This window comes from Pseudomonas sp. MF09150, from assembly GCF_059862355.1.
Window position 1 is genome coordinate 283,883 of record NZ_JCBCUS010000003.1, and the last position, 54,942, is coordinate 338,824.

Annotated in this window: 59 protein-coding genes (2 of these 59 only partly in view); 36 read left to right on the top strand and 23 right to left on the bottom strand. The window is 63.6% G+C overall.

Annotated features, from left to right (window positions below; all coding sequences use genetic code 11):
* From gshB to AC19YX_RS14170, 7 genes are all read left to right on the top strand, one after another.
* Nucleotides 1-241: the final stretch of a glutathione synthase gene (gene gshB, locus AC19YX_RS14140; RefSeq protein ID WP_078473540.1), read on the top strand. It extends 731 nt beyond the left edge of the window; 241 of the gene's 972 nt are visible here — the last part of the coding sequence; its start codon lies beyond the left edge, outside the window; it ends in the stop codon at nt 239-241.
* 127 nt (nt 242-368) lie between these two features.
* On the top strand, nt 369-1,280 hold the full coding sequence (locus AC19YX_RS14145) for an energy transducer TonB (RefSeq protein WP_078473539.1): 912 nt from the start codon (nt 369-371) through the stop codon (nt 1,278-1,280).
* Nucleotides 1,281-1,420: 140 nt separating this feature from the next.
* Nucleotides 1,421-1,990: a YqgE/AlgH family protein gene (locus AC19YX_RS14150; RefSeq protein ID WP_020295799.1), complete on the top strand. Its 570-nt coding sequence runs from the start codon at nt 1,421-1,423 to the stop codon at nt 1,988-1,990.
* The gene (gene ruvX / locus AC19YX_RS14155) at nt 1,990-2,427 is read left to right on the top strand and encodes a Holliday junction resolvase RuvX (protein WP_500606484.1); all 438 of its coding nucleotides are present in this window, start codon (nt 1,990-1,992) and stop codon (nt 2,425-2,427) included. The genes AC19YX_RS14150 and ruvX overlap by 1 nt, the downstream gene beginning before the upstream one ends.
* A gap of 119 nt (nt 2,428-2,546) precedes the next feature.
* Nucleotides 2,547-3,053: a bifunctional pyr operon transcriptional regulator/uracil phosphoribosyltransferase PyrR gene (pyrR, locus tag AC19YX_RS14160; RefSeq protein WP_020295801.1), complete on the top strand. Its 507-nt coding sequence runs from the start codon at nt 2,547-2,549 to the stop codon at nt 3,051-3,053.
* A gap of 26 nt (nt 3,054-3,079) precedes the next feature.
* On the top strand, nt 3,080-4,084 hold the full coding sequence (locus tag AC19YX_RS14165; RefSeq protein ID WP_500606485.1) for an aspartate carbamoyltransferase catalytic subunit: 1,005 nt from the start codon (nt 3,080-3,082) through the stop codon (nt 4,082-4,084).
* Nucleotides 4,081-5,352: a dihydroorotase gene (locus tag AC19YX_RS14170; RefSeq protein ID WP_500606486.1), complete on the top strand. Its 1,272-nt coding sequence runs from the start codon at nt 4,081-4,083 to the stop codon at nt 5,350-5,352. The genes AC19YX_RS14165 and AC19YX_RS14170 overlap by 4 nt, the downstream gene beginning before the upstream one ends.
* A 107-nt stretch (nt 5,353-5,459) precedes the next feature.
* On the opposite strand, the gene AC19YX_RS14175 is transcribed toward AC19YX_RS14170, so the two are convergent.
* Nucleotides 5,460-5,879 (bottom strand): NINE protein, encoded by a 420-nt coding sequence (locus AC19YX_RS14175; protein WP_078473536.1) that lies wholly within the window; start codon nt 5,877-5,879, stop codon nt 5,460-5,462.
* 250 nt (nt 5,880-6,129) lie between these two features.
* Between AC19YX_RS14175 and AC19YX_RS14180 the strand changes: the two genes are divergently transcribed.
* Nucleotides 6,130-6,753, top strand: a complete 624-nt coding sequence (locus AC19YX_RS14180; RefSeq protein WP_078473535.1) for a C40 family peptidase — start codon at nt 6,130-6,132, stop codon at nt 6,751-6,753.
* A 117-nt stretch (nt 6,754-6,870) separates the two neighbouring features.
* Here the strand turns inward: AC19YX_RS14180 and AC19YX_RS14185 are convergent, their stop codons facing one another.
* Entirely contained in the window at nt 6,871-7,905 is a 1,035-nt protein-coding gene (locus tag AC19YX_RS14185) for a type IV pilus twitching motility protein PilT (RefSeq protein ID WP_500606487.1), read from the bottom strand.
* A 57-nt stretch (nt 7,906-7,962) separates the two neighbouring features.
* Between AC19YX_RS14185 and AC19YX_RS14190 the strand changes: the two genes are divergently transcribed.
* The 11 genes from AC19YX_RS14190 to AC19YX_RS14240 all read left to right on the top strand — a co-directional run bounded on the left by AC19YX_RS14190 (nt 7,963) and on the right by AC19YX_RS14240 (nt 15,621).
* Complete coding sequence (locus AC19YX_RS14190) at nt 7,963-8,661, top strand: YggS family pyridoxal phosphate-dependent enzyme (RefSeq protein ID WP_201128410.1); 699 nt, start codon at nt 7,963-7,965, stop codon at nt 8,659-8,661.
* 33 nt (nt 8,662-8,694) lie between these two features.
* Nucleotides 8,695-9,513 carry a pyrroline-5-carboxylate reductase gene (proC, locus tag AC19YX_RS14195; RefSeq protein WP_201128412.1) on the top strand — a complete coding sequence of 273 codons (819 nt, stop codon included), beginning with the start codon at nt 8,695-8,697 and terminating at the stop codon, nt 9,511-9,513.
* An 11-nt stretch (nt 9,514-9,524) separates the two neighbouring features.
* Nucleotides 9,525-10,115, top strand: coding sequence for a YggT family protein (locus AC19YX_RS14200; RefSeq protein WP_078473531.1), 591 nt, complete (start codon nt 9,525-9,527; stop codon nt 10,113-10,115).
* Between the two features lie 4 nt (nt 10,116-10,119).
* A complete protein-coding gene (locus tag AC19YX_RS14205; RefSeq protein ID WP_500606488.1) occupies nt 10,120-10,413 on the top strand; it encodes a DUF167 domain-containing protein in 294 nt (97 codons plus the stop codon).
* A 259-nt stretch (nt 10,414-10,672) separates the two neighbouring features.
* Nucleotides 10,673-11,815, top strand: a complete 1,143-nt coding sequence (metX, locus tag AC19YX_RS14210) for a homoserine O-succinyltransferase MetX (RefSeq protein ID WP_078473529.1) — start codon at nt 10,673-10,675, stop codon at nt 11,813-11,815.
* A 25-nt stretch (nt 11,816-11,840) separates the two neighbouring features.
* Complete coding sequence (metW, locus tag AC19YX_RS14215; protein WP_078473528.1) at nt 11,841-12,461, top strand: methionine biosynthesis protein MetW; 621 nt, start codon at nt 11,841-11,843, stop codon at nt 12,459-12,461.
* 26 nt (nt 12,462-12,487) lie between these two features.
* On the top strand, nt 12,488-12,922 hold the full coding sequence (locus AC19YX_RS14220; RefSeq protein WP_020295813.1) for a DUF4426 domain-containing protein: 435 nt from the start codon (nt 12,488-12,490) through the stop codon (nt 12,920-12,922).
* Nucleotides 12,919-13,515, top strand: a complete 597-nt coding sequence (gene rdgB, locus AC19YX_RS14225; RefSeq protein ID WP_500606593.1) for an RdgB/HAM1 family non-canonical purine NTP pyrophosphatase — start codon at nt 12,919-12,921, stop codon at nt 13,513-13,515. Before AC19YX_RS14220 ends, rdgB begins: the two co-directional genes overlap by 4 nt.
* Nucleotides 13,512-14,714: a radical SAM family heme chaperone HemW gene (hemW, locus tag AC19YX_RS14230; RefSeq protein WP_500606489.1), complete on the top strand. Its 1,203-nt coding sequence runs from the start codon at nt 13,512-13,514 to the stop codon at nt 14,712-14,714. The genes rdgB and hemW overlap by 4 nt, the downstream gene beginning before the upstream one ends.
* Before the next feature lie 9 nt (nt 14,715-14,723).
* Nucleotides 14,724-15,047 carry a DUF3392 domain-containing protein gene (locus tag AC19YX_RS14235; protein WP_020295816.1) on the top strand — a complete coding sequence of 108 codons (324 nt, stop codon included), beginning with the start codon at nt 14,724-14,726 and terminating at the stop codon, nt 15,045-15,047.
* 25 nt (nt 15,048-15,072) lie between these two features.
* Nucleotides 15,073-15,621 (top strand): RNA 2'-phosphotransferase, encoded by a 549-nt coding sequence (locus tag AC19YX_RS14240; protein WP_500606490.1) that lies wholly within the window; start codon nt 15,073-15,075, stop codon nt 15,619-15,621.
* A 46-nt stretch (nt 15,622-15,667) separates the two neighbouring features.
* Here the strand turns inward: AC19YX_RS14240 and trmB are convergent, their stop codons facing one another.
* The 4 genes from trmB to AC19YX_RS14260 all read right to left on the bottom strand — a co-directional run bounded on the left by trmB (nt 15,668) and on the right by AC19YX_RS14260 (nt 17,915).
* Nucleotides 15,668-16,393: a tRNA (guanosine(46)-N7)-methyltransferase TrmB gene (trmB, locus tag AC19YX_RS14245; protein WP_421548286.1), complete on the bottom strand. Its 726-nt coding sequence runs from the start codon at nt 16,391-16,393 to the stop codon at nt 15,668-15,670.
* A gap of 9 nt (nt 16,394-16,402) precedes the next feature.
* Nucleotides 16,403-17,197, bottom strand: a complete 795-nt coding sequence (locus tag AC19YX_RS14250) for a thiazole synthase (RefSeq protein WP_161758634.1) — start codon at nt 17,195-17,197, stop codon at nt 16,403-16,405.
* Between the two features lie 65 nt (nt 17,198-17,262).
* A complete protein-coding gene (gene thiS / locus AC19YX_RS14255) occupies nt 17,263-17,463 on the bottom strand; it encodes a sulfur carrier protein ThiS (RefSeq protein ID WP_020295820.1) in 201 nt (66 codons plus the stop codon).
* 71 nt (nt 17,464-17,534) lie between these two features.
* Nucleotides 17,535-17,915, bottom strand: a complete 381-nt coding sequence (locus AC19YX_RS14260; protein WP_201128415.1) for a DUF423 domain-containing protein — start codon at nt 17,913-17,915, stop codon at nt 17,535-17,537.
* 74 nt (nt 17,916-17,989) lie between these two features.
* On the opposite strand from AC19YX_RS14260, the gene mtgA reads away from it, so the two are divergent.
* A complete protein-coding gene (mtgA, locus tag AC19YX_RS14265; RefSeq protein ID WP_500606491.1) occupies nt 17,990-18,712 on the top strand; it encodes a monofunctional biosynthetic peptidoglycan transglycosylase in 723 nt (240 codons plus the stop codon).
* Nucleotides 18,713-18,793: 81 nt separating this feature from the next.
* Here the strand turns inward: mtgA and rpoH are convergent, their stop codons facing one another.
* The 4 genes from rpoH to ftsY all read right to left on the bottom strand — a co-directional run bounded on the left by rpoH (nt 18,794) and on the right by ftsY (nt 22,984).
* Complete coding sequence (gene rpoH / locus AC19YX_RS14270; RefSeq protein WP_020295823.1) at nt 18,794-19,648, bottom strand: RNA polymerase sigma factor RpoH; 855 nt, start codon at nt 19,646-19,648, stop codon at nt 18,794-18,796.
* A gap of 113 nt (nt 19,649-19,761) precedes the next feature.
* Nucleotides 19,762-20,784, bottom strand: a complete 1,023-nt coding sequence (gene ftsX / locus AC19YX_RS14275) for a permease-like cell division protein FtsX (protein ID WP_020295824.1) — start codon at nt 20,782-20,784, stop codon at nt 19,762-19,764.
* Entirely contained in the window at nt 20,781-21,452 is a 672-nt protein-coding gene (gene ftsE, locus AC19YX_RS14280) for a cell division ATP-binding protein FtsE (protein ID WP_020295825.1), read from the bottom strand. The genes ftsX and ftsE overlap by 4 nt, the downstream gene beginning before the upstream one ends.
* On the bottom strand, nt 21,449-22,984 hold the full coding sequence (gene ftsY / locus AC19YX_RS14285) for a signal recognition particle-docking protein FtsY (RefSeq protein WP_500606492.1): 1,536 nt from the start codon (nt 22,982-22,984) through the stop codon (nt 21,449-21,451). The genes ftsE and ftsY overlap by 4 nt, the downstream gene beginning before the upstream one ends.
* Between ftsY and AC19YX_RS14290 the strand changes: the two genes are divergently transcribed.
* From AC19YX_RS14290 to AC19YX_RS14315, 6 genes are all read left to right on the top strand, one after another.
* A complete protein-coding gene (locus tag AC19YX_RS14290; protein WP_078473520.1) occupies nt 22,983-23,177 on the top strand; it encodes a hypothetical protein in 195 nt (64 codons plus the stop codon). The two genes, ftsY and AC19YX_RS14290, sit on opposite strands and share 2 nt — an antisense overlap.
* Before the next feature lie 151 nt (nt 23,178-23,328).
* Nucleotides 23,329-24,684 (top strand): M16 family metallopeptidase, encoded by a 1,356-nt coding sequence (locus tag AC19YX_RS14295; RefSeq protein ID WP_078473519.1) that lies wholly within the window; start codon nt 23,329-23,331, stop codon nt 24,682-24,684.
* On the top strand, nt 24,677-26,167 hold the full coding sequence (locus tag AC19YX_RS14300; RefSeq protein WP_078473518.1) for a M16 family metallopeptidase: 1,491 nt from the start codon (nt 24,677-24,679) through the stop codon (nt 26,165-26,167). The genes AC19YX_RS14295 and AC19YX_RS14300 overlap by 8 nt, the downstream gene beginning before the upstream one ends.
* Nucleotides 26,167-26,787 (top strand): 16S rRNA (guanine(966)-N(2))-methyltransferase RsmD, encoded by a 621-nt coding sequence (gene rsmD, locus AC19YX_RS14305; protein ID WP_078473517.1) that lies wholly within the window; start codon nt 26,167-26,169, stop codon nt 26,785-26,787. The genes AC19YX_RS14300 and rsmD overlap by 1 nt, the downstream gene beginning before the upstream one ends.
* Nucleotides 26,788-26,845: 58 nt before the next feature.
* Nucleotides 26,846-27,844: a hydrolase gene (locus AC19YX_RS14310; protein ID WP_201128420.1), complete on the top strand. Its 999-nt coding sequence runs from the start codon at nt 26,846-26,848 to the stop codon at nt 27,842-27,844.
* A gap of 2 nt (nt 27,845-27,846) precedes the next feature.
* Entirely contained in the window at nt 27,847-28,680 is an 834-nt protein-coding gene (locus AC19YX_RS14315) for an AraC family transcriptional regulator (protein WP_201128422.1), read from the top strand.
* 41 nt (nt 28,681-28,721) lie between these two features.
* Here AC19YX_RS14315 and AC19YX_RS14320 read toward each other — a convergent pair whose 3' ends face one another.
* The gene (locus AC19YX_RS14320) at nt 28,722-29,576 is read right to left on the bottom strand and encodes a sulfurtransferase (RefSeq protein ID WP_500606493.1); all 855 of its coding nucleotides are present in this window, start codon (nt 29,574-29,576) and stop codon (nt 28,722-28,724) included.
* Between the two features lie 34 nt (nt 29,577-29,610).
* Nucleotides 29,611-30,282 carry a TetR/AcrR family transcriptional regulator gene (locus tag AC19YX_RS14325; protein WP_500606494.1) on the bottom strand — a complete coding sequence of 224 codons (672 nt, stop codon included), beginning with the start codon at nt 30,280-30,282 and terminating at the stop codon, nt 29,611-29,613.
* Nucleotides 30,283-30,428: 146 nt separating this feature from the next.
* On the opposite strand from AC19YX_RS14325, the gene AC19YX_RS14330 reads away from it, so the two are divergent.
* From AC19YX_RS14330 to AC19YX_RS14350, 5 genes are all read left to right on the top strand, one after another.
* Nucleotides 30,429-31,859 carry a coniferyl aldehyde dehydrogenase gene (locus AC19YX_RS14330; protein ID WP_500606495.1) on the top strand — a complete coding sequence of 477 codons (1,431 nt, stop codon included), beginning with the start codon at nt 30,429-30,431 and terminating at the stop codon, nt 31,857-31,859.
* Between the two features lie 27 nt (nt 31,860-31,886).
* Nucleotides 31,887-32,432: a hypothetical protein gene (locus AC19YX_RS14335; protein WP_043228798.1), complete on the top strand. Its 546-nt coding sequence runs from the start codon at nt 31,887-31,889 to the stop codon at nt 32,430-32,432.
* Nucleotides 32,433-32,490: 58 nt separating this feature from the next.
* Nucleotides 32,491-34,086, top strand: a complete 1,596-nt coding sequence (locus AC19YX_RS14340; RefSeq protein ID WP_078473512.1) for a GMC family oxidoreductase — start codon at nt 32,491-32,493, stop codon at nt 34,084-34,086.
* Between the two features lie 115 nt (nt 34,087-34,201).
* On the top strand, nt 34,202-34,681 hold the full coding sequence (coaD, locus tag AC19YX_RS14345) for a pantetheine-phosphate adenylyltransferase (RefSeq protein WP_008019993.1): 480 nt from the start codon (nt 34,202-34,204) through the stop codon (nt 34,679-34,681).
* Between the two features lie 107 nt (nt 34,682-34,788).
* Nucleotides 34,789-35,040 (top strand): YfhL family 4Fe-4S dicluster ferredoxin, encoded by a 252-nt coding sequence (locus AC19YX_RS14350; RefSeq protein WP_020295838.1) that lies wholly within the window; start codon nt 34,789-34,791, stop codon nt 35,038-35,040.
* 127 nt (nt 35,041-35,167) lie between these two features.
* Here AC19YX_RS14350 and mutM read toward each other — a convergent pair whose 3' ends face one another.
* Nucleotides 35,168-35,980, bottom strand: coding sequence for a bifunctional DNA-formamidopyrimidine glycosylase/DNA-(apurinic or apyrimidinic site) lyase (gene mutM / locus AC19YX_RS14355; protein WP_020295839.1), 813 nt, complete (start codon nt 35,978-35,980; stop codon nt 35,168-35,170).
* A gap of 33 nt (nt 35,981-36,013) precedes the next feature.
* Nucleotides 36,014-36,826 carry an HDOD domain-containing protein gene (locus tag AC19YX_RS14360; protein WP_178103000.1) on the bottom strand — a complete coding sequence of 271 codons (813 nt, stop codon included), beginning with the start codon at nt 36,824-36,826 and terminating at the stop codon, nt 36,014-36,016.
* Nucleotides 36,827-37,041: 215 nt separating this feature from the next.
* Here AC19YX_RS14360 and AC19YX_RS14365 point away from each other — a divergent pair, with 215 nt between their 5' ends.
* Entirely contained in the window at nt 37,042-38,238 is a 1,197-nt protein-coding gene (locus AC19YX_RS14365; RefSeq protein ID WP_020295841.1) for a class I SAM-dependent rRNA methyltransferase, read from the top strand.
* 234 nt (nt 38,239-38,472) lie between these two features.
* Here AC19YX_RS14365 and AC19YX_RS14370 read toward each other — a convergent pair whose 3' ends face one another.
* A complete protein-coding gene (locus tag AC19YX_RS14370) occupies nt 38,473-40,152 on the bottom strand; it encodes a DUF4153 domain-containing protein (protein ID WP_500606496.1) in 1,680 nt (559 codons plus the stop codon).
* 29 nt (nt 40,153-40,181) lie between these two features.
* Nucleotides 40,182-40,760, bottom strand: coding sequence for a hypothetical protein (locus AC19YX_RS14375; protein WP_078473509.1), 579 nt, complete (start codon nt 40,758-40,760; stop codon nt 40,182-40,184).
* A 298-nt stretch (nt 40,761-41,058) separates the two neighbouring features.
* Between AC19YX_RS14375 and ilvD the strand changes: the two genes are divergently transcribed.
* Nucleotides 41,059-42,900, top strand: a complete 1,842-nt coding sequence (gene ilvD, locus AC19YX_RS14380; RefSeq protein WP_421548277.1) for a dihydroxy-acid dehydratase — start codon at nt 41,059-41,061, stop codon at nt 42,898-42,900.
* Between the two features lie 91 nt (nt 42,901-42,991).
* Here the strand turns inward: ilvD and AC19YX_RS14385 are convergent, their stop codons facing one another.
* The 4 genes from AC19YX_RS14385 to AC19YX_RS14400 all read right to left on the bottom strand — a co-directional run bounded on the left by AC19YX_RS14385 (nt 42,992) and on the right by AC19YX_RS14400 (nt 48,048).
* Complete coding sequence (locus AC19YX_RS14385) at nt 42,992-44,218, bottom strand: SGNH/GDSL hydrolase family protein (protein WP_500606497.1); 1,227 nt, start codon at nt 44,216-44,218, stop codon at nt 42,992-42,994.
* A 1-nt stretch (nt 44,219) separates the two neighbouring features.
* The gene (locus AC19YX_RS14390; RefSeq protein ID WP_078473507.1) at nt 44,220-45,413 is read right to left on the bottom strand and encodes an SGNH/GDSL hydrolase family protein; all 1,194 of its coding nucleotides are present in this window, start codon (nt 45,411-45,413) and stop codon (nt 44,220-44,222) included.
* Entirely contained in the window at nt 45,400-46,800 is a 1,401-nt protein-coding gene (locus tag AC19YX_RS14395) for an MBOAT family O-acyltransferase (RefSeq protein WP_238596238.1), read from the bottom strand. The genes AC19YX_RS14390 and AC19YX_RS14395 overlap by 14 nt, the downstream gene beginning before the upstream one ends.
* A gap of 189 nt (nt 46,801-46,989) precedes the next feature.
* Nucleotides 46,990-48,048 carry an HAD family hydrolase gene (locus AC19YX_RS14400; protein WP_201128430.1) on the bottom strand — a complete coding sequence of 353 codons (1,059 nt, stop codon included), beginning with the start codon at nt 48,046-48,048 and terminating at the stop codon, nt 46,990-46,992.
* Between the two features lie 241 nt (nt 48,049-48,289).
* Here AC19YX_RS14400 and AC19YX_RS14405 point away from each other — a divergent pair, with 241 nt between their 5' ends.
* Nucleotides 48,290-49,681 carry an L-cystine transporter gene (locus tag AC19YX_RS14405; protein ID WP_078473504.1) on the top strand — a complete coding sequence of 464 codons (1,392 nt, stop codon included), beginning with the start codon at nt 48,290-48,292 and terminating at the stop codon, nt 49,679-49,681.
* A 125-nt stretch (nt 49,682-49,806) separates the two neighbouring features.
* On the opposite strand, the gene AC19YX_RS14410 is transcribed toward AC19YX_RS14405, so the two are convergent.
* Nucleotides 49,807-50,319 carry a dihydrofolate reductase gene (locus tag AC19YX_RS14410; RefSeq protein ID WP_500606498.1) on the bottom strand — a complete coding sequence of 171 codons (513 nt, stop codon included), beginning with the start codon at nt 50,317-50,319 and terminating at the stop codon, nt 49,807-49,809.
* Between the two features lie 96 nt (nt 50,320-50,415).
* Between AC19YX_RS14410 and AC19YX_RS14415 the strand changes: the two genes are divergently transcribed.
* A complete protein-coding gene (locus tag AC19YX_RS14415) occupies nt 50,416-51,795 on the top strand; it encodes a DUF2868 domain-containing protein (RefSeq protein WP_500606499.1) in 1,380 nt (459 codons plus the stop codon).
* The gene (locus AC19YX_RS14420; protein WP_500606500.1) at nt 51,788-53,164 is read left to right on the top strand and encodes a GTPase/DUF3482 domain-containing protein; all 1,377 of its coding nucleotides are present in this window, start codon (nt 51,788-51,790) and stop codon (nt 53,162-53,164) included. Before AC19YX_RS14415 ends, AC19YX_RS14420 begins: the two co-directional genes overlap by 8 nt.
* A gap of 42 nt (nt 53,165-53,206) precedes the next feature.
* Here AC19YX_RS14420 and AC19YX_RS14425 read toward each other — a convergent pair whose 3' ends face one another.
* Together AC19YX_RS14425 and AC19YX_RS14430 are read right to left on the bottom strand one after the other, a co-directional pair.
* Nucleotides 53,207-53,818 carry a phosphonate degradation HD-domain oxygenase gene (locus AC19YX_RS14425; protein WP_500606501.1) on the bottom strand — a complete coding sequence of 204 codons (612 nt, stop codon included), beginning with the start codon at nt 53,816-53,818 and terminating at the stop codon, nt 53,207-53,209.
* Nucleotides 53,818-54,942: the 3' portion of a TIGR03364 family FAD-dependent oxidoreductase gene (locus tag AC19YX_RS14430; RefSeq protein WP_500606502.1), read on the bottom strand. 9 nt of this gene lie beyond the right edge of the window; 1,125 of the gene's 1,134 nt are visible here — the last part of the coding sequence; its start codon lies off the right edge, out of view — the gene reads right to left on this strand; its stop codon occupies nt 53,818-53,820. The genes AC19YX_RS14425 and AC19YX_RS14430 overlap by 1 nt, the downstream gene beginning before the upstream one ends.

Below are 54,942 nucleotides of genomic sequence, written 5' to 3' on the forward strand. Positions count from 1 at the left end.
AGCCCGCCCGCTGACCGACAAGGACCGCTGGATCGCCGCTCAGGTCGGCCCGACCCTGCGGGAGAAAGGCCTGCTGTTCGTCGGCCTGGATGTGATCGGCGAGCACCTGACGGAAATCAACGTCACCAGCCCGACCTGCATCCGCGAAATCGACAATGCGTTTGGCACCAACATCGGTGCGCTGCTGATGGATGCCATCGAGGCCAAGCTGCAAGTGGCAAGCCGCAAGCCACAAGCTTGATGTGGATCATGTACAGCCTGTCGCTTGTCGCTTGAAGCTCGCAGCTTGAAACCAACATTGCGTTATCATGCGCCGCCTGTGAAACGCGCGATGTTGGTTTTGTGATGCCTCCTGTGATGTTGAACCGATGACACTCCCGTCCGACCTGCCCCTCGACCTTCCTCCCGAGCTCGCGCATAGCGGTGTGCGTGCGGCTGATCGTCTCGGTTTCACCCTGTTTCTCGCCGCCCTCCTGCACCTGGCGCTGATTCTCGGCCTGGGCTTCTCCTTCGCCGAACCCAAGCAGATCACCAAGACCCTGGAAATCACCCTCGCCACCTTCAAAAGCGAGACCAAGCCGAAGAAGGCCGATTTCCTGGCCCAGGACAACCAGCAGGGCAGCGGCACCCTGGACAAGAAGGCGATCCCCAAGACCACCGAGGTTGCGCCGTTCCAGGACAACCAGGTGAACAAGGTCACGCCGCCGCCCGCCGCCAAGCCCGAGGTCAAGGAAGCCGCGCCCAAGGCCGCCGTCGCCACCACCGCGCCAAAACCGAAAAAGACCGTCACCAAGCGCGAAGAGGTCAAGACCGAAGCCGCGCCCAAGCCTGCGGCTCCGACCTTCGACAGCTCGCAGCTGTCCAGCGAGATCTCCAGCCTCGAAGCCGAACTGGCCAATGAGCAGCAGCTGTATGCCAAGCGCCCGCGCATCCACCGCCTGAGCGCGGCCTCGACCATGCGCGACAAGGGCGCCTGGTATAAGGACGAATGGCGCAAGAAGGTCGAGCGCATCGGCAACCTCAATTACCCCGAGGAAGCCCGGCGCAAGCAGATTTACGGCAACCTGCGACTGATGGTCTCGATCAACCGCGACGGCTCGCTGTATGAAGTGCTGGTGCTGGAGTCATCCGGCCAGCCGCTGCTGGACCAGGCGGCGCAACGCATCGTGCGCCTGGCCGCGCCTTTTGCCCCTTTTACCGGTGACCTGTCGGATATCGACCGCCTGGAAATCATTCGCACCTGGAAGTTTGCCCGGGGCGACAAGCTTTCCAGCAACTGACGCCCTGTCCGTGGCCAGGGAGCCGGCTCGCGCTCGACCCGGCACTTCGGACCGAAGGCAGCAGCTGGCCCCACGCCACCGGGCCAACCGCAGTGATCACCAGCTTGTCAGTTTGCCCCTCCAACGCCACACTAGCGCACATGAAAAACGTCAGCCCCAGTTACCTCAAGCATCACTTCCTGATCGCCATGCCCCATATGGCCGACCCGAACTTTGCGCACACCTTGACTTACATCGTCGAGCACAACGCCAATGGCGCCATGGGGCTGGTAGTCAATCGCCCGCAGGAACTGAGCCTTGCCGACATCCTCGAGCAACTGCGCCCCGATGTTGAAACGCCACTGCTGTGCGAGCACGTGCCGATTTTCAGCGGCGGCCCGGTGCAGACCGATCGCGGTTTTGTCCTGCACCCCAGCGGCCTGACCTTCCAGGCCACGGTCGAGCTCGAAGGCCTGGCGCTGTCCACCTCCCAGGACGTGCTGTTCGCCATCGCCGACGGTGAAGGCCCGCAGAAAAGCCTGATCGCCCTGGGCTACGCCGGCTGGGAAGCCGGGCAACTGGAGGCCGAACTGGCCGACAACGCCTGGCTGACCTGCCCGTTCGATGCCGACATCCTGTTCAACACCAGCAGCGAACTGCGCCTGGAAGCGGCCGCGCGGCACCTGGGGATCAACCTCAACCTGCTCACCAGCCAGGCGGGGCACGCCTGATGGCCTTGCGACTGATCCTCGGTTTCGACTACGGCACCAAACAGATCGGCGTCGCCGTCGGCCAGGCGATCACCGCCCAGGCCCGCGAGCTGTGCACGCTGAAGGCGCAAAACGGCATTCCCGACTGGAACCAGGTCGAAGCCCTGATCAAGGAATGGAAGCCCGACGCCGTAGTCGTCGGCCTGCCGCTGAATATGGACGGCAGCCCCAGCAACATGTGCGTACGCGCCGAAAAGTTCGCCCGGCGCCTCAACGGCCGCTACAACCTGCCCTTCTATACCCACGATGAACGCCTGACCACCTTCGAGGCCAAGGGCGAACGCCTGACCCGGGGTGGGCAAAAGGGCAGCTACCGCGACAACCCGGTCGACGCCATCGCCGCCGCCCTGCTGCTGCAAGGCTGGCTCGACGAAAACGCAGCCTTGCTCGAACACTGAACCGCCCGATCCTGAAGATGCGTGGCTGCCCCAGCCACACGCCTCCTGGCCACAACACCAGCCGTAAGACTCCGCACCCGGCTCCACGCAGCCGGGCGCGGGCCCACGAAGGAGCAACCATGAGCCTGCCCAATCCCGTCGAACTGATCAGCCAGATGGCCGCTGATCTCAACGCCCACCTGGCCAAGCGCAAGATCAGCGAGCCGCGCTATATCGGCATTCGCACCGGTGGTGTCTGGGTCGCCCAGGCCCTGCTGGAAGCGCTGGGCAGCGACTCACCGTTGGGCACGCTGGATGTGTCGTTCTATCGCGATGACTTCAGCCAGAACGGCCTGCACCCGCAAGTGCGGCCTTCGGAGCTGCCGTTCGAGATTGAAGGCCAGCACCTGGTGCTGATCGATGACGTGTTGATGAGCGGCCGGACCATCCGCGCCGCCCTCAACGAACTGTTCGATTACGGCCGCCCGGCCAGCGTGACCCTGGTCTGCCTGCTGGACCTGGACGCCGGCGAACTGCCGATCCGCCCGAATGTGGTGGGTGCGACCTTGTCGCTGGCCGCCCACGAACGGGTAAAATTGTCCGGCCCCGCGCCACTGCAACTCGAACTGCAAGACCTCGCCCTTTGACACGCCCCTTTAAAGAGTCCATTGCGATGACGCCTCCAGACGCCAAGCGCCCGCTGCAGCTCAATGATCAGGGCCAGCTGCGCCACTTCCTGTCGCTCGACGGCCTGCGCCGCGAGCTGCTGACAGAAATCCTCGACACCGCCGACTCGTTCCTTGAAGTCGGCGCCCGGGCGGTGAAAAAAGTCCCGTTGCTGCGCGGCAAGACCGTGTGCAACGTGTTCTTCGAAAACTCCACCCGCACCCGCACCACCTTCGAACTGGCGGCCCAGCGCCTGTCGGCGGACGTGATCACCCTGAATGTCTCCACCTCCTCGGCGAGCAAGGGTGAAACCCTGCTCGACACCCTGCGCAACCTGGAAGCCATGGCCGCCGACATGTTCGTGGTACGCCACGGCGACTCCGGCGCCCCGCACTTCATCGCCGAACACGTGTGCCCGCAAGTGGCGATCATCAACGGCGGCGACGGCCGGCACGCGCACCCGACCCAGGGCATGCTCGACATGCTGACCATCCGCCGGCACAAGGGTGGCTTCGAGAACCTGTCGGTGGCCATCGTCGGCGACATCCTGCACTCGCGGGTGGCCCGTTCGAACATGCTGGCCCTCAAGACCCTCGGTTGCCCGGACATCCGCGTGATCGCGCCCAAGACCCTGCTGCCGATCGGCATCGAGCAGTACGGGGTCAAGGTCTACACCGACATGACCGAAGGCCTGAAGGATGTCGACGTGGTGATCATGCTGCGCCTGCAACGCGAGCGCATGCAGGGTGGCCTGCTGCCCAGCGAAGGCGAGTTCTACCGCCTGTTCGGCCTGACCACCGCGCGCCTGGCCGGAGCCAAGCCGGACGCCATCGTCATGCACCCGGGCCCGATCAACCGCGGCGTGGAGATCGAATCGGCGGTGGCCGACGGCCCGCATTCGGTGATTCTCAACCAGGTGACCTACGGCATCGCGGTACGCATGGCCGTACTGTCCATGGCCATGAGCGGGCAGACCGCCCAGCGACAATTCGAGCAGGAGAACGCCCAGTGAAGCTCAGCATTCTCGGCGCCCGCGTCATCGATCCAAGCAGCGGGCTGGATCAAGTCACTGATTTGCACCTGGAAGCCGGCAAGATCGTCGCCATTGGCGCTGCCCCGGCCGATTTCAACGCCACCCAACGCATCGACGCCAAAGGCCTGGTGGCCGCCCCCGGGCTGGTGGACCTGAGTGTCGCCCTGCGCGAACCGGGCTACAGCCGCAAAGGCAGCATCGCCAGCGAAACCCGGGCTGCTGCTGCCGGTGGCGTCACCAGCCTGTGCTGCCCACCGCACACCAAACCGGTGCTGGACACCTCGGCGGTGACCGAGCTGATCCTCGACCGTGCTCGCGAAGCCGGCAATACCAAGGTGTTCCCCATCGGCGCCCTGAGCAAAGGCCTGGAAGGCGAGCAGCTTGCAGAACTCATCGCGTTGCGCGACGCCGGCTGCGTGGCGTTCGGCAATGGCCTGGAGAGCTTTCGCAGCACCCGCACCCTGTGCCGCGCCCTGGAATACGCTGCAACCTTCGACCTGACCGTGATTTTCCACTCCCAGGACCGCGACCTGGCCGAAGGCGGCCTGGCCCACGAAGGCGCCACCGCCAGCTTCCTCGGCTTGCCGGGGATTCCGGAGACCGCAGAAACCGTGGCCCTGGCCCGGGACCTGCTGCTGGTGGAGCAAAGCGGCGTACGCGCGCACTTCAGCCAGCTGACCAGCGCCCGGGGTGTGGCGCTGATCGCCCAGGCCCAGGCTCGCGGCCTGCCGGTGACTGCCGATGTGGCGCTGTATCAGCTGATCCTGACGGATGAAGCCTTGATCGACTTCTCCAGCCTGTATCACGTGCAGCCGCCCCTGCGTTCGCGGGCGGACCGCGACGGGCTGCGTGAGGCGGTGAAATCCGGGGTGGTCCAGGCCATTTCCAGCCACCACCAACCCCACGAGCGCGACGCCAAGCTGGCGCCGTTCGGCGCCACCGAGCCGGGCATCAGCAGCGTCGAGCTATTGCTGCCACTGGCTCTGACCCTGGTGGAAGATGGCTTGCTGGACCTGCCGACCCTGCTCGCCCGCCTCAGTGCCGGCCCGGCCGATGCCCTGCGCCTGCCTGCCGGCAAGCTCGCGGTAGGCGCCCCGGCCGACCTGGTGCTGTTCGACCCGGCCAGCTCCACCGTGGCCGGTGAACACTGGCTGTCCAAAGGCGAAAACTGCCCGTTCCTCGGCCACAGCCTGCCCGGCATGGTGCGCTACACCCTGGTGGATGGGCGCATCAGCTACCAGGCGTGACTGTAGGCGCGGTGATGTGGCAGGTGGGTGCTGGTTGATGCAGAGGGCCAGCGCAGCCTCGCACGACTCGACAGCGGCTACAGGTTGTAGCCGCTGTTTGAGTCAGGTTAACGCCGCTTGGCGTTTTCCAGGGAGACCTGATCGTTCAGGGTCCAGAAGTCGTAGAGCACACCCAGGAAGAACAGCCCGCCTGTCAGCAGGTACAACAGGCCACTGATCCATTTGCCCTGGTACATGCGATGCACGCCAAACACCCCGAGAAAGGTCAGCAGCACCCAGGCCACGCTGTATTCGACCGGGCCGGCGGTAAACCGCAGGTCCGCTTCACGGTCCATGGCCGGAATCAGGAACAGGTCGATCAGCCAGCCAATCCCCAATAAGCCCAAGGTGAAAAACCAGATCGTACCGGTCACCGGCTTGCCGTAATAAAAGCGGTGCGCACCGGTAAAACCGAAAATCCACAACAGATAACCGATCACCTTGCTGTGGGTGTCCTGCGGTGAAACATCCTGACGATAGGTGTTCATTGATGACCTCATTCCACGCAATAGATAAATATTCTTTAATTCTTTGTGACTTTTTTACAGGCTGCCGACGTATGGGAAATGTTAAAGTCCCTCCCGCCAAAGCCCCGTACCGCCTGAGTTCTGGCGGACGATTGCGTCAATTTGCCGCTACTTTGCAGAAGTTGACCTCCAGGTTGAATCGACAAACGGCCTCGGAACAGACAAAAAAGCTGTTATAAAGTTGCGCGCTAACCCATAAGAGCCTTGCCTAATGCGTCCATTTTTCAAGACATGGCTAACCATTTGCCTATTAATGCCACTGGCCGCCCACGCCACCAACCGTGAGCAACGTCTTCCCAACATTAACGGTTACACCCCGAAATCCCATGTTTCGCCGGTAACCGCCAAGAACAAGCAAAGCATCAAGGGCCCGACTCACCTGAGCAAGGCCGACAGCAAGCTGGTCCCGCAAATGGCGACCAAGCAGAGCAGCAATGTACTGAGTCGCGCCGTCAACGTCCTGGGTACTCCCTATCGTTGGGGCGGCAGCAGCCCAAGTAAAGGCTTCGATTGCAGCGGGCTGGTGAAATACGCGTTTAATGATGTAGCAGCGGTGGATCTGCCGCGCACGTCCAATGCCATGGCCAGCGGCCACGGGCAGAAGGTCGAGCGCAAGGACCTCAAGCCGGGCGACCTGCTGTTTTTCAACATCAAGAGCCGCAAGGTCAACCACGTTGCCATCTACCTGGGCAATGACCGCTTTATCCACGCCCCGCGCCGTGGCAAGGCCGTGTCGATCGACACCCTGAAAAAGCCGTACTGGGATAACCACTACGTGGTTGCCAAGCGCGTCCTGCCTAAAGAGCAGAACGCACTGCGTGTGGTTCAGCGCTGACCGCCAGCCCGAACGCAACACCTCTATCGCCGGCAAGCCGGCCCCTACAGGTCTCATGGCCTTGCCGGGGTCGCCTTGCCGGCGATGGCGTTTCTGGCGCAGCACAAAATCCCTCGCTCACAGCCCCTGCGGCGTCCGGGCCTTCTCCCGAGCATGTTCCGGGCTGATCAGCCCCGCACTCAGCAGCGCCTTCAAGCTCATGTCCAGGGTGCGCATGCCCACCGCGCCGCCGGTCTGGATCGCCGAATACATCTGCGCCACCTTGTCTTCGCGGATCAGGTTACGGATCGCCGGGCTGCCGAGCATGATTTCGTGCGCCGCCACCCGCCCACCGCCGATGCGCTTGACCAGCACCTGGGCGATCACCGCCTGCAGCGACTCGGCCAGCATCGAACGCACCAGGGCCTTCTCCTGGGCCGGAAACACGTCCACCAGCCGATCGATGCTTTTCGCCGCCGAGGTGGTGTGCAGGGTGCCGAACACCAGGTGCCCGGTCTCTGCGGCGGTCAATGCCAGGCGAATGGTTTCCAGGTCCCGCAGTTCGCCCACCAGGATCACATCCGGGTCTTCGCGCAGGGCCGCGCGCAACGCCGCGGCAAAACTTCGGGTATCACGCAGGACTTCGCGCTGGTTGATCAGGCACTGCCTGGGCGAATGGATGAACTCGATGGGGTCTTCGATGGTGAGAATGTGTTGTTGGCGGTGTTGATTGAGGTGGTCGATCATCGCTGCCAGGGTGGTGGACTTGCCGGACCCGGTCGGCCCCGTTACCAGCACCAGGCCATGGGGTACGGCGGTAATCTGGCGAAACACTTCGCCCATCCCCAACTGCTCCATACTCGGCACCTGCGCGGGAATGGCGCGCAAGACCCCGGCAGCGCCGCGGCTTTGATGGAAGGCATTCACCCGAAAACGCCCGATTCCCGGCAGTTCGTAGGAAAAATCCAGGTCAAGGGTTGCCGCGAATTCCGCCCGCTGCGCCTCGCTCATCAGCCCCTGGAGCGCGGCCTGCACCTGCTGCGGCTCAAGCACCGCCATCTCGCTGCGGACAATCTCGCCATCAACCCGCAGCATCGGCGGCAAACCTGCGCTAAGGTGCAAGTCCGACGCGCCCTGTGCAACGCACAAGGCCAGCAACTCAGGGATGTCCATAGTGCTTCCCAATTCCAGTAGAATGCCGCAACCCCAAGACCCGCTGGCGCACATTGAATGTCCACGATAGCAGACAACATCGCACTGGTCGGCGCGCGGATCCGCGCTGCGGCGCAGGCTTCGCAACGAGATGTAAACAGCATTCACCTGCTCGCCGTGAGCAAGACCAAACCCGCCGCTGCCCTGCGTGAAGCCCACGCTGCCGGCTTGCGCGACTTCGGCGAGAACTACCTGCAGGAAGCCCTGGGCAAACAGCTCGAACTGGCCGACCTGCCCTTGTGTTGGCACTTCATCGGCCCCATTCAATCGAACAAGACGCGACCTATCGCTGAACATTTCGACTGGGTGCACTCCGTGGATCGCCTGAAAATCGCACAACGCCTGTCCGAGCAACGCCCTGAACACCTGCCGCCGTTGAATATCTGCATTCAGGTCAACGTCAGCGGCGAGGCCAGCAAGTCCGGTTGCACCCCAGCCGATCTGCCGGCCCTGGCCAGCGCCATCAGCGCCCTGCCGCGCCTGCAACTGCGCGGGCTGATGGCGATACCCGAGCCGACCGAAGATCGTGCCGCCCAGGATGCTGCCTTTGCTGCCGTGCAGGCACTGAACAACAACCTGCAACAGCGTTTGAATCTGCCGCTCGACACACTTTCCATGGGCATGAGCCACGACCTCGAAGCGGCCATCGCCCAAGGCGCCACCTGGGTGCGGATCGGTACCGCGCTGTTTGGTGCCCGCGACTATGGCCAGCCCTGACGTGGCTGACTTACCTCTCTATAAGGACCTGACATGAGCAAGACTCGTATCGCCTTTATCGGCGCCGGCAACATGGCTGCCAGCTTGATTGGGGGCCTGCGCGCCAAGGGCCTGGACGCCGCGCAGATCCGCGCCAGCGACCCGGGGGCCGAAACCCGGGCCCGGGTCCAGGCTGAACACGGCATTGAGGTGTTCGCCGACAACGCCGAGGCCATCCAGGGCGCCGACGTCATCGTCCTGGCGGTCAAGCCCCAGGCCATGAAGGCCGTATGCGAGGCCTTGCGCCCAAGCCTTCACGCTTCGCAACTGGTGGTTTCAATCGCCGCCGGCATCACCTGCGCCAGCATGAACAACTGGCTCGGCGCCCAGCCCATCGTGCGCTGCATGCCCAACACGCCGGCGCTGCTGCGCCAGGGCGTCAGCGGCCTGTTCGCCACCGCCCAGGTGAGCGCCGAACAGCGCCAGCAGGCCCAAGAGTTGCTGTCGGCCGTCGGCATTGCCCTGTGGCTTGATGAAGAACAGCAACTGGACGCGGTGACTGCGGTGTCCGGCAGTGGGCCGGCGTACTTCTTCCTGCTGATCGAAGCCATGACCGCCGCCGGCGAGAAGCTCGGCCTGCCTCGGGAAATTGCCGCCAAGCTGACCCTGCAAACCGCCCTGGGCGCCGCGCACATGGCCGTCTCCAGCGAGGTCGATGCCGCCGAGCTGCGCCGCCGTGTCACCTCGCCGGCCGGCACCACTGAAGCCGCCATCAAATCGTTCCAGGCCGGGGGCTTCGAAGCCCTGGTGGAAAAAGCACTGGGTGCCGCCGCGCACCGCTCGGCCGAAATGGCCGAACAACTGGGCCAATAAAGGAGCCACTGATGATTGGATTGAATACTGCAGCGGTGTATGTGCTGCAAACCCTTGGCAGCCTGTACCTGCTGGTCGTGCTGCTGCGTTTTGTGCTGCAACTGGTCCGCGCCAACTTCTACAACCCGTTGTGCCAGTTCATCGTGCGCGCCACCCAGCCGTTGCTCAAGCCGCTGCGCCGGATCATCCCGAGCCTGTTTGGGCTGGACATGTCGTCGCTGGTACTGGCGATCATCGTGCAACTGGCACTGATGGCGCTGACCCTGCTGCTGACCTACGGCACCACCGGCAACCCGCTGCAACTGCTGATCTGGTCGATCATTGGCGTGACCGCGCTGTTTTTGAAGATCTTCTTCTTCGCCCTGATCATCAGCGTGATCCTGTCGTGGGTCGCTCCGGGCAGCCATAACCCGGGTGCTGAACTGGTGAACCAGATCTGCGAGCCGGCCCTGGCGCCGTTCCGCAAGATCCTGCCGAGCATGGGCGGCCTGGATATCTCGCCGATCCTGGCGTTCATGGTGCTCAAGCTGCTGGACATGCTGGTGATCAACAACCTGGCGGCGATGACCATGATGCCGGACATCCTGCGCCTGCTGATCTGACCCGGTGAGCTACTTTCGCTGGGACGGTGACGACCTGATTCTGGAGTGCCACCTGCAACCTGCGGCCCGCAGCGATGACTTCGCCGGGCTGCATGGTGACCGGCTGAAAATCCGCCTGACCGCGCCGCCCGTCGAGGGCAAGGCCAACGCCTACCTGATGGCGTTCCTGGCCAACGCGTTCGGCGTCTCGAAAAGCCAGGTCAGCCTGATCAGCGGCGAGCTGAACCGGCAAAAGCGGGTCCGGATCAAAGCCCCCAAAAAGCTCCCGGACCTGCCCGACCTGACCCGCCCGACCTGATCTGTACGGTTTCTGCGCAGCACCCTCGATTCCGGCGTCCACACCTGTAGCCGTTGCCAAGCCCGCGAGACTGCGCTGGCCCGCACCCACACCCTCAATTTGCCAGACACACCCGCGACACCAGTTACAGCCAGCGCCCGATCCCGGCCCGAGCCTTCGGCAGCGGCTACAACGCACGAAATAATCAGGCCCGGCCTTTGCTTGCCGCTGGGGGCAGCGGTCTTTAGACTTACGCCTCATTTAAATGAGAGCAGGGTCGATGCCAACTGCCTTTCCCCCCGATTCCGTTGGTCTGATCACGCCGCAACTGGCGCACTTCAGCGATCCCCTGGCCCTGGCCTGCGGTCGCTCGCTGCCGGCTTATGACCTGATCTTCGAAACCTATGGCGAACTGAACGCCACGGCCAGCAATGCCGTGCTGATCTGCCATGCCCTGTCCGGCCATCATCACGCTGCTGGCTTTCACAGCGCCGAAGACCGCAAGCCGGGCTGGTGGGACAGCTGCATCGGCCCCGGCAAGCCCATCGACACCAACAAGTTCTTCGTGGTCAGCCTGAACAACCTCGGCGGCTGCAACGGCTCCACCGGCCCCAGCAGCATCAACCCGGAAACCGGCAAGCCCTTCGGTGCCGACTTCCCGGTACTGACCGTGGAAGACTGGGTACACAGCCAGGCCCGGCTGGCCGACCGTCTCGGCATCCAGCAATGGGCCGCCGTGATCGGCGGCAGCCTGGGCGGCATGCAGGCCCTGCAATGGACCATCACCTACCCGGATCGGGTACGCCACTGCCTGGCGATCGCCTCGGCGCCCAAGTTGTCGGCGCAGAATATTGCCTTCAACGAAGTGGCGCGCCAGGCGATCCTCACCGACCCCGAATTCCACGGCGGATCGTTCCAGGAACACGGGGTGATCCCCAAGCGCGGCCTGATGCTGGCGCGCATGGTCGGGCACATCACTTACCTGTCCGACGACTCCATGGGCGAAAAATTCGGCCGTGGCCTGAAGAGCGAAAAGCTCAACTACGACTTCCACAGTGTCGAGTTCCAGGTCGAAAGCTACCTGCGCTACCAGGGCGAGGAGTTCTCCGGACGCTTCGACGCCAACACCTATCTGTTGATGACCAAGGCGCTGGACTACTTCGATCCTGCGGCGAACTTCGACGATAACCTGGCGAAAACCTTCGCCAACGCCACCGCCAAGTTCTGCGTGATGTCCTTCACCACCGACTGGCGCTTCTCCCCGGCCCGCTCCCGGGAATTGGTGGACGCGTTGATGGCGGCGAAAAAAGACGTCTGCTACCTGGAAATCGATGCGCCCCAGGGCCACGACGCCTTCTTGATCCCGATCCCGCGTTACTTGCAGGCCTTCAGCAACTACATGAATCGGATTGCGCTTATATGAGCCGCTATCACTTGGGGAGGACGGCATGAGAGCCGATCTGGAAATCATCCAGGAATGGATCCCCGCCGGCAGCCGCGTGCTCGACCTCGGCTGCGGCGACGGCGAACTGCTGACCTGGCTGCGCGACCACAAGCAAGTCACCGGCTACGGCCTGGAAAACGACCCGGACAACATTGCCCAGTGCGTGGCCAAGGGCATCAACGTCATCGAGCAGGACCTGGACAAGGGCCTGGGCAACTTCGCCAGCAACAGCTTCGACGTAGTGGTCATGACCCAGGCCCTGCAGGCCGTGCACTACCCGGACCGGATCCTCGACGAAATGCTCAGGGTCGGCCGCCAGTGCATCATCACCTTCCCCAACTTCGGCCACTGGCGCTGCCGCTGGTACCTGGCGAGCAAAGGCCGGATGCCGGTGTCCGAGTTCCTGCCCTACACCTGGTACAACACGCCGAACATTCACTTCTGCACCTTCGAGGATTTCGAAGAGCTGTGCCGTGAACGCGAAGCCCGGGTCATCGATCGGCTTGCCGTCGATCAACAACACCGCCATGGGTGGGCCAGTAAGCTATGGCCTAATCTCTTAGGAGAGATCGGCATCTACCGCGTCAGCAGTCCGGGGCTTGCGGACCACAAGGTCGCGGTTTAATCCACGTCACAGCAAGGAGAACGATCATGGGTCGCTTGGTTACTTTTCTATTGGCCGCCTGCCTGAGCTTCACGGCCGTGGGCGCCGAGGCCATCAAGGGCGAGCGCAAGGAAGTCTTCGGTGACGTCACCGTGCACTACAACACGTTCAACTCGACCTACCTGCAACCGGACATCGCCAAAAGCGCGGAGCTGATCCGCAGCAAGAACCAGGGCGTGATCAACGTTTCCGTGATCAAGGCCGGCAAACCGCTGGTCGCCCAGGTCAGTGGCACGGTCAAGGACCTGACCAGCAAGAGCATCCCGCTGAGCTTCAAGCAAATCACCGAACAAGGCGCGATCTACTACATCGCCCAGTTCCCGGTCGAGCAGCAGGAAACCCGAACCTTCACCATCAACGTTCAAACTGGCGGCGACAGCAACAGCTTCAGTTTTAACCAAGAGCTTTTCCCGGGCGAATAATGAACCTCACGCAACTCGTACTGGCCAGCCATAACGCCGGCAAACTCAAGGAACTGCAGGCCATGCTCGGCGCATCGGTGCAATTGCGCTCGATCGGCGAGTTCAGCAGCATCGAGCCGGAAGAAACCGGTTTGTCGTTTGTCGAGAACGCCATTCTCAAGGCACGCAATGCCGCGCGTATTTCCGGCCTGCCGGCCCTGGCCGACGATTCGGGCCTGGCGGTGGACTTCCTCGGCGGCGCACCGGGCATCTACTCGGCGCGCTATGCCGATGGCCAAGGCGACGCGGCGAACAACGCCAAGCTGCTGGAGGCTCTCAAGGATGTCCCCGAGGAACAACGCGGCGCGCAGTTCGTCTGCGTCCTGGCGCTGGTACTGCATGCCGACGACCCGCTGCCGATCCTCTGCGAAGGCCTGTGGCACGGGAGCATCCTCCATGCGGCCAGCGGCGAGCACGGTTTTGGCTACGATCCGCTGTTCTGGGTCCCGGAGCGCAAGTGCTCCAGCGCCGAACTGAGCCCGGGCGACAAGAACCAGATCAGCCACCGCGCCCGTGCAATGGATCTGCTGCGCCAGCGTCTGGGCCTGAAATGACCCCACAGACACCCGCGCAGCCGCTGATTCTCGGCACTGCGCCCACGCCCCGGGCGACCCTTCCCCTGTTACCGCCCCTGGCGCTGTACATCCACATCCCGTGGTGTGTACGCAAATGCCCGTATTGCGACTTCAACTCCCACACCGCCAGCCCCGTGCTGCCGGAAGAAGAGTACGTCGACGCCCTGCTGGCCGACCTCGACCAGGACCTGCACGCCGTCTACGGCCGCGAGCTGAGTTCGATCTTCTTCGGCGGCGGCACGCCGAGCCTGTTCAGCGCCGCAGCCCTGGGCCGCTTGCTCAAGGGGGTGGAGCAGCGCATCCGCTTTGCCGCCGATATCGAAATCACCCTGGAAGCCAACCCCGGGACCTTCGAGCAGGACAAGTTCATCGCCTACCGCGCCCTGGGCATCAATCGGCTGTCGATCGGCATCCAGAGCTTCCAGGAGGCCAAGCTCAAGGCCCTGGGACGGATCCACAACGGCGCCGAAGCGATCCGCGCCGCCGATATGGCACGCCTGGCCGGCTTCGACAACTTCAACCTGGACCTGATGCACGGCTTGCCCGATCAGTCCCTGGACGATGCCCTGGGCGACCTGCGCCAGGCCATCGCCATGCAGCCGACCCACCTGTCCTGGTACCAGCTGACCCTGGAGCCCAACACCGTATTCTGGAACCAGCCACCCGTGCTGCCGGAAGACGACACCCTGTGGGATATCCAGGAAGCCGGCCAGGCCTTGCTCGCCGAGCATGGCTACGCCCAGTACGAAGTCTCGGCCTACGCCCAGCCGGGCCTCGCAGCGCGGCATAACCTGAACTACTGGAGCTTCGGCGACTTCATCGGCATCGGCGCCGGCGCCCACGGCAAGCTCAGCCACCCGGACGGGCGCATCGTGCGGACCTGGAAAACCCGTCTGCCCAAGGACTACCTGAACCCGGCAAAACAGTTCAAGGCCGGCGACAAACTCCTGGCCAACGAAGAGCTGCCGTTCGAGTTCCTGATGAATGCCCTGCGCCTGACCCAGGGCGTCGATGCCGCGCTCTATGCGCAGCGCACCGGGCTCAGCCTGGAAAGCCTCGCCGACGCCCGGCGCCAGGCAGAACAAAGTGGCTTGTTGCAGGTCGAACCGTCACGCCTGGCGGCAACCGCCCGCGGACAACTCTTCCTCAATGACTTGCTGCAATACTTTCTGACTTAAGGAAACCCCATGGATCTGGTACTCGATCTGCTCGCCACGGTGTCCCGCTGGAGTCGCAGCAACCTCTCGGAAATCGCCCTGGCACTGGTGGGCTGCCTGCTGGTGCTGTTTGGCGCCGACATCAAGGGCTGGGTCGAGCAACGCCTGGGCGGCCTGGCCGGCGCCCTGCGTGTGCCATTGATGGCCCTGCTGTGCATGATCGGCAGCGGCCTGGCGCTGATCTACGCCACGCCCTGGATCATTCGCGGCCTGAGTCAATTCAACAATTACAGCCTGGCGCCGGTGCTGCTGGTGGTGCTGGTGCTGATCGGGGTGGTGGCGGATCGCCGCTGAGCCGGGTTCGCAAACAAGGATGAACATGAGCAAGAAAGTCATTGATGAAACCAGCAAGTTTCTCAGCTACGTGCTGCGCCATGAGCCCCAGGCCATAGGACTTGAACTGGACACTGAGGGCTGGGGCGATATCGACGCACTGATCAGCGGCGCGGCCCGGGACGGGCGGCAACTGAGCCGGGAACTGATCGCGCAGGTGGTCGACAGCAACGACAAGAAGCGCTTTTCCCTGTCGGCCGATGGCCAGCGCATCCGCGCCGTCCAAGGCCACTCCAACAAAGACGTGCAGCTGCAGCTCGAAGCCAGACAGCCACCCGCAATCCTCTACCACGGCACTGCCACGCGGTTCATGGAGTCGATCAATGAGAAGGGGCTGATCCCGGGTTCACGTCATCACGTGCACCTGTCTCAGGATCTGGAAACCGCCAGCGCCGTGGGCCAGCGTTACGGCAAGGTGGTGATTTTGCAGATTGCCGCGCAAGACATGCAGGCCCAGGGCTTCACGTTCTATCAGGCGGAGAATGGGGTGTGGCTGACCGAGCAGGTGCCGGTGAGCTTTATCAAACCCCTGTAGGAAAGCGGCTCCCTTGTGGCAAGGGAGCCTGATCCACTCAAGCTGTTCAGTTCAGCTTTTCAAACTTCAGATCCCACACCCCATGCCCCAGGCGCTCGCCGCGGCGTTCGAACTTGGTGATCGGGCGTTCGGCCGGGCGCGGCACGCATTTGCCGTCTTCGGCCAGATTGCGGTAGCCCGGCGCGACGTCCATCACTTCCAGCATGTACTCGGCGTAGGGTTCCCAGTCGGTGGCCATGTGCAGGATGCCGCCTACCTTAAGTTTGCTGCGCACCAGCTCCGCGAACGAGGCCTGGACGATGCGCCGCTTGTGATGGCGGCTCTTGTGCCACGGATCGGGGAAAAACAGCATCAGGCGATCGAGGCTGTTGTCGGCGATGCAGCGGTTGAGCACTTCGATCGCGTCGCAATCGTAGACCCGCAGGTTGGTCAAACCTTGAGTCAGCACGCCATTGAGCAACGCACCGACACCCGGACGGTGCACCTCGACGCCAATGAAGTCCTGCTCTGGCGAGGCGGCAGCCATTTCCAGCAGCGAGTGGCCCATGCCGAAGCCGATTTCCAGGGAGCGCGGCGCGGAGCGGCCGAACACCTGGTCGAAGTCCACCGGTGCATCGGCCAGGGGCAGCACAAACAGCGGCGTGCCCTGTTCCAGGCCTTTCTGCTGGCCTTCGGTCATGCGCCCGGCGCGCATCACGAAGCTCTTGATGCGGCGGTGTTGGCGTTCTTCGCCTTCTTGCGGCTGGATAGGCGTGTCGTTTGATTCAGTCATCAATGGCTCTTACTTGATCAGACCATCCAGCGGCGAGGAGGCGCTGGCATAGAGTTTCTTCGGCATGCGACCGGCGAGGTACGCCAGGCGGCCCGCGACAATCGCGTGTTTCATGGCTTCGGCCATCATGATCGGCTGTTGCGCGTGGGCGATGGCCGAGTTCATCAGCACCGCCTCGCAGCCCAGTTCCATGGCGATGGTGGCGTCGGAAGCGGTGCCGACGCCGGCATCCACCAGCACCGGAACCTTGGCTTCTTCGAGGATGATCTGCAGGTTGTACGGGTTGCAGATCCCCAGGCCGGTGCCGATCAGGCCCGCCAGCGGCATGACCGCGATGCAGCCCATTTCCGCCAGCTGGCGGGCGATGATCGGGTCATCGCTGGTGTAGACCATCACGTCGAACCCTTCCTTGACCAGCACTTCGGCGGCCTTGAGGGTTTCCAGGACGTTGGGGAACAGGGTCTTCTGGTCGGCCAGGACTTCGAGCTTCACCAGGTTGTGGCCGTCGAGCAGCTCACGGGCCAGGCGGCAGGTGCGCACCGCTTCAACAGCGTCATAGCAACCGGCGGTATTGGGCAGGATGGTGTAGCGATCCGGCGGCAGGATATCCAGCAGGTTCGGCTCACCCGGGTTTTGCCCGATGTTGGTACGACGCACGGCAACGGTGACGATCTCGGCGCCCGAGGCCTCGATGGCCAGGCGGGTTTCTTCCATGTCACGGTACTTGCCGGTGCCTACCAGCAGTCGCGACTGGTAGGTACGACCGGCCAGGACGAAGGGCTTGTCGCTGCGAACATTGCTCATCGGAAATCCTCTGTTGGGGTGAGGTTCTTGCAGAATTCTGGGGTGCGCGGGTCGGACCTTAACGGTTAGCCGCCGCCAATGGCGTGCACCACTTCGACCTGATCGCCTTCATTCAGGGAGGTCTCGGCGTGCTGGCTGCGCGGAACGATGTCCTGGTTGAGTTCGACCGCAATCCGGCGTCCGGTCAGGTCCAGACGGGTCAGCAGGGCCGCGACGGTTGCACCGTCGGGCAATTCAAAGGGCTCACCGTTCAACTGAATGCGCATGCTCAAGGCCGCCATCATTTTTAGGGGCCAGCATTCTAGCCCGATCGAGCCCCAAAGGTCAGCTACAAGCGTCAGACGGCAAGCTGCATGCGCCAGGCGGCAAGGCCGAGGAAAAACCAGCCCAGCAGGAAGGCCAGGCCGCCAAACGGGGTGACGATTCCCAGCTTGCTGACGCCGGTCAGGGTCAGCAGATACAGGCTGCCGGAGAACAGCAGGATACCGACCACGAACGAGATTCCGGCCCAGCTCACCAGGCGCCCGGGAATATGCGCGGCCAGCAGGGCCACGCCGAACAGGGCCAGGGTATGCACCAGTTGGTAAGTGACGCCGGTGTGGAAAATCGCCAGGTATTCGGCACTCAGGCGGTTTTTCAGGCCGTGGGCGGCAAAGGCGCCGAGGGCGACGCCGGTAAAGCCGAAAAAGGCAGCCAGCATCAGGAAGCCACGCAGCATGAGGAACTCCAGTCAGAATCATCGGGCAGGGTCTGTATAATGGCCCGCTCAACGGGTTCGGCCAAGCCATCTCTATGCTGCGTTTACTTTTCCGTCGCGTCACAAAAGCCCTGCTCTGGTTCGCAGGCGGCAGCATTCTGCTGGTGCTGGTATTTCGCGTGGTGCCGCCCCCCGGCACGGCGCTGATGATCGAGCGCAAGATCGAATCCTGGGTCGACGGCGAGCCCATCGACCTGCAACGCACCTGGAAACCCTGGGCCGAGATCTCCGACGACCTCAAGGTGGCGGTCATTGCCGGTGAGGACCAGAAGTTCTCCGAGCACTGGGGTTTCGATATCGGCGCCATTCAGGCGGCGTTCGCCCATAACGAACGTGGCGGCTCGATTCGCGGCGCCAGCACCTTGAGCCAGCAGGTGTCGAAGAACCTGTTTCTGTGGTCCGGGCGCAGCTGGCTGCGCAAGGGGCTGGAAGCCTGGTTTACCGGGCTGATCGAGATTTTCTGGCCCAAGCAGCGCATTCTCGAGGTGTACCTCAATAGCGTGGAGTGGGATGAAGGTGTGTTCGGCGCTGAAGCCGCGGCGCGTCATCACTTCGGCATCGGCGCAGGTTCGCTGTCACGTCAGCAGGCCAGCCTGCTGGCCGCTGTGCTGCCCAACCCGCGAGTCTGGAGCGCCAGTCACCCGACCACTTATGTGTCGCAGCGCGCAGGCTGGATTCGCCGGCAGATGAGCCAACTGGGCGGCGTCGATTACCTCAACGGCCTCAACACCACGCGCAAGGCGCCCTGGGAGCAGTAACCCAAGGCCACGAGCATGACCCTGGCCCACAAACAAAAACGCCCCGATCAATGACCGGGGCGTTTTTTATTGCGCCAGGGCTTACGCCGCAATCGACAGCTTCAGCTTGTTCATCGCGCTTTTCTCAAGCTGACGAATCCGCTCGGCCGACACGTTGTACTTCTGCGCCAGGTCGTGCAGCGTGGCTTTCTCTTCTGCCAGCCAGCGCTGGTAGAGGATATCGCGGCTGCGGTCGTCCAGTACTTCCAGGGCTTCGTGCAGGTTGTGGTTGGAGTTGTCGCTCCAATCCGCATCCTCCAGTTGCCGCGCTGGGTCGTAGCGGTGGTCTTCCAGGTAGTTGGCTGGCGACTGGAACGCGCTGTCGTCATCCGCTTCCGCGGCTGGGTCGAACGCCATGTCCTGGCCAGTCAGGCGACTTTCCATCTCGCGCACTTCCCGCGGCTCGACGCCGAGGCTTTCCGCCACACGATGCACTTCTTCATTGTTCAGCCAGGCCAGACGTTTCTTCTGGCTGCGCAGATTGAAGAACAGCTTGCGCTGGGCCTTGGTGGTCGCGACTTTCACGATGCGCCAGTTGCGCAGGATGAACTCGTGAATTTCCGCCTTGATCCAGTGCACGGCAAAGGACACCAGGCGCACACCCATTTCCGGGTTGAAGCGTTTGACCGCTTTCATCAGGCCCACATTGCCTTCCTGAATCAGGTCAGCCTGGGCCAGACCGTAGCCGGAATAGCTACGGGCGATATGTACAACAAAACGCAGGTGGGCGAGCACCATCTGCCGAGCCGCCCCAAGATCCTGCTCATAGTAGAGACTCTCGGCCAGTTCACGCTCCTGCTCCGGTGTCAGCAATGGAATGCTGTTCACGGTGTGCACATAGGCTTCCAGGTTTGCGCCTGGGACTAGGGCATAAGCAGGTTGCAAAGAAGTGGTCATACGAAAAAACCTCCGACTTACATAACTCGTGCAGTTCAGCACTGCGAAAATTGACCAGAAACCGAAGAACAAGTTCCCATAAATGCTGAAAGGTCAATACAAGCAAAAAGACACTACTTCGGCGCCAGTTCCCTGAGGTGTCGAGCGACCGCAATCCATGCACCGATATACCCTAACAGCACCGCGCCAAGCAAGAGAGACAGACCGTCGGCGGGCGGTACACCCGCCAGGGCAAAATCACTGCCGTACAAACCGGCAAGCCCGACTACTGCATCGTTCAGCCAATCAAGGCCAAACGCCAGCACCCCCCAGGACAGAAGCCCCGCACCGAAGCCATACAACGCGCCCATATAAAGGAAGGGACGCCGTACATAGCTGTCAGTGCCGCCGACGAGTTTAATCACTTCTATCTCTGTGCGGCGGTTTTCAATATGAAGACGAATGGTATTGCCTATCACCAAAAGTAATGCGGAAACCAGCAGCACCGTCAGTCCGAAGACAAACCGGTCGCCCAGCTTGAGGATCGCCGCCAGACGCTCGACCCACACCAGATCCAGTTGCGCCAATTGCACCTTGGGCATATCCGCCAGGCGCTGACGCAGGGCTTCCAGGGTGGCCTTGTCGACTTCATTCGGCGTCACTAGGACCACGCCCGGCAACGGGTTCTGCGGCAACTCCTTGAGCGCATCGCCCAGCCCGGACTGCTGCTGGAACTCTTCCAGGGCGCGGTCCTTGCTGATGAACTCGGCATCCGCCACGCCCGGCAAGCCCTTGATCTGCTCGCTGAGCTTCTCGCCTTCGGTGGCGCTGGCGTCGAGTTGCAGGTACAGGGAAATCTGCGCCGCCCGCTGCCACGAGCCACCGAGGCGCTCGACGTTGTTCAGCAGCAGCGACAGACCCATAGGCAAGCTCAGGGCCACCGCCATCACCAGGCAGGTAAAAAAGCTGCCGATTGGCTGCTTGCCCAGGCGTCGCAGGCTATCGAGCAGGCTGGCGCGGTGGTTTTCGATCCAGGCATGCAGCTGAGTGCCGAAATCCGGGCCGTCGTCTTCATCGCGCTTTTTCTTCGAGGGTTGCGGATCGGAGGCTTTAGGCGCCACACGCTCGGCAACTTTCGGACTGCGAGTGGCACTCATACCCCGGCCTCCCCGTCGCCGATCAATCGGCCACGTTGCAGGGTCAACATGCGATGGCGCATGCGGGCGATCAGCGCCAGGTCGTGACTGGCGATCAGCACGCTGGTGCCCAGGCGGTTGATGTCTTCGAACACACCCATGATTTCAGCGGCCAGACGCGGGTCGAGGTTACCGGTGGGTTCGTCCGCCAGCAGCAAGGCCGGGCGATGGACGATGGCGCGGGCAATACCGACGCGCTGTTGCTGACCGGTGGAGAGGTCGCCGGGGTACAGATCGGTCTTGTCCGACAGCGCCACGCGCTCCAGGGCCGAGTCCACACGCTTGGCGATCTCGGCCTTGGACAGCCCGAGGATCTGCAGCGGCAGGGCCACGTTGTTGAACACCGTGCGATCGAACAATAACTGGTGATTCTGGAACACCACGCCGATCTGCCGGCGCAGGTAAGGAATCTGTGCATTGCTGATGGTGCCCAGGTCCTGTCCGGCCAGCAGCAATTTGCCGGTGGTCGGGCGCTCCATGGCCAGCAGCAGGCGCAGCAAGGTACTTTTACCGGCCCCGGAGTGGCCAGTGACAAACAGAAACTCGCCACGTCGCACTCGAAAGCTCAGCTCATGCAAGCCGACGTGACCGTTCGGGTAGCGTTTACCGACCTGTTCGAAACGAATCATGAACGCTCCCGCTCGGCAAACAGTGCCTGGACAAAGGGTTCTGCTTCAAAGGTACGCAAATCATCGATGCCTTCGCCGACCCCGATATAACGGATCGGCAGGTTGAACTGCTTGGCCAGGGCGAAGATCACCCCGCCTTTGGCAGTGCCATCGAGCTTGGTCAGGGCCAGGCCGGTCAATTCCACGGTCTGGTGGAACTGCTTGGCCTGGCTGATGGCGTTCTGCCCGGTGCCGGCGTCAAGCACCAGCAGCACTTCATGGGGCGCGTCTGCGTCCAGCTTGCCGATGACCCGGCGCACTTTCTTCAGCTCTTCCATCAGGTTGTCTTTGGTGTGCAGGCGGCCGGCGGTGTCGGCGATCAGCACATCGATGCCCCGGGCCTTGGCGGCCTGGACGGCGTCGAAGATCACCGAAGCCGAATCGGCGCCGGTGTGCTGGGCAATCACCGGGATCTTGTTGCGCTCGCCCCAGACCTGCAATTGCTCGACGGCAGCGGCGCGGAAGGTATCGCCGGCGGCCAGCATGACCTTCTTGCCTTCCAGCTGCAGCTTCTTCGCCAGCTTGCCAATGGTGGTGGTCTTGCCGGCGCCGTTGACGCCAACCACCAGGATCACGAACGGCTTGTTCTGCGAGGTGATCTGCAACGGCTGCTCGACCGGCTTGAGCATGGCGGTCAGCTCGGCCTGCAAGGATGTGTACAGCGCATCGACGTCGGTCAACTGCTTGCGCGCGACCTTTTGGGTCAGGTTCTGGATGATCACCGAAGTGGCTTCAACGCCCACGTCGGCCGTCAGCAGGCGGGTCTCGATGTCTTCGAGCAGCTCGTCATCGATGGTTTTCTTGCCCAGGAACAGGCTGGCCATGCCTTCGCCGATACTGGCGCTGGTCTTGGACAGGCCCTGCTTAAGGCGGGCGAAGAAACCGACTTTGGTTTCTGCCGGGCTGGCTGCGGGCTCGACCGCAACCGCAATCTCCACAGGCGCGGCCACGACTTCAACGACAGGTGCAGGTGCAGGTGCAGGTGCAGGTGCAGGTGCAGGTGCAGGTGCAGGTGCAACAGGCTGCGGGGCAACGAAGACCGGTGCAACCGGCTCCGGCAGCGCCGCTTCAGGCGCCGACCGCACCGGCTCTGGTTCAAATGCAGGGGCAACATTGGACGCCGGGGCCGGGATCGGCGGGCTGACATCAATGGCCTGCTCGTCTTCCACCAGGGCCACCGGCTCTTCCGCCACCGGCAGGGTCAGCCAGGGTTGGTGCTCGGGGGCGGGTGTCAGCGGCAATTCGGCAGCGGGGGCAGGCTCAGGGGCAGGTTCGGCCACCGGCTGCAGAATCGGCTCGGCCAGCGGCAGGATCACGGCCGCCGGCGCTTCAACCTCTGCTGCGGGCTGGGCAAGCGGCTCGGGAGCGGCTTCAGGAAGGGCTTGCGGCTGTTCGACGACGGTTTCCTGCGGTTTTTTGCGCAGCCATCCGAACAGGCTTTTTTTCTCGCCAGCCGGGGCTGGGGTCTTCTTGTCGTCGTTGGAACCAAACATGGAGGACGGCTATCTCAAGGTAGCGACGCGCCAAGGTGGCGCCTCGGTAAATAAATATTCGATGCAGAACAGACTGCGTTTCACCCAGCTTGTTCACGCGCAACATTTTGTTGAAGTGCCCACACGCACATCAAAGAACGATTTCACTCAGGACTGGAACGGTAAAATCGGCGAAAAAGCGAAGTTTAGCTGATAAAAACCGACCTTCCGCAGCAAACCCATACAACCTGATCCAGCACAAAGGCCCGATAGGCGTGGCCGCCGCTAAAACGGATCAGTATCCTAGCACCTCCTCGCCCGTACAGGCTAAGACCAAGCGGGCAGTCCAACAGGTTTAAAAACGAATGAATGCTCTAGCCCGCCGCGCTGCAGGCCTGCTGCTCAGCACAGTTTGTCTGCCCCTTTCAGCCCTGGCTGCCGATCCACAACCGACCCATGAATTCACCCTCGACAACGGCCTCAAGGTCGTCGTGCGCGAAGACCATCGTGCGCCTGTCGTGGTGTCCCAGGTCTGGTACAAGGTCGGCTCCAGCTACGAGACCCCGGGCCAGACCGGTTTGTCCCACGCCCTGGAACACATGATGTTCAAGGGCAGCGAAAAGGTCGGCCCCGGCGAAGCCTCGCTGATCCTGCGGGACCTCGGCGCCGAGGAAAACGCCTTCACCAGCGATGACTTCACCGCCTATTACCAGGTCCTGGCCCGCGACCGTCTGGGCGTGGCCTTCGAGCTGGAAGCCGACCGCATGGCCAGCCTGCGCCTGCCGCCCGACGAGTTCAGCCGCGAGATCGAAGTGATCAAGGAAGAACGCCGTCTGCGCACCGACGACAAGCCGATGTCCAAGGCTTACGAGCGGTTCAAGGCCATGGCCTACCCCGCCAGCGGTTATCACACGCCGACCATCGGCTGGATGGCCGACCTCAACCGGATGAAGGTCGAGGAGCTGCGCCACTGGTACCAGTCCTGGTATGTGCCGAACAACGCCACCCTGGTGGTGGTCGGCGATGTGACTCCGGACGAGGTGAAAGCCCTGGCCCAGCGTTACTTCGGCCCGATCGCCAAGCGTGACGTGCCACCGTCGAAGATCCCCCTGGAACTGGCCGAGCCGGGCGAGCGGCAGATCACCCTGCACGTGAAGACCCAGTTGCCGAGCCTGATGCTGGCCTTCAACGTGCCGAGCATCGCCACCGCTGAAGACAAACGCTCGGTGCATGCCCTGCGCCTGATCTCCGCCCTGCTCGACGGCGGCTACAGCGGTCGCATTCCGACCCAGCTGGAGCGCGGCGAAGAGCTGGTCTCCGGCGGCTCGTCGAACTACGACGCCTACACCCGCGGCGACAGCCTGTTCATGCTCTCCGCAACCCCCAACAGCCAGAAGAAAAAGACCATCGCCCAGGCTGAAGCCGGGTTGTGGCGCCTGCTGGACCAGTTGAAGACCACCCCGCCGAGCGCCGAGGAGCTGGAGCGCGTGCGGGCCCAGGTCATTGCCGGCCTGGTCTTCGAGCGCGACTCGATCACCAGCCAGGCCACCGCCATTGGCCAGCTGGAAACCGTCGGCCTGTCCTGGAAGCTGATGGACACCGAACTGGCCGAATTGCAGGGCGTGACCCCGGAAGATATCCAGAAAGCCGCCCGTACCTACTTCACCCGCGAACGTCTGAGCGTTGCGCACGTACTGCCTGAGGAGTCCGCTCATGAGTAAGCGCAAGAACTCACGCCCGGCCCTGATCGGCCTGGTGCTCGTTGCCCTGGTCGGCGCCGCCGGCGTCTACCTGTACCCGCAAGGCGATTCCAAGGCCAGCGAGGCCCTGGACCAGGCCAAGTCGAGCCAGAAGCTGCAATCCCTGGCCGAACTGGACGGCAAGGCCCCCAGCCACCGCAGCCTCAACGTGCAGACCTGGAACACCGCCGAAGGCGCCAAGGTGCTGTTCGTCGAAGCCCGTGAACTGCCGATGTTCGACATGCGCCTGATCTTCTCCGCCGGCAGCAGCCAGGATGGCAAGGCCCAGGGCCTGGCCCTGCTGACCAATGCCATGCTCAACGAAGGCGTGGCCGGCAAGGATGTGGGGGCGATTGCCCAGGGCTTTGAAAGCCTGGGGGCCGATTTCGGCAATGGCGCCTACAAGGACATGGCCGTGGCCTCGCTGCGCAGCCTGAGCGCCGTGGATAAACGCGAACCGGCGCTGAAGCTGTTCGCCGAAGTGGTGGGCAAGCCGACCTTCCCTGCCGACTCCCTGGCACGGATCAAGAACCAGATGCTCGCGGGCTTCGAATACCAGAAACAGAACCCCGGCAAGCTGGCGAGCCTGGAACTGATGAAGCGCCTGTACGGCGAGCACCCTTACGCCCACTCCAGCGACGGCAACGCCCAGAGCATCCCGCCGATCACCCTGGAACAACTGCGTGCTTTCCACGCCAAGGCCTATGCCGCCGGCAACGTGGTGATCGCCCTGGTCGGCGACCTTTCGCGCAGCGACGCCGAGGCAATTGCCGCGCAAGTCTCCAGCGCCCTGCCCAAAGGCCCGGCGCTGGCGAAGATCGCACAACCGAGCGAGCCCAAGGCGAGCACCGGCCATATCGAGTTTCCGTCGAGCCAGACCAACCTGATGCTGGCCCAACTGGGCATCGACCGCGCCGACCCGGATTACGCCGCGCTGTCCATGGGTAACCAGATCCTCGGTGGCGGCGGCTTCGGCACCCGGCTGATGAGCGAAGTCCGCGAAAAACGTGGCCTGACCTACGGCGTCTACTCGGGCTTTACCCCGATGCAGGCCCGCGGTCCGTTCATGATCAACCTGCAAACCCGCGCCGAAATGAGCGAGGGCACCCTGAAACTGGTGCAGGACGTGCTGGCCGACTACCTGAAGACCGGCCCGACCGAGAAAGAGCTCGAAGACGCCAAGCGTGAACTGGCCGGCAGCTTCCCGCTGTCCACCGCCAGCAACGCCGACATCGTCGGGCAACTGGGGGCCATGGGCTTCTATGACCTGCCGCTGAGCTACCTCGAAGACTTTATGCAGCAGTCCCAGAGCCTGACCGTGGAACAGGTCAAGACCGCCCTGAACAAACACCTGAGCGCCGACAAGATGGTAATCGTCAGCGCTGGCCCGACCGTCCCGCAAAAGCCGTTGCCGGCCCCCACTGACAAACCCGCCGAGCAACCGCTCGGGGTTCCGGAGCATTAATGGCCAGCCCATCGCGTCCCAGCAAAAAACCCGTGCACAACCAGCACAACGGCGTCGGCCACCTGCGCATCATTGGCGGTGAATGGCGCAGCCGGCGCCTGAGCTTCCCCGATGTGCCGGGCCTGCGCCCGACCCCGGACCGTGTGCGCGAGACCCTGTTCAACTGGCTCGCGCCCTATGTTGCCGGGGCCAAGGTGCTCGACCTGTTCGCCGGCAGCGGCGCGCTGTTCCTTGAGGCCCTGTCCCGTGGCGCCGCCATGGGCCAGGCCCTGGACAGCAGCAATGTCGCGGTGTCCAGCCTGCGCGAACACCTGGGCACTCTGCGCTGCAGCGTCGGCCAGGTGCAGACCGCCGACGCCCTGCGCTACCTCGAAAGCCAGCCGGCCAGCGCCTTTGACCTGGTGTTCCTCGACCCACCGTTCCACCAGAACCTGCTGCCGACCGCCTGCGCCCTGCTTGAAGAGCGCAACTGGCTGGCCGCCGAGGCCTGGATCTACACCGAAAGCGAAAGCGCACCCTCGACCCTGGGCCTGCCGGCCAGCTGGCGCCTGCACCGTGAACAAAAATCCGGGCAAGTGCATTACGCGTTGTGGCACCGTATGGCAGAGATCGCCGGTTAAAGCACCGGCCTGAACACGCTGCGCAGCCCGTCTGCGCAGCGCTGCATCGAGAATCAGCGTGCCTACATCGTCAGATCGCTTCACCCCCGCCTTCGGCCTCGGCAACCCGCACCTGCAAACGTTGTGGGGCCCGCTGTGGCGCAAAACCACACACCTGGAACGCGAACGCGAGCGCCTCTGGCTCGACGATGGCGACTTCCTCGACCTCGACTGGCATGGCCCCCATAACGCCCAGGCACCACTTGTGCTGGTGCTGCATGGGCTGACCGGTTCTTCCAATTCGCCTTACGTGGCCGGGCTGCAGAAAGTGCTGGCCGAACAGGGCTGGGCCAGCGCCGCACTGAATTGGCGCGGCTGCTCGGGCGAACCGAACCTGCTGCCGCGCAGCTACCACTCCGGCGCCAGCGAAGACCTGGCCGCCGCCATCGCCCATTTGCGTGCCAAGCGTCCACTGGCGCCGCTGTATGCGGTGGGCTACTCCCTGGGTGGCAATGTGCTGCTCAAGTATCTGGGGGAAAGCGGCAGCGCCAGCCAGTTGCAGGGCGCGGTGGCGGTGTCGGTGCCGTTTCGCCTGGACCAGTGCGCCGACCGTATCGGCCAGGGGTTCTCCAAGGTCTACCAGGCGCACTTCATGCGCGAGATGCTGGCCTACATCAAGCACAAACAGCGTCAGTTCCGGCTCGACGAGCGCCATGAAGGCCTGGCCACCCTGGAGGGCCTGGGCTCCCTGGAGAACATGCGCACCTTCTGGGAGTTCGACGGCCGGGTCACCGCGCCGCTGCATGGTTTTGCCGATGCCGAGGACTATTACCGCCGCGCCTCCAGTCGCTACTTTCTCGGCGAGATCCGCACCCCGACCCTGATTATCCAGGCCGCTGACGACCCCTTCGTGTTCACCCACAGCCTGCCGCAGGCCGCCGAGCTGTCGGCTTGCACCCATTTCGAGCTGCAAGCCAAGGGCGGGCACGTGGGGTTTGTCGAGGGCTCGCTGAAGCGCCCCGGCTATTACCTCGAACGCCGCATTCCGCGCTGGCTGACCGCCCTGGATCGCCCATAGCCATGGCAGCCTCCGGCGGCGAATCAATCCGTTTCTGGCAGACCGCGCCATTGGCCGGGGTCGAACTGCTGGCCGCGCGCTACATCGAGCAGCGTTTCGTGCCCCATGTGCACGATGGCTATGTGATCGGCATGATCATGGCCGGCGCCCAGCGCTACCGCTATCGCGGCGCCGAACACCTGGCGGCCAGCGGCACCCTGGTGCTGATCAACCCCGACGAGCTGCACACCGGGGCCAAGGGCGCCGAGGACGGCTGGCTGTACCGGGCGTTTTATCCGGATAACCGCCAGATCCTGACCCTGCTCGACGAACTGGAGCTGCCCAGCGGCAGCCTGCCGGCGTTTGGCGCGACCCTGTACCGCGACAGTGACCTGGTCAGCGGCTTCGCCCGCCTGCACCACTTGCTGGAAAGCCCGGCCACCGCCCTGCAGCAGCAGACCCAGTGGCGGGAAATGATGCTCCTGCTGTTGCAGCGCCACGCCGGGGTCAAGGCGCCCGGCGCACCGGGGCAGGAACACCGGGCCATTGTCCAGGCCAAGGAACTGCTGCGTTCACAGCTGGCGGCACCACCGTCACTGGAAGAACTGGCGACGGCGGTGAATCTGTCACCGTTCCACTTTGCTCGGGTGTTCCGCCGGGCCACCGGCATTCCACCCCATACCTGGCTGATGCAGCAGCGTATCGCCAAGGCCCGTGCGCTGTTGCGCGAGGGCTGCCTGCCGCTGGAGGTGGCGACTCAGTTGGGGTTTGCCGACCAGAGTCATCTCAGCCGGCAATTCAAGCAGGTGTATGGAGTGGCGCCGGCGGCGTACCGCAGTGCACTGCTGGAGGGCTGAAGCAGCGCACGCCGCAAGCGGATTCGCAGTCCGGCTGAGGCTTAGTCGCCCTTGGCAACGGCCCGCGTCGGATCGGTGATCCATTCGCTCCACGAGCCGGCGTACAGCTTGCCCAGGGGATAACCGGCCAGGCTCAGGGCAAACAGGTTGTGGCAGGCGGTGACACCGCTGCCGCAATACGCCACCAGATCGGTCGGAGAACGGCTGCCCAATTGCGCGGCGAAACGCTGTTTGAGTTGCTCGGCCGGCAGGAAGCACCCGTCGCTGCCCAGGTTTTCGCTGAAGGCCGCGCATTGCGCGCCGGGAATATGCCCGGCCACCGGATCGATGGGTTCGACCTCACCGCGAAAGCGCGGCTGGGCCCGGGCATCGAGCAGGGTCAGGCTGGGCTGGCCCAGGCGCTGCTGCAACTGCTCGGCACTGAGCAGCAGCGAGTGGTCGGGGCTGCCGACAAAGCTTCCCGGGGTGCTCGGCGGCGCATCCAGGCTCAGGGGCAGGCCAGCGGCGTGCCAGGCTTTGAGGCCACCATCCAGAATGAACACGCCCTCGCGCTTGCCGAGCCAGGCCAGCAACCACCAGGCCCGAGCGGCATAAGAACCAGGGCCGTCGTCGTAGAGCACGATGTCGCTGTCGGCATCGATGCCCCAGGCTTGCAACCGCGCCTGCAACGCCGCAGGTTCCGGCAAGGGGTGACGCCCGGTCACGCCCTTGACCACCGGCCCGCTCAGGTCACGCTCAAGGTCGGCAAAATGGGCGCCAGCAATATGCCCCTCGGCATAGCTGCGCTGCCCGTAATCCGGGTCTTCGAGGGCAAAACGGCAATCCACTATCACCAGGCCGGGCTGCTCTTTTCGCAGGTCCAGGGCAAGCGGGCTGATCAGTTGCGCGAGGGGCATAGCGGGCTCCTGTGATTCAAGTCGGTGGTAGATCCTACTGCACTTCTTCCAAGGCCTGGGCCAGTGGCACATAAAACTCGTCGAACAGGCCATCAACCGCCTCCCGCGCCTGATCGGTGACAAACCCGGCCTCCAGCACCAGCACCTGATACACCCCGCGCTTGACGGCTTCCTCACTCAAATGCGCGGAGTTTTCCCGGGTGGTGCAGAGAAAACGCACCCAGGACGTGAGGATGATCCAGGCGTTGAGGGTCAGGGACTCGATCTGCACCCTGTCCATGCGCAGGATCCCGGCTTCGACAAAGCGCTGATAGATGGCAATGCCCTGAATCAGACAGCGCTGGGAGAAGCGCCGATAGCGCGCAGCCAGGTCGCTGTCGCTGTCGAGCAGGTGTTCGAGGTCGCGGTGCAGGAAGCGGTAGCGCCACATGGCGGCCAGCAGTGCCTGCAAGTAATAGCGCTTGTCCTGAACGGTCATCGGGCGCTCCTGGGGCGGACGCAGGAAGCTGTCGACCAGGGTTTCGTATTCGGCGAAGAGCACGGCGATGATCGCCTGCTTGTTCGGGAAGTGGTAGTACAGGTTCCCCGGCGAAATCTCCATGTGCGCCGCGATATGGTTGGTGCTGACGTTACGCTCGCCACTCTGGTTAAACAGGTCGAGGCTGTGCTGAACAATCCGTTCGCGGGTTTTTATACGTGGGGCCATGGGCTTGGGCTTTAATCATTGAAAAGGCTGGCCGGCATCTTACGACCTATCCGAAGCGGGATAAATCAAAGCCGGCCGGGATGGCATTTGACAATTTAGAGTATAAGCTCTAAAAACTAGCCACCCCATAATAATCGGAGCCGTTCATGTCCGCCGAGATCGCCTACCTGCAGGAATCCCACTCGCATCTGGACGAGCTTCAACAGCTGTTTTGCGCCCAGCGCCAGGCTTATGCCGCCAACCCGATGCCGCCCGCTGCCCAGCGCCAGCAATGGCTCAAGAGCCTGCTGGACCTGCTGAGCAACGAGCGCCAGGCACTGATCGAGGCCATCAGCCAGGACTTCAGCCACCGCAGCGCCGATGAAACCCTGCTCGCCGAGCTGATGCCGAGCCTGCACGGCATTCATTACGCGCGTAAACACCTCAAGGGCTGGATGAAACCCTCCAGGCGCAAAGTCGGCCTGGCCTTCCAGCCTGCTTCGGCCAAGGTGGTTTACCAACCGCTGGGGGTGATCGGGGTGATCGTGCCCTGGAACTACCCGTTGTACCTGGCCATGGGCCCCTTGGTCGGCGCCCTGGCCGCCGGCAACCGGGTGATGCTCAAGCTCAGCGAATCGACGCCGGCCACCGGCCGGTTGCTCAAGCAATTGCTGGCCCGGGTCTTCCCTGAAGACCTGGTGTGCGTGGTGCTCGGCGAGGCTGAAGTGGGCATGGCCTTCTCCAAGTTGCGTTTCGATCACCTGCTGTTCACCGGTGCCACCAGCATCGGCAAGCATGTGATGCGCGCCGCGGCGGAAAACCTCACGCCGGTGACCCTGGAGCTGGGCGGCAAGTCCCCGGCCATTGTTTCCAGCGACGTACCGCTCAAGGACGCCGCTGAACGCATCGCCTTCGGCAAGACCCTGAACGCCGGGCAAACCTGTGTCGCCCCCGATTACGTGCTGGTGCCGGAGGAGCGCATCGGCGCCTTTGTCGAGGCTTACCGCCAGGCCGTGCGCGGGTTCTTCCCGACCCTGGCGGACAACCCCGACTACACCGCAATCATCAATCAACGCCAGGTGGCGCGGCTCAACAGCTACCTGAGCGATGCCACCAGCAAGGGCGCGCTGCTGATCCCGCTGTTCGACCAGGGCCAGGAACGGCGCATGGGCCACAGCCTGCTGCTCAATGTCAGCGACGACATGACCGTGATGCAGGATGAAATCTTCGGCCCGATCCTGCCCATCGTCCCGTATCAGACCCTCGACCAGGCCTTTGCCTACATCAATCAGCGGCCGCGGCCGTTGGCGCTGTACTACTTCGGCTACAACAAGGCCGAACAGAACCGCGTGCTCGAACACACCCATTCCGGTGGCGTGTGCCTCAACGACACCCTGCTGCATGTGGCCCAGGACGACCTGCCCTTCGGCGGCATCGGCCCGTCCGGCATGGGTCACTACCACGGGCATGAAGGCTTCCTGACCTTCAGCAAGGCCAAGGGCGTGCTGATCAAGCAGCGGCTGAACGCGGCCCGGCTGATTTATCCACCCTACGGAAAATCGATCCAGAAACTGATTCAGAAGATGTTCGTCCGCTAACCAGTCGATCGCCGGATAACAATAACAATGACCCCTAGCCTGTCTGAATCACCCGCGCTGTCACGGCGCGGCTTGCTGAAAATCGGCCTCTGCGCCAGTGCCTTCCTCGCCACCGCCGGTCTGGGCGCCAGCCTCAGCGGCTGTTCTGCCAGTACCCCAGCCAGCGGCTTTGCGATGCTGCGCAGCAACGACCTGCCATTCCTGCGGGCGCTGATCCCGGTGATGCTCGAAGGCGCCGTGGCCGCCGACAAAATGCCTGCCGCCATCGACGGCACCCTGGCCAGCCTGGACAACGCCCTCAATCACCTGTCGCCGGAGATGTTCAAGCTCACCCAGCAATTGTTCGACGTACTGGGCATGGCCGTTACCCGTGGCCCGCTGACAGGGGTCTGGGGCAGTTGGGAAAACGCCAGCGCCGACGATATCCGCCACTTCCTCGGGCGCTGGGAAAACAGCCTGCTGTCCCTGTTGCGCATGGGCCATGCCTCATTGCTGCAATTGGTGATGATGGCCTGGTACACCCGCGCCGAGTCCTGGGCCCACTGCGGTTACCCCGGCCCGCCCAAGGTCTGATCGCCCCCCGTAGCTGCCGCCGCGCCCTTCCATAATAAGAAACGACAGAGAGCCTGATATGCCCGTACCCGATCTGTTCCGCGAAGGCCTGGCCCGCGGCTGGAAAACCTACAACGGCGCACAGCTGGAGCAGGACCTGACCCTGGAGGCCGACGTCGCCATCATCGGCAGCGGCGCAGGCGGCGGCACCACTGCAGAGATCCTCAGCGCCGCCGGCTACAAGGTCTTGCTGATCGAGGAAGGGCCGCTGAAAACCAGCAGCGATTTCAAGATGCTCGAAGACCAGGCCTACACCAGCCTCTATCAGGAAGGTATCGGGCGCATGAGCAAGGACGGCGCCATCACCATTCTTCAAGGCCGTGCCGTGGGCGGCACCACCCTGATCAACTGGACCTCGAGCTTTCGCACCCCGGACCCGACCCTGGAACACTGGGCCCGCGAGCACGAAGTCAAAGGCCACAGCGCCAGCGACATGGCGCCCTGGTTCGAAAAGATGGAGCAGCGCCTGGGGGTCGCGCCCTGGGCCATGCCGCCCAACGCCAACAATGACGTGATCCGCAACGGTTGCGAGAAGCTCGGCTACAGCTGGCATGTGATCCCACGCAACGTGCGCGGCTGCTGGAACCTCGGCTACTGCGGCCTGGGCTGCCCGACCAACGCCAAGCAATCGATGCTGGTGACCACCATCCCATCCACCCTGGAGCACGGCGGCGAGCTGTTGTACCTGGCCCGCGCCGAGCGCTTGCAGATCAAGGGCGACCAGGTCACGGGCCTGCAATGCGTGGCCATGGACGAGCGCTGCGTGGCCCCTACCGGCCGCATAATCACGGTCAAGGCCCGGCATTACGTGCTCGCCGGCGGCGGCATTAACAGCCCGGCCTTGCTGCTGCGCTCCGATGCACCCGACCCCCATTCGCGCCTGGGCAAGCGTACCTTCCTGCATCTGGTGAATTTTTCCGCGGGGCTGTTCGATGAGGTGATCAACCCGTTCTACGGGGCGCCGCAGTCGATCTACTCCGACCATTTCCAGTGGCTGGACGGCACCACCGGCAAAATGTCCTACAAACTCGAAGTGCCGCCACTGCAACCGGCGCTGGCCAGCACCCTGCTGGGCGGTTTCGGCCCGCAAAGCGCGCTGAACATGGAACAACTGCCCCACACCCACGCCATGCTCGCGCTGCTGCGTGACGGTTTTCACCCGGACAGCACGGGCGGCAACGTCGAATTGCGCGGCGACGGCACCCCGGTGCTCGACTATCAGGTCTCGCCCTATGCCTGGGACGGCCTGCGCCGGGCCTTCCACAGCATGGCCGAGATCCAGTTCGCCGGCGGCGCCAAGGCGGTGATGCCGCTGCACAGCGACGCGCGCTATGCGAAGAGCCTGGCCGAGACCAAGGCCCAGATCGACGGCCTGGACCTGGCGCTGTACCGCACGCGCCTGGGCAGCGCCCACGTGATGGGTGGTTGCGCCATGGGCGAAAACCCGAAAATTGCCGTCACCGACAGCCTCGGGCGCCATCATCAATTGGCCAATCTGTCGATCCACGATGGCTCGCTGTTCCCCACCAGCATTGGCGCCAACCCCCAGTTGTCGGTCTATGGGCTGACCGCGCAACTGGCCACGGCCCTGGCCGAACGCTTGAAAACCGGGTGAAAAAGCTGATTATTCGCCACGTCTATAGTGCTTTCTTCCGTAACAGGCGACTTGGCCGACCGGAAAGGCTGCGATACCATCCGACTCCCCAACGGATTCCCGCCAGGACGACGCGATGAACCGAGTGTTGTACCCAGGTACCTTCGACCCTATTACCAAGGGCCATGGCGATCTGGTCGAACGCGCCTCGCGCCTGTTCGACCATGTGATCATTGCCGTCGCCGCCAGCCCCAAGAAGAACCCGCTATTCCCCCTGGAACAGCGTGTGGAGCTGGCCCGCGAGGTCACCAAACATCTGCCGAACGTTGAAGTCGTCGGTTTTTCGACGCTGCTTGCGCACTTCGCCAAGGAGCAGAACGCCAACGTATTCCTGCGCGGCTTGCGGGCGGTCTCGGACTTCGAATACGAGTTCCAGCTGGCCAACATGAATCGCCAGCTGGCGCCGGATGTGGAGAGCCTGTTCCTCACGCCGTCGGAGCGTTATTCGTTCATTTCCTCGACGCTGGTCCGTGAAATCGCAGCCCTGGGCGGTGATATCACCAAGTTCGTCCATCCTGTCGTCGCCGACGCGCTGACCCTGCGCTTCAAGAAGTAACCCGGCGCCCCCCATCGCGCCCGCGTGCACTGCGGGCGCCAATGCGGCACAATTGCGCCCATTGGTTTTTCAAATGCCTGGGCCAGCCGCCCCGGCCGGAGTGCCCCATGTCCCTGATCATCACCGACGATTGCATCAATTGCGACGTCTGCGAACCCGAGTGCCCGAACGCCGCCATCTCCCAGGGCGAAGAGATCTACGTGATCGACCCCAACCTGTGCACCCAATGCGTTGGCCACTATGACGAGCCTCAGTGCCAGCAAGTGTGCCCGGTGGACTGCATCCCGCTGGACGAGGCACACCCCGAGACTGAAGAACAGTTGATGGCAAAGTACCGGCAGATTACCGGCAAGGCGTGAGCTGAGCCCGCCATCACCGCCCGCCTTTTTCTTCAGGCGGATTGCAGGTTAAGGGTTTACGGCCGCTGCGCGCCCGAGCGGGAGCAAGCTCCCTCGCCACAACAAAAAACCTCGGCTGCCGAATGGCTCAGCTCTGGCAACGCGGGCAATAGACGCTGGCCCGCTGGCCGAGCTTGATCTCGCGCAGGCCCGTGCCGCAGACCTTGCAGTTTTCCCCACCGCGCCCGTAGACGAACAGCTCCTGCTGGAAATACCCCGGCTGGCCGTCACCGCCGATAAAGTCGCGCAAGGTGGTGCCGCCACGCTCGATGGCGGCGGCCAGGATGCGTTTGATCTCGATTGCCAGCTTCAGGTAGCGCGCCCGGGAAATGCTCTTGGCTTCGCGGCGCGGGTCGATGCCGGCGGCGAACAGCGCTTCGGTCGCGTAGATGTTGCCGACGCCGACCACCACCGCGTTGTCCATGATGAACGGCTTGACCGCCATCGAGCGCGAGCGCGACAGCTGGAACAGGCGTTCGCCATCGAACAGGTCGGTCAGGGGCTCGGGCCCCAGGCGCAGCAGCAGTTCGTGATTGAGCGGGTCCTGGCTCCAGAGCATCGCGCCAAAACGCCGCGGGTCGGTGTAGCGCAGGGCCAGCCCGGACTCCAGTTCGATGTCCACGTGCTCATGCTTGGCCGCCGGCAAGCCGACTTCCACCAGCCGCAAATTGCCCGACATGCCCAGGTGGCTGATCAGGGTGCCGACTTCGGCATTGATCAGCAGGTACTTGGCGCGCCGCTCCACCAGCACGATGCGCTGGCCCGAGAGGCGTACATCGAGGTCTTCCGGGATCGGCCAGCGCAGGCGCCGGTCGCGCACGATCACCCGGCTGACACGCTGCCCTTCGAGGTGCGGCGCGATACCGCGCCGGGTGGTTTCGACTTCGGGTAATTCGGGCATGGTCGCCTCAGGTGCTCGATACGGGATGAAAAATCAGTGCGCGCCCATTTCGCGAACGGTGGCCTTGAGGCTCTCGAAGTCGTAGTCGGACAGGCCGACATAATCGAGCACCAGATGGCCGACGCTGTTCCATTCGTGGTCTTCGACCTGATTGCCCAGGACCCGATAGGAGGAACAGATGTGCTCGGCCATCTTCAGGATCGCCAGCAGGTTCTTCAGTTGGCTGTTGCGCGAAGACTCGTCGCTGAAGATCGCCAGGGCGTTGTGGTGATTGGCGATGGCGTTGGTCACGTGTTCCGGCAGGCGCCAGGACTTGGCGGTGTAATAGCCGACCACCGCATGGTTGGTGTTGAACGCGGTGTTTTCGGTATCGACCACCCGGCTCTCGGGGCCGGCGTGGGCATAAGCCTGTTCGAGCACCGCCATATAGTTGGGGAAGCGCTTGAGCATCAGCGGCACCCCGCAATCGTGGAACAGGCCCAGGGCGTAGGCTTCGTCGATCGCTTGCGAGCCGGTGCGCTTGGCCAGGGTCAGGCAGGTCATCGCCACGTCCTGGGCGGTGTCCCAGAAGCGATTGAGGGTGACGATGGTTTCATCGCTCATCTCGCCCTTGATCGACTGCGCATTGATCAGGTTGATGATCGAGCGGCTGCCCAGCAGGTTCACCGCGCGCTGGATCGAGGCGATCTTGTTGCTCAGGCCGTAATACGGCGAGTTGACGATTTTCAGCAGTGCGCCAGACAAACCCGGGTCCTGGGAAATCAGCTTGGCGATCACCTCCAGGTCCGGATCGGGCATGTACTGCTCCATCTGCAGATCCACCATGATCTGCGGTTGAGGCGGCACGCTGATGCCTTGCAGGGCCTGCTGAATCTGTTCTTCGGAGAGTTCTGGAGACATGAGTGCACACTCTGGACTAGGCGGCGATTCTAACCTCTAAAAAGACGAATTTGGCCACTTGGGCAGGATCTTTACATAGGTGTGACACGCCGCAGGTCCAGCCAAACCCGCGCAAGCACGCTGACGGGTTATACTCGCGCCCTTTTTTCCGGAGCGACGTCATGTCCCTGCCAAGCCTGCGCCTCAAAGCCAACGCCGATCGCCGCCTGCGCGCCGGCCACCTGTGGGTCTACAGCAACGAAATCGATGTAGCCGCCACCCCGCTCCACGGGTTCAAGGCCGGTGACCAGGCGGTGCTGGAAGCCGCTGGCGGCAAGGCCCTGGGCATCGTCGCCATGAGCCCGAACAACCTGATCTGCGCGCGCCTGCTGTCCCGTGACGTCAAGCTGCCCCTGGACAAGTCGCTGCTGGTGCACCGCCTGAACGTCGCCCTGTCGCTGCGCGAGCGCCTGTTCGACAAGCCGTTCTACCGCCTGGTGTACGGCGACTCCGACCTGATGCCAGGCCTGGTGGTCGACCGTTTCGGCGACATCCTGGTGGTGCAGATCGCTTCGGCCACCATGGAAGCCCATAAGGACGACGTGATCGCCGCCCTGACCCAGGTGCTCAAGCCCAGCGGCATTCTGTTCAAGAACGACTCCGCGGCCCGTGACGCCGAAGGCCTGGAGCGCTACGTCGAAACCGTATTCGGCCTGGTCCCGGAATGGGTCGCCCTCGAAGAGAACGGCGTGAAGTTCGAAGCCCCGGTCATCCAGGGTCAGAAAACCGGCTGGTTCTACGACCACCGCATGAACCGCGCCCGCCTGGCCCCTTATGCCAAGGGCAAGCGCGTGCTCGACCTGTACAGCTACATCGGTGGCTGGGGCGTGCAGGCGGCAGCCTTTGGCGCCAGCGAAGTGTTCTGCGTCGATGCGTCGGCCTTCGCCCTCGACGGCGTCGAGCGCAACGCCGCGCTGAACGGCTTTGCCGAGAAAATGACCTGCATCGAAGGCGACGTCTTTGAAGCCCTGAAAGAACTGAAAGCCAGCGAAGAGCGTTTCGACGTGATCGTGGCCGACCCACCGGCCTTCATCAAACGCAAGAAAGACATGAAGAACGGCGAAGGCGCCTACCGCCGCCTGAACGAGCAAGCCATGCGCCTGCTGAGCAAGGATGGGATTCTGATCAGCGCCTCGTGCTCGATGCACCTGCCCGAGGACGACCTGCAGAACATCCTCCTGACCAGCGCCCGCCACCTGGACCGCAATATCCAGCTGCTGGAGCGCGGCGGCCAGGGCCCGGACCACCCGGTGCACCCAGCCATCGCCGAAACCCGCTACATCAAGAGCATCACCTGCCGCCTGCTGCCTAACAGCTGAGTGCAGTGAAGACAAAAATCCCGGCCATGTGCCGGGATTTTTTATTCAGGCCTGAACCCGCCCTGTGGCGAGGGAGCTTGCTCCCGCTGGGCCGCGAAGCGGCCCCAGAATCCGCCACCGCGAACGCTCAGACAGATCGCGGAATCAGGCTTTATAGCCGGAGCCCCGGGACGCCGGACGCCCCCATCGGGAGCAAGCTCCCTCGCCACAGATAGAGCGTTCACCGTCGGTCCATCAACGGCCGGGAATCTGCCGCCAGTCCAGTTCCACGCCGTCGATCCGCAGGGTCTTGTAGCGCTGGCGCACCGGTTTGACCTTGCCCTCGCGAATCTGCCGGATCAGCTGCGGCGCATCGGTGATGCCAGAGAGCACTCCCGCATGCCGCCATTCGCCCTTGCCCTGATCCTCACGGGTGTACATCGCCGCCGACGACGCCCAACTCTGCTTTTGGATCAGCAGCACTTCGTCGACGCCATCGTCATCCAGATCCACTGCCCAGGCTGCGCAGCCGGGTGGATTGCAGTCGTTATGGGTGGTCAGCAGCTCGATCAGTTGCTGGCTGCCTTCGGGCACCGGGCCCAACCAATAGAGTTTCGGCGTCAGGTAATCGTGCGGCTGGTCCTTGATCGAGACCGACTCCAGCATCTCCAGCAACTGCGCCCTGCCCGGCTCATCCAGGATCTGCCCCTGGCGCACCTGCGCCAGCAACCCGTCGAACTGCTCGCGACCCGGTGCGCCCAGCTTCTGGCGCAGGCTCCTGGCATCGAACTCGGCCACCGGCGTACGCCCATCCAATAGACGCTGCACCTGGTTACGGGCACTGAAGGCCTGCGGGTCGAGCAGCGGGGTGAACATCAACAACAGCACCACAAAGCTCAACAGGGCGATCCAGGGGTTGCTGCGGCTCAGGCTGCCGAGCCACACCGAGTTCCGGGCAAACACTGCCCACAACGCCGCGAGGCTGTGGACCAGGGCCACGGCCACCAGCAGCATCGCCAGAAAACGCCATGGGGTCAGGCCGTATTGATCGATCCGCAACCAGCTCGAGTAGCCCCCCATCGCCACCAGCAACGGCAGACAGCACAGACTGGCGTTGATCAGGATTTTCAGCGCCTTGGCGTAGCCGGCATCCTGCTGGCCGTCCTGGAACACGCCATTGAGCAAAAACAGAGTGCACGCCACCAGGCTCAGCAAAATGTGCGTCGAGTAGCCGGTGCTCCAGATCGGCTGCAGACCGGTGAACACCAGGGCCAAGGTGAAGACCACGGTGATCAGCGCACACAAGGGCAGCAGGTAGCGACACACGGTCAGCAAGATGCCGCGCAGCAGGCCGATGACCTTTTCGTTTTCCCGGCCCATGCGCATGCCCAGGGAGAAAAACAGCGGCAGGCTGAAGCAGAGGAAGTACGACGAGGTGAACAGGTCGCCGAGCTGGGGCATGCCGAGAATGCTGAACAGACGACCGCACAGCCACAGCAGCAGGCTGAAGGCCAGGGTCACCAGCAAGGCCAGGAGCACAATGAACCCGTTATTCCAGGCGTGGCGGAACAGGTCTTGATAGCGCGGGCGACTGCCTTCGCGAGTCGGCCAACTGAGGACGAACGCGGTGCCGATATAGGCCAGCACCAGGCCCGTGAACGGCCACAGACTCCACATCCAGCCGTAGGCATCGCGCATCAGTACCCAGCTGGACATCCCGGCCAGCAACAGACTCAAGCCAACCACCAGTACCCAGGTGCCACGCTCGCGCACGTCACGGCCAAGCAGTTGCAGGTTGATCCCGGCCACCACCGCCAGGGTGCGGGCGAAGGTGTAGAGCTCAGCCTGGTGATAGAACAGGCTGGCGCTGAGCAGCAGTCCCTGGACCAGAGCGATGGCGATATAGAACAACAACGAGCGATTCAACACGGGCATTGCGCATCCTTTTGTGGAGACAGGCAGCACTAGCAGGCCGCCGCGATGGTGGTGCGGCGTAGCAGAGCCTTTATGCACAGGCCAATCAGGAACAGGCCCAGGGAGAACGCCAGGGTCGGCCCGGCAAAGAACACCAGCGCCTCCCAACCGCCCTTGAACGGGTCGCGGTAATGGCTGCTGGTCCAGGCTTTGAACAGGGCCTGGGCGATCCAGGGCAACGGCAAGGCCAGCGCCACCTCTAGCCCATGACCGAAGAAGCGCCGCCAGAAGTGCGCCAGCCCCGGCAACACGGCAGCACTGATCAGGGTCAGCAGGACCAGCACCGCCGCCACACTGTTCAGCACCAGTGAGGTCAACGGCAGCTCGCGACACGCCAGGACCAGGCCCGTCACCACCAGACCCAGGACCGCCGCCGCCAGCCAGGTCAGCCCTTGGCCGCGACGTTCCGGCAGCAGTTGCAACAGGCTGCCGCCCATCAACAGCCCCGCGCTGCTGGCGATCATGACCTCGCCGGATACGGTGTTGGAGAGCCAGATACCCATCAACAGCAGGCCCTGGACCAGCCCCACCGCCAGGTAAAATCTCAAGGTTCGAAGGGTCGCAGACATTCCAGTTCCATTGGAGAGTGATCGAAGGGCGCGCAGTCTAACCCAGCGCCCTATCGCCCGGCAGCAGGCAATCGCACGCCGCAGAGCGGCCACAACGTTCCTTCCTGACGCCAGCGGTGTAGAATCGCCAGATTCATCGCCAGTCATCCCCCGGCGGGTTTATGAGCTCAGGCTGAGGCGCGCGGCGATCCCGCAGTGTCATCGGCAGCTTTAGGACACACGGCCATTTCTGAGTGTTCCCAAGGTCAATAGAAGCTCACTCCCCTTTTGATACCTGATTAGCCGCCCGGAGTGCTCCATGCCTGATTACCGCTCGAAAACATCCACCCACGGCCGCAACATGGCCGGCGCCCGCGCACTGTGGCGCGCCACGGGGATGAAAGATGACGACTTCAAGAAGCCGATCATCGCCATTGCCAACTCCTTCACCCAGTTCGTCCCGGGCCATGTGCACCTGAAGGACCTGGGTCAGCTGGTTGCCCGCGAGATCGAGCGTGCCGGCGGCGTGGCCAAGGAATTCAACACCATCGCCGTGGACGACGGCATCGCCATGGGCCATGACGGCATGCTGTATTCCCTGCCGAGCCGCGAGATCATCGCCGACTCCGTGGAATACATGGTCAACGCCCACTGCGCCGACGCCATCGTCTGCATCTCCAACTGCGACAAGATCACCCCCGGCATGCTGATGGCCGCCTTGCGCCTGAACATTCCGGTGATCTTCGTCTCCGGCGGCCCGATGGAAGCCGGCAAGACCAAGCTTGCCAGCCACGGCCTCGACCTGGTCGACGCCATGGTGATCGCCGCCGATTCCAGCGCTTCTGACGAGAAGGTCGCGGAATACGAGCGCAGCGCCTGCCCGACCTGCGGTTCGTGCTCCGGCATGTTCACCGCCAACTCGATGAACTGCCTGGTGGAAGCCTTGGGTCTCGCCTTGCCGGGCAACGGCTCGACACTGGCCACCCACAGTGACCGCGAGCAGCTGTTCCTGCAGGCCGGCCGTACCATCGTCGAGCTGTGCAAGCGCTACTACGGCGACAACGATGTGTCGGTGCTGCCGCGCAACATCGCCAACTTCAAGGCGTTTGAAAACGCCATGACCCTGGACATCGCCATGGGCGGTTCCACCAACACCATCCTGCACTTGCTGGCCGCGGCCCAGGAAGCCGAGATCGATTTCGACCTGCGCGACATCGACCGCCTTTCGCGCCACGTGCCGCAACTGTGCAAAGTCGCGCCGAACATCCAGAAGTACCACATGGAAGACGTGCACCGCGCCGGCGGGATCTTCTCGATCCTCGGCTCCCTGGCCCGTGGCGGCCTGCTGCACACCGACCTGCCGACCGTGCACAGCGCCTCCATGGCCGAAGGCATCGCCAAGTGGGACATCACCCAGACCAGCGACGAAGCCGTGCATCACTTCTTCAAGGCCGGCCCCGCAGGCATCCCGACCCAGACCGCGTTCAGCCAGTCGACCCGTTGGGAAACCCTGGACGACGACCGTGAAAACGGCTGCATCCGCAGTGTCGAACACGCCTACTCGCAAGAAGGCGGCCTGGCCGTGCTCTACGGCAACATCGCCCTGGACGGCTGCGTGGTGAAAACCGCCGGCGTCGACGAGTCGATCCACGTGTTCGAAGGCAACGCCAAGATCTTCGAAAGCCAGGACAGCGCCGTGCGCGGCATCCTCGCCGACGAAGTAAAAGCCGGCGACATCGTGATCATCCGTTACGAAGGCCCGAAAGGCGGCCCGGGCATGCAGGAAATGCTCTACCCGACGTCGTACCTGAAGTCCAAGGGCCTGGGCAAAGCCTGCGCCCTGCTGACCGACGGCCGCTTCTCCGGCGGCACCTCGGGCCTGTCCATCGGCCACGCTTCGCCCGAAGCGGCGGCCGGCGGCGCCATTGGCCTGGTGCAGGACGGCGACAAAGTGCTGATCGACATCCCCAACCGCTCGATCAACCTGTTGGTCAGCGACGAGGAACTGGCAGCACGCCGCGCCGAACAGGACAAGAAAGGCTGGAAACCGGTCGAAGTGCGGCCACGTAAAGTGACCACCGCCCTGAAAGCCTACGCCCTGCTCGCCACCAGCGCCGACAAGGGCGCGGTCCGCAACAAGGCCATGCTCGACGGGCTGTGATACTGACCGTTGAATAAAAATGCCCCGCCAAGTGCGGGGCATTTTTTTGTCCGTTACCCAGGCCGCCGAGCGATTCGGGGCCAGGTCACGCCTAGGGCACAGGCTGGCCCAATTGCTCACGCAGGAAACGGTACAGGCCATCGGCGCTCTTGCGGTAGCCATCGGCCGTCAGGTGCACCAGGTCGTTGCGCGCCAGTTCGTTGGATTGCCATTGGCTGATGGAGCACGGGCCGCCCATAAAGGCCTGCCAGTCCCAGAACAGGGTGCGGTTACGCTGCGCCAGGTCTTTCTGGATCCGCACCAGTTGGCGCAGGGGCTGCGGCTGCGCGGCGGCGCAGGAACCAGCACCACGGCGCTTGATCGAGTCCGGTGGACCGACCAGCAGAATCACCGCCTTGGGCAGGGTTTTGCGCAATAGGGTGATTTTGTCCTGCAACTGGGCGCGGTACTTGTCCAGCTCCAGGTCATCATCGAACGCCTCGTTGGTGCCGTAGGCCAGGATCACCATGTCCGGACGCAGGGCCTTGAGCGCATCGGCCCAACCCGGCTGCCATTTATCCACCACATCCAGGCGCGCGCCGTTGATGCCCAGTGACGAATAGATCACTCCGGCGCTCTTCTGCCCGAGGATATTCCAGCCGCCCAGGGCCAGACCCGTGTTGTTGGCGACGCTCAGCTCCATGGGCATGCTCAGGTTGTTGAACGGCGGGCTGAAGCGCCATTGCCCACCCGTGGCGGCCAGCATGCGGGTGGCCTGGGTCAGGTTGGACTGGGCCTTGAGGGTGCTGTTGGTAGTGGCCTGGTACAGCGCCGACACCCGGTACTGCTGGCGGCTGGGCTCGCGCTCGCGGATCTGTACCTTGGCCCCCGGGGTCTGGGGCAACGACAGATAACCGCCCAGGGGAAACTGAGTGCTCTGCTGATTACGCGCCGAAACCAGCGACCACTGACGCTTGGCCACGTTGAGGATCACCCGCTCATAGCGGGTCCCCGGCACCGGCGTGGCGGCGATAAAGCCGATACCGCCGTCACCGTACTGGGCCTGCAACAAACGGCGCATTTCACCGCTGAACAGGTCGGCCGCGGTGTGCGAGTCGCCCAGTTGCACGATGCTGATCGGGGTGCGATCCGAGGTGCTGAACTTACGCGCCAGCAAGGCAAGGTTCGGGTCGCTGCCCGGCACCGGGAGGATTTTCTTCGAGGCCACACCCGGTTTACCGGCGCCCGCCGCGGGAGTGGCTTGGACCTGGGAGGTAGGGCTACAACTGCTCAGCAGGGTAATGCTCAACAACAGCGCAATGCCGTGCAGTCGCCGCATGTCAGTGCTCCGTTATTTGTTGGGTTGGAAAGTTGATCATGGAGATCACGCGTTCGGCGATCAGCCGTTGCCCGGTAGGGGTGAAGTGGATGCCGTCATCGACCCGGGTCTTGACCTTCTTCTGGTTGGCGTCCGTCAGGTAATAGGAGAACTGGTCGTTCTGATAGCCCAGGATCTCGTTGGCCGAGACAAAGTGCTGGTGGTACTGCTCGATCTGGCTTTTATACAGCACGTTGAGGTAGGCCATGGCCGCCGACAGCTTGGCTTTCTCCATGTTCGGCGGGCCGACCCAGATCACCTGCACGTTGTGCTCGCGCGCGGCGTCGAGGATCGAATCGATGCGCTGGCGGTAAGCCACTTCCCAGTCCGGCGCCTTGAAGCGCAGGAAGGGTTTGCCTTTGCCATCGGGCATGTCCCACGGGTCGTTGGGCCCGAGGAAAATCACCATCAGGCGGATGTTCGGGTTGGCGGCCAGGGTACTTTCCACGGTCTTGGGCCAGTTGAAAAAGTTCGGGTAGGCCAACCCCGTGCTCTGCCGGCTGAGGTTCACGCTTTTGACGTTGTAGCGTTTGCGCAAGGTATTGGCCATGTGCGGCGCCACGCCTTGCATCAGCGAGTCACCGACAAAAAACACTTCATCGCCCAAGGCCAGGGACGCCATCAACGGCGTGACCTGGGCACTGTCACCAGGGGTGGGGCTGGCCTGGGTCGAGGGTTCGACCGCTACGGCCACTGCAGGTTCATGCACCGGCTCGTGCACGGCCGGCTGGGCCGGTTCGTGTACCGGCGCCTGGACCGCCACCGGATGGCTGGCCGGGTGCGCGGCCGGCGCTGCGGGTGCCAGGACCACCGGCTCGACAGAGGTCGGGGCAAGGGTCGGCAATGGCGCCAGCGGCTCGTCTTCCGAGGCTTCGGCCTGGGCCACCAGGTCAAGCCCGTCGTGCCCGGTGAACTGGCTGACCAGCCGTTGCCGGCCATCCTCCAGCGTCTGGTTCAACTGCGCGCCCCAACGCCACTGCGGGTTCTGCGCCAGCCCGGGAATCTCGCAGCCCTCGTGGTACTTCTGCTGGCAGTACAGGCGGATCGAGTTCTGGTTGAACCACACCAGCATCAGGCTGATGACCAGCACGGCGTACAGCACTTTGGCGGCAGCGCCCTGGCTGCTCAACCACGGCGACCTGTTAGAAACTGGCATAGATAAACCCCGGTACGCCCGACGGCGAGGCAAAGATGACCAAGCAAATGAACAACCCCAACGGCAGCGGATACAGCAGCCACGGCAACCGGGTGCTGGCATCGAACAGGCGGCGCAACAGCGCCACGATCTGCGGGTAAAGGGCGACAAACAGCAGGCACGCCAGGAGCGAGGCGCCCTGGCTGGTCAAGCCGGCCAGCGACAGGTTGCCAAGGCCGGCGAACATGTCCATGGCATCGCTGAAGGACGCACAGCGGAAGAAAATCCAGGCAAACGCCACATAGTGGAAGGTCAGCAAACGGGCCAGCAGGTCGGCGCCGATCCAGGTCGGGCGCTGCGGCAGCCACTGGCTGAAGAGCTTGTACAGCGCCAGGCCGATGCCGTGCAGGGCACCCCAGATAATGAAGTTGGCGCTGGCGCCGTGCCACAGCCCGGAAATCAGCATCGCCAGCAGCATGTTCAGGTTGCCGCGCCACACGCCCCGACGGTTACCGCCCAGGGGGATGTACACGTAGTCGCGGATAAAGGTCGACAGGCTGATGTGCCAGCGGCCCCAGAATTCCTTGAGGTTGCGTGCCGCGTAGGGAAAGTTGAAGTTCTCCGGCAGACGGAAGCCCAGGAGCAGCGCGATGCCGGTCACCAGGTCGGTGTAACCGCTGAAGTTGAAGTAAATCAGGAACGAGTAGCCGTAGACGCTGCGCAGAATCTGCTCGGCGGAAAAGCTCACCGGGCTCTCGAACACCGGGTCGACCCATTCATTGGCCAGCCACGAGCTGAGGAAAAACAGTTTGACCACCGCCAGGGCAATCAGGCCCAAGGCACGCTGCGGCTCCAGCACCTGACGCACGGTTTGTGGGCGTATCTGCGGCAGCATGTGGCTGGCACGGTTCACCGGGCCGGCGATCAGGCTTGGGAAAAATGCCAGGTACAGCGCCAGGTCGAAGGGCGATGCCGGGTTCATCTCGCGCCGGTTGATCGACACCAGGTAGCTGACCGAATGAAAGGTATAGAACGACAGCCCCACCGGCAGCAGCACTTCCAGCAGCGGCACCGACACTTCCAGACCGAACTGCGCCAGGGCGCTTTGCAGGCTGCTGGTAAAGAAGTCCTGATACTTGAACAGGTAGAAGGTGCCGAGCACCAGCAACAGCATCAAGCCATTGACCCAGCCACGCCCCGGATACCGATGGCTCAACAGCCCCAGCAGGTACACCAGGCTGGTATAGCCGAGCAGGATGTACAGGAAGTTCAGGCTGAAGCTGGCGAGGATCGCGTAGCTCGCGCCCAATAGCAGCACGTTCTGTAGACGCGGGCTCGCGCACAGGCACCAGTACAGGACGAAAAACAGGATGAAGCAGAAGCCGAATTCGATCGAGAGATAGCTCACAACGTATTCCATTACGCGCAGACGGAAGGGAGCCCAGCACGCAAGGAACAAGCCGCGGCGTTAAGCGGCGGCGATTATGGCAGAGGGCCTTTATTTGTCACAAGTTGAAACACTCTGCAACGATCTTATCCACAACCCCGAGCCGGCACCTGCAACCGGAGGCTGCAGGATCCGGCGTCGGTCACCGGGTTACTGAATGTCCTCGGGCTTGACGATCACCCAGTTCTTGTCGGCGGTCACCGGCAGCCCTTCCTTGGCCTGGGCGGCGGCGTGCTTGGCCATCATGCCGTTGAGTTGGGTCATGTACTTGTCCTTGCGATTGATCCACAGGTGGATGCCGCCCTTGGCCACGTCCACATCGTGAAACAGCATGTAGCCATCGCTGGTCGGGGTGTCGCCGCCCACCAGCACCGGTTTCTTCCACTCGTCGATGTAGGTCAGGATCGCCGCGTGCTTGCCTGCCATCCAGGTGGCCGGGGTCCACAGGTAGGGGGTCAGCTCCAGGCCGAGGTTGGCCTTCTCGTCATATTTGCCGTCGCTGATCTGCTTGCGCGCGGTGGTCAGGGCGCCGGTCTTGCGATCCTTGAGCAGGGTGGTCACGCCGATCACGTTCTGCGGCTTCACGTTGTAGCCGTACTTGGGATCGGCGGCGACCATGCGCACCAGCTCTTCGGAAGCGGCGGTCATCACGTAGACCTCGATGCCGTTCTCCATCAGCTTGTTGTACAGCTCGGCCTGGCCGGTGAAGACCTTGGGCGGGTTGACCTCGATGGTCTTGACCACGTCACCGTCGTAATAGGTGCTCGGCACCGGCTTGCCGGACGCCATCAGCTCGTCGACGTAGCCCTTGAGTTCCTTGAGGGTGAAACCCGAGAACACTTGCGCGACCCAGGGGTAGCAGACCATGTCGTCGACTTCACACAGGCGGTAGTAGTAGCTGAACAGGCTTTCCTTGTGCTCGGCGGTGTCCTTGAACGGCATCAGTTTCAGTGACGGGTCGAGGGTCTCGCGGGTAATCAGGCCCTTGTTCTCCATAAAGGGCAGCAGGGATTCTTCCAGGTCGTAGCGGTAACTGGTGTTGTCCATGTCGAACACCGCGTAGTTACCCTTGTTGGCGTTGGCCGCAATCATCGCGTCCAGCTGCTTGGCCTGCGCCGCCGGCCAGTGCTTGAGTTCGGTAGCGGCAAGGGCCTGGCCAGCCAGGCCCAGGCAGAGTGCGACAGCCAGAAATTTCGGAGCAAGTTTCATCGGCGGTTCTCCCTGATTCAAAGAGATCGACGCTAACAAATAAGTGTGACGATCCTCGTCTCGACGCGACCGCCTGCGTCCTGATTCCGCCACCGACATTCGTCTGCGCGCCAGCCGCTTATTCCAAAAACGACAGTCAACCTGCTTTTTTGGTATTAAATCTTTTAGTTATCAAGCTGTTAGGATTTCCGGTTCGCAATCGCAGCCACACGCGATTGGCACCTATCTTTTCGGAGCTTCAATGAATCTGCCGCTGATCCTCAATCTGCTGGTATTCCTCGCCTTGCTGCTGGGCCTGGCGCAAACCCGCCACAGCTCCTGGAGCCTGGCCAAGAAAGTGCTGCTGGCACTGGTCCTCGGCGTGCTGTTCGGGGTCGCCCTGCACAGCATCTATGGCGCGGGCAACCCGGTGCTCAAGGCCTCGATCGGCTGGTTCGACCTGGTCGGCAACGGCTACGTGCAGTTGCTGCAAATGATCGTGATCCCGCTGGTGTTCGCGTCGATCCTCAGCGCCGTGGCCCGTCTGCATAACGCCTCGTCCCTGGGCAAGATCAGCTTCCTGACCATCGGCACCCTGCTGTTCACCACCGCAATTGCCGCACTGATCGGTATCGGCCTGACCAATCTGTTCGGCCTCACCGCCGAAGGCCTGGTGGCCGGCACCCAGGAGATGGCCCGCCTGCAAGTGATTCAGAGCGATTACGCGGGCAAGGTCGCCGACCTCAATGTGCCGCAGTTGCTGCTGTCGTTCATTCCGCAGAACCCCTTCGCCGACCTGGCCCGGGCCAAGCCGACCTCGATCATCAGCGTGGTGATCTTCGCCGCCTTCCTCGGCGTGGCCGCCCTGCAACTGCTCAAGGACGATGTCGAGAAAGGCCAGAAAGTGGTCAACGCCATCGACACCCTGCAAGCCTGGGTCACCCGCCTGGTGCGCCTGGTGATGAAGCTGACGCCCTACGGTGTGCTGGCGCTGATGACCAAGGTCGTGGCCGGCTCCAACCTGCAGGACATCATCAAGCTCGGCAGTTTCGTGGTGGTGTCCTACCTCGGCCTGGGCCTGATGTTTGTGGTCCACGGTGTGCTGGTGTCCCTGGCCGGGATCAACCCGCTGCGCTTCTTCCGCAAGATCTGGCCGGTGCTGACCTTCGCCTTCACCAGCCGCTCCAGTGCCGCGAGCATCCCGCTGAGCATCGAAGCCCAGACCCGGCGCCTGGGTATCCCGCAGTCCATCGCCAGCTTTGCCGCCTCGTTTGGCGCCACCATCGGCCAGAACGGCTGCGCCGGCCTGTACCCGGCGATGCTGGCGGTGATGGTGGCTCCGACCGTGGGCATCAACCCGCTGGACCCGCTGTGGATCGCGACCCTGGTAGCCATCGTGACCCTGAGTTCGGCCGGCGTGGCCGGGGTGGGTGGCGGCGCGACCTTTGCCGCGCTGATCGTGCTGCCGGCCATGGGCTTGCCGGTGTCCCTGGTGGCGCTGCTGATTTCGGTGGAACCGTTGATCGACATGGGCCGCACCGCCCTCAACGTCAGCGGCTCGATCACCGCCGGCGCCATCACCAGCCAAGTCATGGCTCAAACCGACAAAACCCTGCTCAACGCCGACGAACACGAAGAACTGGCCCAAGCCTGACCCGTAGTCGCTGCCGAGCGGCGCGAAGCTGCGCTGGCCAGAATGGGCGACGTGGGAGTGTCAGGTACAGGGATGTAGCTGCTCAGGGCCAGCGTCCAAACGCGGCCCGAGCCTCGCGGCAGCGCCTACCGCCGCTCCCAGACCTCAAAACTATAGGCGGGCTTGTCGCCTTCGGCCGGGGTCGGCAGGTCCGACACCAACTGCCACTGCTGCTGATCGAACTCGGGGAACCACGCGTCCCCCTCCGGGCTCAACGCCACGCGGGTCAGGTACAGGCGGTCGGCGTGCGCCAGCCCTTGGCTGTACAACTGCGCCCCGCCAATCAGCATCAGCTCGCTGGCGCCCTGCTCCAGCGCCCATTCCTCGGCCCGGGCCACGGCGGCCTCCAGCGATGGAAAGACCTCGGCCCCTTCGAGCTGCAGCTGCGCCTGACGGCTGACCACAATATTCAAGCGACCCGGCAGCGGCCGACCCAGGGAGTCCCAGGTCTTGCGCCCCATGATGATCGGCTTGCCCAGGGTGGTGGCCTTGAAGTATTTGAAATCCCCCGGCAAGTGCCAGGGCATGCTGTTGTCGACGCCGATCACACGGTTTTCACCGAGGGCTGCGATTAGGCTGAGGGGGAGAGTTTTTTTCATGGCGGCGAGGATACCAGAGGCTCGCGCCCTCGCCACGTACCCCGATCAGCGTGACAGCGGTTATGCTCAGCGCACATTTGAGCAACGGACCACCGCGTGACAGACCTGACGCCCCTGCAACAACTCTGGCTCACCGAAACCGTGCGCCTGCGCGAGGAACACGCCGGCCCACTCGAGGATCAGGAAGCCAATCGCCTGGCCCGCCACGCCGGCGGCGACCTGGCAACCCGGGTCCACGCCCGCGCCCGCTGGCTGGCCGACCGCGATGGCCTGAGCGAGGCCCTGGGCCATTGGCTGCAAGGCGCGCGCCTGGCGCTGCTGGCCATGGCGCTGCTGGCAATCATCAGCGGCGCCGGCCTGGCGTTCGCCGCCCTGGGTGACGGTCAGCTCCCGGTCAATGTGTTCTGGGCCCTGGGCAGCCTGCTCGGCCTGAACCTGATCCTGCTCCTGAGCTGGGCCCTGGGCCTGCTGTTCGCCGGCGAACACGGCGCCAGCCTTGGCCGTTTGTGGCTGTGGCTCAGCGAGAAACTCGCGCGCGACGCCAAGGCCGCGCAGCTGGCGCCGGCCCTGCTGCTGTTGCTGCAACGCAAAAAGCTCAATCGCTGGGCCATCGGCCTGCTGGTGCATGGCCTGTGGCTGCTGGCGATGCTCAGCGCCCTGGTGCTGTTGCTGACGCTGATGGCTACCCGGCGCTACGGCTTTGTCTGGGAAACCACCATACTGCGCGGCGACACCTTCGTCGCCCTGACCCAGGCCCTGGGCGCCCTGCCCGCGCTGATCGGCTTCAGCCTCCCCAGCGAGGCCATGATCCGCGCCAGTGGCGACAGCGCCCTGAATATCGAAAACGCCCGCCAGGCCTGGGCCGCATGGCTGGTTGGCGTGGTGCTGGTTTACGGCCTGCTGCCGCGCCTGCTGCTGGCCCTGCTGTGCCTGTGGCGCTGGAAGCGTGGCCGCGCGGCCCTGAGCCTGGACCTCAACCTGCCGGGCTACAGTCAACTGCGCGAAGCGCTGATGCCGAGCAGCGAACGCCTGGGGGTCAAGGATGCCGCCCCACAGCAGTTGCATCGCGTCGAAGGCGCGACCGGCACCCAGGACAGCGACGGCGCCCTGCTGGTGGCCATCGAACTCGACGACCAATACCCCTGGCCGCCGCAATTGCCTCACGGCGTGAAAGACGCCGGCATCCTCGACAGCCGCGAGTCGCGCCAAAAACTCCTCGAACAGATGACCCGCTTCCCCCCGGCGCGCCTGGCCATCGCCTGTGACCCCCGGCGCTCGCCGGATCGCGGCAGCCTGGCGCTGATCGCCGAACTGGCGCGCAATGCCGGTGCCAGCCGCGCCTGGTTGCTGCCGGCGCCGCCCGGCCAGGTCCTGGATGCCGAACGCCTGGGCGACTGGCACGCTGCGCTGCAGCAGTTGGAATTGCCCTTCAGCGATGGCGCCCCCTTGAGTTGGCTGGAGACCGGTCATGACTGATACCCGCAAACCGCCCCTGAAACTGGCGGTGGTCGGCCACACCAATGTCGGCAAGACCTCGCTGCTGCGCACCCTGACCCGGGATGTCGGCTTCGGCGAAGTCTCCCACCGGCCGAGCACCACCCGGCATGTCGAGGGCGCGCGCTTGTCGGTGGACGGCGAAGCCCTGCTGGAGCTGTACGACACGCCCGGGCTGGAAGACGCCATCGCCCTGCTCGACTACCTCGAACGCCTGGAGCGCCCGGGCGAACGCCTGGATGGCCCGGCGCGGCTGGCGCGGTTTCTTGAAGGCAGCGAAGCCCGCCAGCGCTTCGAGCAGGAGGCCAAGGTTCTGCGCCAGTTGCTGGCCTCGGACGCCGGGCTGTATGTGATCGACGCCCGCGAACCGGTGCTGGCCAAGTACCGCGATGAGCTGCAAGTACTGGCCAGCTGCGGCAAGCCGCTGCTGCCGGTGCTGAATTTTGTCAGCAGCGCCAACCACCGCGAACCTGACTGGCGCGAAGCCCTGGCACGACTCGGGCTGCACGCCCTGGTGCGTTTTGACAGCGTGGCGCCACCGGAAGACGGCGAGCGCAGGCTGTATGAAAGCCTGGCCCTGCTCCTGGAAAGCTCGCGCCCGCAGCTGGAACGGTTGGTTGCGGACCAACAGGCGCAACGCCAGGCCCGCGAGCAGAGCGCGAAGCGGCTGATCGCCGAATTGCTGATTGATTGCGCGGCCTGCCGCCGCAGCGTGGCCAGCGATGCGGCGCTGGAACAGCAGGCCATCGGCGAACTGCGCAGCGCCATCCGCCAACGGGAGCAGCGTTGTGTCGAAGCCCTGCTCAAGCTCTATGCCTTTCGCACCGGAGACGCCGCCGCCAGCGACCTGCCGCTGCTGGACGGACGCTGGGGCGATGACCTGTTCAACCCGGAAACCCTCAAGCAACTGGGGGTTCGGGTCGGTAGCGGAATCGCGGCCGGAGCCGCCGCCGGGGCTGGCGTCGACCTGCTGGTGGGCGGCCTGACCCTGGGCGCGGCGGCGCTGGCCGGTGCAATTGCCGGCGGCGCCCTGCAAACCGCCCGCAGCTATGGCAGCCGCCTGCTGGGCAAGATCAAGGGCCAGCGCGAACTGACGGTGGATGACAGCGTGCTGCGCCTGCTGGCCTTGCGCCAACGGCAGTTGGTGCAGGCCCTGAACCAGCGCGGGCATGCGGCCATGGACAGCATCCAGGTGGCGACGCCGGAGAACAAAAGCTGGCGCGAAGGCAAGCTGCCCGAAGCCCTGCACAAGGCCCGGGCCCACCCTCAGTGGTCGTCGCTCAACCCTCAGCCGCGGCTGAATCAGGCAGAACGCCAGGAACAGGTAGAGCTACTGGCCCAGTCGTTATAACCAACCTGTAGCCGCTGCCGAGGCACGAGGCTGCGCCGGCCATCACTGACGACGGGGTTCCCCCGGCCTAACCTCGGCGTCCGAACCGCCCAGCGGCAGCGGCGCCAGCAGGGCCAGCGCCTTGTCCTTGAGGATCTGCATATCAATCACCGGCACCCACAGCTCCTTGGCCTGTTCGTCCCAGTGCCGCAAGCGCAGGCTGATGGCCCATAGCGGGTCTTGCTCGAAAGCTATCGCCTCCTGTGCACTCATCACCCCGCCCTGAAACTCCAGGGTCCGGCGGCTGGCTTCGCTGAGGCGCTGGTAATAACCCGGCTCCTTGAGGGTCAGGTAGCGCTTGGCCTGCACGTGATACTCCACCAGCCGCGCCAGGCGCTCGCTGAAGCCGATCCGACGCAGGTAGTCGGCACCGAGGCGCTCATGGCTGACCACGCCGAAACCATCCATGGTTGCCGCATCTTCGGCGCAAATGTGCCCTATATCGTGAAAGAACGCCGCCAACACCACTTCGTCGTCAAAGCCTTCGGCCATGGCCAGTTGCGCCGCCTGGGACATGTGCTCGATCTGCGACACCGGCTCGCCAATGTAGTCGTGGTCGCCAAAGCGCTCGTACAGCGCAAACACCTCGGTAACCGCCCGGGCCTGATGCTCCATCAGCTTTCTCCCAGCAGGCGGGCGATATTGTTTTCCGCCATCGCCGGACCAACGCTCATCCCCACTCCGGTGTGCATCAGGGACGCATGCACCCCCGGCGCCGCCTGCAGGAACGAAAACGGCTGCTGCCCGCGCGCGCCGTACACGCCCTGCCAGCGCTCCAGCACCTGAACCTTGCAACCGAGGGTCTGCTCGGCCAGCTCGATCATCCAGTCGTCCACTTGTTCGGCATTGAATGGCGAAGGATCGCGACCGTAATCGTGGGAATCGCCGATGATCAACTCACCGTAAGGGGTCGGGCTGATCAGCAGGTGAATGCCATGCTCATGCAGATGGGGCGCCTGGGCCAGGATTTGCGCCTGGACCGCCGCCGCTTGCGGCAAGTCGGAAAACGCACCGTAGTGCACGCAACTCAGGCCGGTGAGCAGCGCGTGCTGCAGTTTCAGGTCGACCTGGGGCCGGGCGCGGAGCATTTGCAGGCGACAGATTTGCGGCTCGAGCCGGGCCAGGGGTTCGGCGAGCAGGGTCTGATAGTCGTGGCCGGAACAGAGCACGATCTGCGCGCCACGAAAGGTACCGGCGGTGCTGTGCAACTGCCCGGGTTCGATGTCGCGGACCAGGGTCGAAAAATGGAACTCCACCCCCAGGTCGCGGCGCAGGTACTCGATCAGCATCGGAATCGCTTCGCGGGAATACAACTGCTGGTCGTCCAGGCCGTGGAGCGCCGCGCGATGATGACGAAACTGGCCGCCGTACAGGTCATTCAGGGCCGCGCCTCGCAGCAGCTCGACCCGATAACCGTGCTCCACTGCACGCCCATTGCAAAAGGCTTGCAGCAGATGCTCTTCGGCCTCGGTGCGGGCAAACAGGTAGGACCCATTGCGCTTGAGCTGCAACCCCGCCAACTGCGCCCAGTCACCCCATATCTCCCGGCTGGCCCGGGCCAGCTCAAGCATGATGCCCGGCGGCTGGCCGGTGACCAGGGCCTGGCCGAAGTTGCGCACCGATGCGCCCAGGGGTGTGGCGCTGCGCTCGAATACCCGCACCCGCAGGCCGCGCTTGGCGGCCGCATAGGCATGGGACAGGCCCAGGATGCCGGCGCCGATAATCAGCATATCGCTGTG

Coding starts and splice junctions, on each gene's coding strand:
- AC19YX_RS14290 (WP_078473520.1), top strand. CDS start 22,983: ATGGAGGACGGCTATCTCAAGGTAGCGACGCGCCAAGGTGGCGCCTCG.
- AC19YX_RS14145 (WP_078473539.1), top strand. CDS start 369: ATGACACTCCCGTCCGACCTGCCCCTCGACCTTCCTCCCGAGCTCGCG.
- mtgA (WP_500606491.1), top strand. CDS start 17,990: ATGCTGCGTTTACTTTTCCGTCGCGTCACAAAAGCCCTGCTCTGGTTC.
- ftsY (WP_500606492.1), bottom strand. CDS start 22,984: ATGTTTGGTTCCAACGACGACAAGAAGACCCCAGCCCCGGCTGGCGAG.
- AC19YX_RS14400 (WP_201128430.1), bottom strand. CDS start 48,048: ATGAAACTTGCTCCGAAATTTCTGGCTGTCGCACTCTGCCTGGGCCTG.
- hemW (WP_500606489.1), top strand. CDS start 13,512: ATGACCCCACAGACACCCGCGCAGCCGCTGATTCTCGGCACTGCGCCC.
- AC19YX_RS14295 (WP_078473519.1), top strand. CDS start 23,329: ATGAATGCTCTAGCCCGCCGCGCTGCAGGCCTGCTGCTCAGCACAGTT.
- mutM (WP_020295839.1), bottom strand. CDS start 35,980: ATGCCCGAATTACCCGAAGTCGAAACCACCCGGCGCGGTATCGCGCCG.
- AC19YX_RS14405 (WP_078473504.1), top strand. CDS start 48,290: ATGAATCTGCCGCTGATCCTCAATCTGCTGGTATTCCTCGCCTTGCTG.
- trmB (WP_421548286.1), bottom strand. CDS start 16,393: ATGACTGAATCAAACGACACGCCTATCCAGCCGCAAGAAGGCGAAGAA.
- AC19YX_RS14220 (WP_020295813.1), top strand. CDS start 12,488: ATGGGTCGCTTGGTTACTTTTCTATTGGCCGCCTGCCTGAGCTTCACG.
- AC19YX_RS14260 (WP_201128415.1), bottom strand. CDS start 17,915: ATGCTGCGTGGCTTCCTGATGCTGGCTGCCTTTTTCGGCTTTACCGGC.
- AC19YX_RS14390 (WP_078473507.1), bottom strand. CDS start 45,413: ATGCCAGTTTCTAACAGGTCGCCGTGGTTGAGCAGCCAGGGCGCTGCC.
- thiS (WP_020295820.1), bottom strand. CDS start 17,463: ATGCGCATTCAGTTGAACGGTGAGCCCTTTGAATTGCCCGACGGTGCA.
- AC19YX_RS14175 (WP_078473536.1), bottom strand. CDS start 5,879: ATGAACACCTATCGTCAGGATGTTTCACCGCAGGACACCCACAGCAAG.
- pyrR (WP_020295801.1), top strand. CDS start 2,547: ATGAGCCTGCCCAATCCCGTCGAACTGATCAGCCAGATGGCCGCTGAT.
- metX (WP_078473529.1), top strand. CDS start 10,673: ATGCCAACTGCCTTTCCCCCCGATTCCGTTGGTCTGATCACGCCGCAA.
- AC19YX_RS14180 (WP_078473535.1), top strand. CDS start 6,130: ATGCGTCCATTTTTCAAGACATGGCTAACCATTTGCCTATTAATGCCA.
- AC19YX_RS14300 (WP_078473518.1), top strand. CDS start 24,677: ATGAGTAAGCGCAAGAACTCACGCCCGGCCCTGATCGGCCTGGTGCTC.
- AC19YX_RS14320 (WP_500606493.1), bottom strand. CDS start 29,576: ATGCCCCTCGCGCAACTGATCAGCCCGCTTGCCCTGGACCTGCGAAAA.
- AC19YX_RS14235 (WP_020295816.1), top strand. CDS start 14,724: ATGGATCTGGTACTCGATCTGCTCGCCACGGTGTCCCGCTGGAGTCGC.
- ilvD (WP_421548277.1), top strand. CDS start 41,059: ATGCCTGATTACCGCTCGAAAACATCCACCCACGGCCGCAACATGGCC.
- AC19YX_RS14425 (WP_500606501.1), bottom strand. CDS start 53,818: ATGGAGCATCAGGCCCGGGCGGTTACCGAGGTGTTTGCGCTGTACGAG.
- AC19YX_RS14410 (WP_500606498.1), bottom strand. CDS start 50,319: ATGAAAAAAACTCTCCCCCTCAGCCTAATCGCAGCCCTCGGTGAAAAC.
- ftsE (WP_020295825.1), bottom strand. CDS start 21,452: ATGATTCGTTTCGAACAGGTCGGTAAACGCTACCCGAACGGTCACGTC.
- rpoH (WP_020295823.1), bottom strand. CDS start 19,648: ATGACCACTTCTTTGCAACCTGCTTATGCCCTAGTCCCAGGCGCAAAC.
- AC19YX_RS14190 (WP_201128410.1), top strand. CDS start 7,963: ATGTCCACGATAGCAGACAACATCGCACTGGTCGGCGCGCGGATCCGC.
- AC19YX_RS14165 (WP_500606485.1), top strand. CDS start 3,080: ATGACGCCTCCAGACGCCAAGCGCCCGCTGCAGCTCAATGATCAGGGC.
- AC19YX_RS14200 (WP_078473531.1), top strand. CDS start 9,525: ATGATTGGATTGAATACTGCAGCGGTGTATGTGCTGCAAACCCTTGGC.
- AC19YX_RS14150 (WP_020295799.1), top strand. CDS start 1,421: ATGAAAAACGTCAGCCCCAGTTACCTCAAGCATCACTTCCTGATCGCC.
- AC19YX_RS14340 (WP_078473512.1), top strand. CDS start 32,491: ATGCCCGTACCCGATCTGTTCCGCGAAGGCCTGGCCCGCGGCTGGAAA.
- AC19YX_RS14375 (WP_078473509.1), bottom strand. CDS start 40,760: ATGTCTGCGACCCTTCGAACCTTGAGATTTTACCTGGCGGTGGGGCTG.
- AC19YX_RS14315 (WP_201128422.1), top strand. CDS start 27,847: ATGGCAGCCTCCGGCGGCGAATCAATCCGTTTCTGGCAGACCGCGCCA.
- AC19YX_RS14325 (WP_500606494.1), bottom strand. CDS start 30,282: ATGGCCCCACGTATAAAAACCCGCGAACGGATTGTTCAGCACAGCCTC.
- AC19YX_RS14350 (WP_020295838.1), top strand. CDS start 34,789: ATGTCCCTGATCATCACCGACGATTGCATCAATTGCGACGTCTGCGAA.
- AC19YX_RS14335 (WP_043228798.1), top strand. CDS start 31,887: ATGACCCCTAGCCTGTCTGAATCACCCGCGCTGTCACGGCGCGGCTTG.
- AC19YX_RS14385 (WP_500606497.1), bottom strand. CDS start 44,218: ATGCGGCGACTGCACGGCATTGCGCTGTTGTTGAGCATTACCCTGCTG.
- metW (WP_078473528.1), top strand. CDS start 11,841: ATGAGAGCCGATCTGGAAATCATCCAGGAATGGATCCCCGCCGGCAGC.
- proC (WP_201128412.1), top strand. CDS start 8,695: ATGAGCAAGACTCGTATCGCCTTTATCGGCGCCGGCAACATGGCTGCC.
- coaD (WP_008019993.1), top strand. CDS start 34,202: ATGAACCGAGTGTTGTACCCAGGTACCTTCGACCCTATTACCAAGGGC.
- ruvX (WP_500606484.1), top strand. CDS start 1,990: ATGGCCTTGCGACTGATCCTCGGTTTCGACTACGGCACCAAACAGATC.
- rsmD (WP_078473517.1), top strand. CDS start 26,167: ATGGCCAGCCCATCGCGTCCCAGCAAAAAACCCGTGCACAACCAGCAC.
- AC19YX_RS14420 (WP_500606500.1), top strand. CDS start 51,788: ATGACTGATACCCGCAAACCGCCCCTGAAACTGGCGGTGGTCGGCCAC.
- AC19YX_RS14330 (WP_500606495.1), top strand. CDS start 30,429: ATGTCCGCCGAGATCGCCTACCTGCAGGAATCCCACTCGCATCTGGAC.
- AC19YX_RS14185 (WP_500606487.1), bottom strand. CDS start 7,905: ATGGACATCCCTGAGTTGCTGGCCTTGTGCGTTGCACAGGGCGCGTCG.
- AC19YX_RS14365 (WP_020295841.1), top strand. CDS start 37,042: ATGTCCCTGCCAAGCCTGCGCCTCAAAGCCAACGCCGATCGCCGCCTG.
- AC19YX_RS14370 (WP_500606496.1), bottom strand. CDS start 40,152: ATGCCCGTGTTGAATCGCTCGTTGTTGTTCTATATCGCCATCGCTCTG.
- AC19YX_RS14240 (WP_500606490.1), top strand. CDS start 15,073: ATGAGCAAGAAAGTCATTGATGAAACCAGCAAGTTTCTCAGCTACGTG.
- AC19YX_RS14250 (WP_161758634.1), bottom strand. CDS start 17,197: ATGAGCAATGTTCGCAGCGACAAGCCCTTCGTCCTGGCCGGTCGTACC.
- ftsX (WP_020295824.1), bottom strand. CDS start 20,784: ATGAGTGCCACTCGCAGTCCGAAAGTTGCCGAGCGTGTGGCGCCTAAA.